At 73.3% G+C, this 56217-nt stretch carries 55 protein-coding genes (1 of these 55 cut by a window edge); 13 read left to right on the top strand and 42 right to left on the bottom strand.

Features of this window, described 5'->3' with window-relative positions; all coding sequences use genetic code 11:
• From ACA511_RS03480 to ACA511_RS03470, 3 genes are all read right to left on the bottom strand, one after another.
• On the bottom strand, nucleotides 1-487 hold the beginning of the coding sequence (locus tag ACA511_RS03480; RefSeq protein ID WP_375022553.1) for a tetratricopeptide repeat protein. It extends 1625 nt beyond the left edge of the window; the window shows 487 of its 2112 coding nt (coding positions 1-487); it begins with the start codon at nucleotides 485-487; the stop codon falls past the left edge of the window.
• Between the two features lie 77 nt (nucleotides 488-564).
• A complete protein-coding gene (locus tag ACA511_RS03475; protein ID WP_375022552.1) occupies nucleotides 565-927 on the bottom strand; it encodes a hypothetical protein in 363 nt (120 codons plus the stop codon).
• Nucleotides 928-1196: 269 nt separating this feature from the next.
• Nucleotides 1197-1643, bottom strand: a complete 447-nt coding sequence (locus tag ACA511_RS03470) for a hypothetical protein (RefSeq protein WP_375022551.1) — start codon at nucleotides 1641-1643, stop codon at nucleotides 1197-1199.
• 256 nt (nucleotides 1644-1899) lie between these two features.
• Here ACA511_RS03470 and ACA511_RS03465 point away from each other — a divergent pair, with 256 nt between their 5' ends.
• The gene (locus tag ACA511_RS03465; RefSeq protein ID WP_375022550.1) at nucleotides 1900-2067 is read left to right on the top strand and encodes a hypothetical protein; all 168 of its coding nucleotides are present in this window, start codon (nucleotides 1900-1902) and stop codon (nucleotides 2065-2067) included.
• An 83-nt stretch (nucleotides 2068-2150) separates the two neighbouring features.
• Complete coding sequence (locus ACA511_RS03460; RefSeq protein WP_375022549.1) at nucleotides 2151-3218, top strand: TauD/TfdA family dioxygenase; 1068 nt, start codon at nucleotides 2151-2153, stop codon at nucleotides 3216-3218.
• Nucleotides 3219-3351: 133 nt separating this feature from the next.
• On the opposite strand, the gene ACA511_RS03455 is transcribed toward ACA511_RS03460, so the two are convergent.
• From ACA511_RS03455 to ACA511_RS03440, 4 genes are read right to left on the bottom strand one after another with little or no spacing between them, the layout of a single operon-like run.
• Nucleotides 3352-4605, bottom strand: a complete 1254-nt coding sequence (locus tag ACA511_RS03455) for a M20/M25/M40 family metallo-hydrolase (RefSeq protein WP_375022548.1) — start codon at nucleotides 4603-4605, stop codon at nucleotides 3352-3354.
• A complete protein-coding gene (locus tag ACA511_RS03450) occupies nucleotides 4569-5747 on the bottom strand; it encodes a Dabb family protein (protein ID WP_375022547.1) in 1179 nt (392 codons plus the stop codon). Before ACA511_RS03450 ends, ACA511_RS03455 begins: the two co-directional genes overlap by 37 nt.
• A 10-nt stretch (nucleotides 5748-5757) precedes the next feature.
• Entirely contained in the window at nucleotides 5758-6291 is a 534-nt protein-coding gene (locus ACA511_RS03445) for an aromatic-ring-hydroxylating dioxygenase subunit beta (protein WP_375022546.1), read from the bottom strand.
• Nucleotides 6288-7646 carry a Rieske 2Fe-2S domain-containing protein gene (locus ACA511_RS03440; RefSeq protein ID WP_375022545.1) on the bottom strand — a complete coding sequence of 453 codons (1359 nt, stop codon included), beginning with the start codon at nucleotides 7644-7646 and terminating at the stop codon, nucleotides 6288-6290. Before ACA511_RS03440 ends, ACA511_RS03445 begins: the two co-directional genes overlap by 4 nt.
• A 365-nt stretch (nucleotides 7647-8011) precedes the next feature.
• On the opposite strand from ACA511_RS03440, the gene ACA511_RS03435 reads away from it, so the two are divergent.
• Complete coding sequence (locus ACA511_RS03435) at nucleotides 8012-8788, top strand: IclR family transcriptional regulator (protein WP_375022544.1); 777 nt, start codon at nucleotides 8012-8014, stop codon at nucleotides 8786-8788.
• Between the two features lie 59 nt (nucleotides 8789-8847).
• Here the strand turns inward: ACA511_RS03435 and ACA511_RS03430 are convergent, their stop codons facing one another.
• The 13 genes from ACA511_RS03430 to ACA511_RS03370 form a co-directional block, all read right to left on the bottom strand.
• Entirely contained in the window at nucleotides 8848-9237 is a 390-nt protein-coding gene (locus ACA511_RS03430; protein WP_375022543.1) for a cupin domain-containing protein, read from the bottom strand.
• On the bottom strand, nucleotides 9234-10019 hold the full coding sequence (locus ACA511_RS03425; protein WP_375022542.1) for an HpcH/HpaI aldolase/citrate lyase family protein: 786 nt from the start codon (nucleotides 10017-10019) through the stop codon (nucleotides 9234-9236). Before ACA511_RS03425 ends, ACA511_RS03430 begins: the two co-directional genes overlap by 4 nt.
• Nucleotides 10016-11170 carry an amidohydrolase family protein gene (locus tag ACA511_RS03420; protein WP_375022541.1) on the bottom strand — a complete coding sequence of 385 codons (1155 nt, stop codon included), beginning with the start codon at nucleotides 11168-11170 and terminating at the stop codon, nucleotides 10016-10018. Before ACA511_RS03420 ends, ACA511_RS03425 begins: the two co-directional genes overlap by 4 nt.
• A 53-nt stretch (nucleotides 11171-11223) precedes the next feature.
• Nucleotides 11224-12069, bottom strand: a complete 846-nt coding sequence (locus ACA511_RS03415; protein ID WP_375022540.1) for a fumarylacetoacetate hydrolase family protein — start codon at nucleotides 12067-12069, stop codon at nucleotides 11224-11226.
• 133 nt (nucleotides 12070-12202) lie between these two features.
• Nucleotides 12203-12673 (bottom strand): nuclear transport factor 2 family protein, encoded by a 471-nt coding sequence (locus ACA511_RS03410; protein ID WP_375022539.1) that lies wholly within the window; start codon nucleotides 12671-12673, stop codon nucleotides 12203-12205.
• Nucleotides 12655-13107: a VOC family protein gene (locus tag ACA511_RS03405; RefSeq protein ID WP_375022538.1), complete on the bottom strand. Its 453-nt coding sequence runs from the start codon at nucleotides 13105-13107 to the stop codon at nucleotides 12655-12657. Before ACA511_RS03405 ends, ACA511_RS03410 begins: the two co-directional genes overlap by 19 nt.
• Before the next feature lie 58 nt (nucleotides 13108-13165).
• Nucleotides 13166-14080, bottom strand: a complete 915-nt coding sequence (locus ACA511_RS03400) for an ABC transporter permease (protein WP_375022537.1) — start codon at nucleotides 14078-14080, stop codon at nucleotides 13166-13168.
• Nucleotides 14077-15243, bottom strand: a complete 1167-nt coding sequence (locus ACA511_RS03395) for an ABC transporter permease (protein WP_375022536.1) — start codon at nucleotides 15241-15243, stop codon at nucleotides 14077-14079. Before ACA511_RS03395 ends, ACA511_RS03400 begins: the two co-directional genes overlap by 4 nt.
• A 19-nt stretch (nucleotides 15244-15262) precedes the next feature.
• Nucleotides 15263-16840: an ABC transporter ATP-binding protein gene (locus ACA511_RS03390; protein WP_375022535.1), complete on the bottom strand. Its 1578-nt coding sequence runs from the start codon at nucleotides 16838-16840 to the stop codon at nucleotides 15263-15265.
• Nucleotides 16837-17919, bottom strand: coding sequence for a BMP family ABC transporter substrate-binding protein (locus ACA511_RS03385; protein ID WP_375022534.1), 1083 nt, complete (start codon nucleotides 17917-17919; stop codon nucleotides 16837-16839). Before ACA511_RS03385 ends, ACA511_RS03390 begins: the two co-directional genes overlap by 4 nt.
• Nucleotides 17906-19363, bottom strand: a complete 1458-nt coding sequence (locus tag ACA511_RS03380; protein WP_375022533.1) for an amidohydrolase family protein — start codon at nucleotides 19361-19363, stop codon at nucleotides 17906-17908. The genes ACA511_RS03385 and ACA511_RS03380 overlap by 14 nt, the downstream gene beginning before the upstream one ends.
• Nucleotides 19360-20445 (bottom strand): zinc-binding dehydrogenase, encoded by a 1086-nt coding sequence (locus tag ACA511_RS03375; protein WP_375022532.1) that lies wholly within the window; start codon nucleotides 20443-20445, stop codon nucleotides 19360-19362. The genes ACA511_RS03380 and ACA511_RS03375 overlap by 4 nt, the downstream gene beginning before the upstream one ends.
• Before the next feature lie 155 nt (nucleotides 20446-20600).
• Nucleotides 20601-22058: an aldehyde dehydrogenase family protein gene (locus tag ACA511_RS03370; RefSeq protein ID WP_375022531.1), complete on the bottom strand. Its 1458-nt coding sequence runs from the start codon at nucleotides 22056-22058 to the stop codon at nucleotides 20601-20603.
• 76 nt (nucleotides 22059-22134) lie between these two features.
• Here ACA511_RS03370 and ACA511_RS03365 point away from each other — a divergent pair, with 76 nt between their 5' ends.
• The 3 genes from ACA511_RS03365 to ACA511_RS03355 all read left to right on the top strand — a co-directional run bounded on the left by ACA511_RS03365 (nucleotide 22135) and on the right by ACA511_RS03355 (nucleotide 26672).
• Nucleotides 22135-23214 carry an NAD(P)-dependent alcohol dehydrogenase gene (locus ACA511_RS03365; protein WP_375022530.1) on the top strand — a complete coding sequence of 360 codons (1080 nt, stop codon included), beginning with the start codon at nucleotides 22135-22137 and terminating at the stop codon, nucleotides 23212-23214.
• A 66-nt stretch (nucleotides 23215-23280) separates the two neighbouring features.
• Nucleotides 23281-25473 carry a cytochrome P450 gene (locus tag ACA511_RS03360; RefSeq protein WP_375022529.1) on the top strand — a complete coding sequence of 731 codons (2193 nt, stop codon included), beginning with the start codon at nucleotides 23281-23283 and terminating at the stop codon, nucleotides 25471-25473.
• Nucleotides 25474-25568: 95 nt separating this feature from the next.
• Nucleotides 25569-26672 (top strand): acetamidase/formamidase family protein, encoded by a 1104-nt coding sequence (locus ACA511_RS03355; protein ID WP_375022528.1) that lies wholly within the window; start codon nucleotides 25569-25571, stop codon nucleotides 26670-26672.
• A 52-nt stretch (nucleotides 26673-26724) separates the two neighbouring features.
• Here the strand turns inward: ACA511_RS03355 and ACA511_RS03350 are convergent, their stop codons facing one another.
• The 3 genes from ACA511_RS03350 to ACA511_RS03340 all read right to left on the bottom strand — a co-directional run bounded on the left by ACA511_RS03350 (nucleotide 26725) and on the right by ACA511_RS03340 (nucleotide 28776).
• On the bottom strand, nucleotides 26725-26976 hold the full coding sequence (locus tag ACA511_RS03350) for a hypothetical protein (protein WP_375022527.1): 252 nt from the start codon (nucleotides 26974-26976) through the stop codon (nucleotides 26725-26727).
• A gap of 123 nt (nucleotides 26977-27099) precedes the next feature.
• Nucleotides 27100-27879, bottom strand: coding sequence for a sulfite exporter TauE/SafE family protein (locus ACA511_RS03345; protein WP_375022526.1), 780 nt, complete (start codon nucleotides 27877-27879; stop codon nucleotides 27100-27102).
• Between the two features lie 108 nt (nucleotides 27880-27987).
• On the bottom strand, nucleotides 27988-28776 hold the full coding sequence (locus ACA511_RS03340; RefSeq protein ID WP_375022525.1) for an ABC transporter ATP-binding protein: 789 nt from the start codon (nucleotides 28774-28776) through the stop codon (nucleotides 27988-27990).
• A 249-nt stretch (nucleotides 28777-29025) separates the two neighbouring features.
• Between ACA511_RS03340 and ACA511_RS03335 the strand changes: the two genes are divergently transcribed.
• On the top strand, nucleotides 29026-29781 hold the full coding sequence (locus ACA511_RS03335; protein ID WP_375022524.1) for a hypothetical protein: 756 nt from the start codon (nucleotides 29026-29028) through the stop codon (nucleotides 29779-29781).
• A 50-nt stretch (nucleotides 29782-29831) separates the two neighbouring features.
• Here the strand turns inward: ACA511_RS03335 and ACA511_RS03330 are convergent, their stop codons facing one another.
• From ACA511_RS03330 to ACA511_RS03310, 5 genes are all read right to left on the bottom strand, one after another.
• On the bottom strand, nucleotides 29832-30536 hold the full coding sequence (locus tag ACA511_RS03330; protein ID WP_375022522.1) for an RDD family protein: 705 nt from the start codon (nucleotides 30534-30536) through the stop codon (nucleotides 29832-29834).
• 88 nt (nucleotides 30537-30624) lie between these two features.
• A complete protein-coding gene (locus ACA511_RS03325) occupies nucleotides 30625-30951 on the bottom strand; it encodes a DUF2752 domain-containing protein (RefSeq protein WP_375022521.1) in 327 nt (108 codons plus the stop codon).
• A 333-nt stretch (nucleotides 30952-31284) separates the two neighbouring features.
• A complete protein-coding gene (locus ACA511_RS03320) occupies nucleotides 31285-32070 on the bottom strand; it encodes a PP2C family protein-serine/threonine phosphatase (RefSeq protein ID WP_375022520.1) in 786 nt (261 codons plus the stop codon).
• Between the two features lie 36 nt (nucleotides 32071-32106).
• Nucleotides 32107-32802 carry a response regulator gene (locus tag ACA511_RS03315; RefSeq protein WP_375022519.1) on the bottom strand — a complete coding sequence of 232 codons (696 nt, stop codon included), beginning with the start codon at nucleotides 32800-32802 and terminating at the stop codon, nucleotides 32107-32109.
• On the bottom strand, nucleotides 32799-33938 hold the full coding sequence (locus tag ACA511_RS03310; protein ID WP_375022518.1) for a GAF domain-containing sensor histidine kinase: 1140 nt from the start codon (nucleotides 33936-33938) through the stop codon (nucleotides 32799-32801). Before ACA511_RS03310 ends, ACA511_RS03315 begins: the two co-directional genes overlap by 4 nt.
• Nucleotides 33939-34138: 200 nt before the next feature.
• Here ACA511_RS03310 and ACA511_RS03305 point away from each other — a divergent pair, with 200 nt between their 5' ends.
• The 5 genes from ACA511_RS03305 (at nucleotide 34139) to ACA511_RS03285 (ending at nucleotide 40929) form a co-directional block, all read left to right on the top strand.
• Nucleotides 34139-34807 carry an SDR family NAD(P)-dependent oxidoreductase gene (locus ACA511_RS03305; protein ID WP_375022517.1) on the top strand — a complete coding sequence of 223 codons (669 nt, stop codon included), beginning with the start codon at nucleotides 34139-34141 and terminating at the stop codon, nucleotides 34805-34807.
• 23 nt (nucleotides 34808-34830) lie between these two features.
• The gene (locus tag ACA511_RS03300) at nucleotides 34831-36165 is read left to right on the top strand and encodes an MFS transporter (RefSeq protein WP_375022516.1); all 1335 of its coding nucleotides are present in this window, start codon (nucleotides 34831-34833) and stop codon (nucleotides 36163-36165) included.
• Complete coding sequence (locus tag ACA511_RS03295; RefSeq protein ID WP_375022515.1) at nucleotides 36162-37178, top strand: S-adenosylmethionine:tRNA ribosyltransferase-isomerase; 1017 nt, start codon at nucleotides 36162-36164, stop codon at nucleotides 37176-37178. The genes ACA511_RS03300 and ACA511_RS03295 overlap by 4 nt, the downstream gene beginning before the upstream one ends.
• 64 nt (nucleotides 37179-37242) lie before the next feature.
• Nucleotides 37243-38445, top strand: coding sequence for a phosphoserine phosphatase SerB (gene serB / locus ACA511_RS03290; protein WP_375022514.1), 1203 nt, complete (start codon nucleotides 37243-37245; stop codon nucleotides 38443-38445).
• Between the two features lie 237 nt (nucleotides 38446-38682).
• Nucleotides 38683-40929: an FUSC family protein gene (locus ACA511_RS03285; RefSeq protein WP_375022512.1), complete on the top strand. Its 2247-nt coding sequence runs from the start codon at nucleotides 38683-38685 to the stop codon at nucleotides 40927-40929.
• A gap of 11 nt (nucleotides 40930-40940) precedes the next feature.
• Here ACA511_RS03285 and ACA511_RS03280 read toward each other — a convergent pair whose 3' ends face one another.
• From ACA511_RS03280 to ACA511_RS03260, 5 genes are all read right to left on the bottom strand, one after another.
• The gene (locus ACA511_RS03280) at nucleotides 40941-41408 is read right to left on the bottom strand and encodes a histidine phosphatase family protein (protein WP_375022511.1); all 468 of its coding nucleotides are present in this window, start codon (nucleotides 41406-41408) and stop codon (nucleotides 40941-40943) included.
• A gap of 10 nt (nucleotides 41409-41418) precedes the next feature.
• The gene (locus tag ACA511_RS03275) at nucleotides 41419-41544 is read right to left on the bottom strand and encodes a hypothetical protein (protein ID WP_375022510.1); all 126 of its coding nucleotides are present in this window, start codon (nucleotides 41542-41544) and stop codon (nucleotides 41419-41421) included.
• Between the two features lie 143 nt (nucleotides 41545-41687).
• Nucleotides 41688-44150, bottom strand: coding sequence for a sodium-translocating pyrophosphatase (locus ACA511_RS03270; protein ID WP_375022509.1), 2463 nt, complete (start codon nucleotides 44148-44150; stop codon nucleotides 41688-41690).
• 710 nt (nucleotides 44151-44860) lie between these two features.
• Nucleotides 44861-45301 carry an ATP-binding protein gene (locus ACA511_RS03265; RefSeq protein WP_375022508.1) on the bottom strand — a complete coding sequence of 147 codons (441 nt, stop codon included), beginning with the start codon at nucleotides 45299-45301 and terminating at the stop codon, nucleotides 44861-44863.
• 16 nt (nucleotides 45302-45317) lie between these two features.
• Nucleotides 45318-45671 carry an STAS domain-containing protein gene (locus tag ACA511_RS03260; RefSeq protein ID WP_021597910.1) on the bottom strand — a complete coding sequence of 118 codons (354 nt, stop codon included), beginning with the start codon at nucleotides 45669-45671 and terminating at the stop codon, nucleotides 45318-45320.
• 247 nt (nucleotides 45672-45918) lie between these two features.
• On the opposite strand from ACA511_RS03260, the gene ACA511_RS03255 reads away from it, so the two are divergent.
• Nucleotides 45919-48228, top strand: a complete 2310-nt coding sequence (locus tag ACA511_RS03255; RefSeq protein WP_375022507.1) for a DEAD/DEAH box helicase — start codon at nucleotides 45919-45921, stop codon at nucleotides 48226-48228.
• A 47-nt stretch (nucleotides 48229-48275) separates the two neighbouring features.
• Here the strand turns inward: ACA511_RS03255 and ACA511_RS03250 are convergent, their stop codons facing one another.
• The 9 genes from ACA511_RS03250 to ssd form a co-directional block, all read right to left on the bottom strand.
• Nucleotides 48276-48647: a hypothetical protein gene (locus tag ACA511_RS03250; RefSeq protein WP_375022506.1), complete on the bottom strand. Its 372-nt coding sequence runs from the start codon at nucleotides 48645-48647 to the stop codon at nucleotides 48276-48278.
• A gap of 320 nt (nucleotides 48648-48967) precedes the next feature.
• Nucleotides 48968-50188, bottom strand: a complete 1221-nt coding sequence (locus tag ACA511_RS03245) for a hypothetical protein (RefSeq protein WP_375022505.1) — start codon at nucleotides 50186-50188, stop codon at nucleotides 48968-48970.
• 175 nt (nucleotides 50189-50363) lie between these two features.
• Entirely contained in the window at nucleotides 50364-50834 is a 471-nt protein-coding gene (locus tag ACA511_RS03240; RefSeq protein WP_375022504.1) for an Rv3654c family TadE-like protein, read from the bottom strand.
• 486 nt (nucleotides 50835-51320) lie between these two features.
• On the bottom strand, nucleotides 51321-51716 hold the full coding sequence (locus ACA511_RS03235; protein ID WP_375022503.1) for a TadE family type IV pilus minor pilin: 396 nt from the start codon (nucleotides 51714-51716) through the stop codon (nucleotides 51321-51323).
• An 11-nt stretch (nucleotides 51717-51727) separates the two neighbouring features.
• Entirely contained in the window at nucleotides 51728-51907 is a 180-nt protein-coding gene (locus ACA511_RS03230; RefSeq protein ID WP_375024673.1) for a DUF4244 domain-containing protein, read from the bottom strand.
• A gap of 103 nt (nucleotides 51908-52010) precedes the next feature.
• Nucleotides 52011-52427 carry a type II secretion system F family protein gene (locus ACA511_RS03225; protein WP_375022502.1) on the bottom strand — a complete coding sequence of 139 codons (417 nt, stop codon included), beginning with the start codon at nucleotides 52425-52427 and terminating at the stop codon, nucleotides 52011-52013.
• 621 nt (nucleotides 52428-53048) lie between these two features.
• The gene (locus ACA511_RS03220; protein WP_375022501.1) at nucleotides 53049-53744 is read right to left on the bottom strand and encodes a type II secretion system F family protein; all 696 of its coding nucleotides are present in this window, start codon (nucleotides 53742-53744) and stop codon (nucleotides 53049-53051) included.
• Complete coding sequence (locus tag ACA511_RS03215; protein ID WP_375022500.1) at nucleotides 53741-54892, bottom strand: TadA family conjugal transfer-associated ATPase; 1152 nt, start codon at nucleotides 54890-54892, stop codon at nucleotides 53741-53743. The genes ACA511_RS03220 and ACA511_RS03215 overlap by 4 nt, the downstream gene beginning before the upstream one ends.
• 124 nt (nucleotides 54893-55016) lie before the next feature.
• Nucleotides 55017-56090: a septum site-determining protein Ssd gene (ssd, locus tag ACA511_RS03210; RefSeq protein ID WP_375022499.1), complete on the bottom strand. Its 1074-nt coding sequence runs from the start codon at nucleotides 56088-56090 to the stop codon at nucleotides 55017-55019.
• Between the last annotated feature and the right edge of the window lie 127 nt (nucleotides 56091-56217).

The following is a 56217-nucleotide window of genomic DNA, read 5'->3' as shown; positions in this document are numbered from 1 at the left end:
CATCGGCGGGATGGACGACGTTGTCGAGCACCACCAGCCAGCCGGTGTGCGAGGCCAGCCACCGCCGCGCCCAGGCCGCCCGTTCCTCCGGCGCCACCGCCGCCGGTGCGCCGCGGGTCATCTCGGGCACCAGCATCCCGGCCAGATCGGCCAGCCCCGCGGTGACGCCCGCGGCGGAATCGGCGGTGATCCACCACGTCAGGACGTGCGCGTCGGCGTGCTGGTACGCCCACTGCGCGGCCAGCGTGCTCTTGCCGACACCGCCGAGCCCATGGACCGCCTGCACCACCGCCCCGCCGGACCGCGCCAGCGCCTCGTCCAACTCGGCCAGTTTCCCGTCCCGCCCGACGAACGTCGCCGTGCGCAACGGCAGAGCCGGCGGCACCCAGGGCGGCGGTTCCACCTCTTCCGCGCGCGGCAGCGGGGCCGCCTGGTACACGTCCCCCACGTGCGTGGACGAGTCGATGATGTCGCCTCCGGCGGCCATCGCCGCGGGGCCGGGCGCTTCAACCCGTCCGTCCGGCTGCTCCGCGCCCCGGCCCACATCGCCGCCCCGCCCGCGCCTCATGGCGTCGCCTGGTCGTCTCCGGTGACCTCGGTGCGGGAGTCCTCCACATCACCGCCGGCGGCGATCGCTCCCAACCCCGAGGCGCTGACCCCCTCGCCGGGCGGCGCGGCCGCCGGACTGCCCGCAGCCGGACGCGCCACCTTGGTAGACGACCCGGTCACCGACCCCTCGGCCGCGATCGAGCCGTCCCCGGACGCCGACACCCGACGTGGCGGCTCCGAATCCGCCGCCGCCCGGAACGTCAGCCACGCCAAAAGCCCCGCACCCACCGCAACACACGCCACCGCCGCCGCCAGCCAAGCGAGGCCCCACTCCTGGGTCAACATCCCCGTGGCCACATTCACCACCGCGCCGACCACCACACCGCCCCCAGCCGCAACCGCCTGCCGACCCCCAACACCCACCACGCCTCCCAAACCACAGCCGACCCCCGCCCAATTGTTCCACCCCAAGTTGACCTGCGGCGTGTTGTTGTTTTGGAAGGTCGAATAACAACAACACGCCGCAGATCAACAGGGCGGTGGACGTCGAGGGCGCGCCGCGCGTCCCGTGACACCCCCGTATCCCACTCGTTGATCTGCGGCGTGTTGTTGTTATCGAGAGGCGCATAACAACAACACGCCGCAGGTCAACGGGGGGTGGGTGTTCGGCGGCGGGAGGGGGCGGTTTCCAGGGTCTCTTTGGTGGTGTGGCCTTGCTGGGCGGGCTGGGGGGCGGGCGTGGTGCCTTGGTCGGCGATCCGCGCCGACGTGATGGTGAGGTCGTAGTGAGCCCACACCATGGCGGCGCCGACGAGGCGGCGGGCCGTGGCGCGGATGAGGTGGACGTCCGGTGAACCGGTGACGACCAGGAGGACGGGCTCACCGCGGTCCAGGTCGATCGCGGTGGGGTTGTCGGGCCATATCGCCACGCGCAGGCGCCGATCCTCGATCACGCGCAGTTCCCCCGCGTCCGGGACGCAGACCCGGGGCCGGCCGTCCGCGGCGCAGGTGATCACGATGACGGGGCGCTGCCGCGCCTGGGCACTCCTGATCGCGTCGAGGGAGGTCGAGAGGACGTCGGGCGGGGCTGCCATCGGCGCGTCCGCCTTGCGTGGCGGACTCGGTCGGCCCGGGGCGCTCTCCAGGCCGATCAGCGCGGCGATCCGTTCGGGTGAGAACCACTCAAGAACCCACTTGAACATATGTTCGATACTAGCCACCACGGACGACATTCCGGGCTTGCGCGCTTAGGGCCACGCGAATCGTTAATGCGAGATGGCGTCTCGGTTGACGAGATCGGGTGGGGTGGCCTACCGTTTGCGGACGATCCCTCACCGCCGGGAGCACGCCATGATCCGAGTCGCCTCACCAGGGCTTGGACCGGTGCTGCGCGCCGAGCGGCTACCGGCCAAGCGGCTGGTCTCGCCGCCGCCGTACTCGGAGACGTCGCGGGTCCGGCCGCCGCGTGAGGGCATGCGCCCTGGCACGGCCGCGGGCGAGCCGCAGACGCCCTTCTAGCACCGGACGACCGCAGCGCCTTTCCCTGGCCGCGGCCCGTCCGCGTCCGCGGCCGTCCCTCCCTCCCGAAGTAGCGAGGCAGCATGAGTATCACCGTCGACCTGTCCCCGATCTCCGGCCCGTCCGCCTGGCGCGGCGACGAGCTGGCCGGTTCCACCGAGTGGATCCACCACCTGTCCGACGCCGAGCGGGACGAGCTGGAGGCCGCCGGCCGCCGGTTCGTCGCGGACGACCCCGACCTGCGCGCCGTCACCGCCGCCGACTACCCGCTGGACGCCTGCGCCGGGCTCGTCGAGGAGTGCGCCCAGCAGATGGACGCCGGGCGCGGCTTCATCCTGATCCGCGGGCTCCGCACCGAGGAGTACGGCGACGCGGTCGCGGGCGCGATCTTCTACCTGATGGGCCTGCACCTCGGCTCGCCGATGCCGCAGAACCAGTACGCCGACGTCCTCGACCACGTCATCGCCACCTCGAACAAGACGCTGGACGACCCGACCGCGCTGCCGTCCCGCGTCCGCGACCGGCTCCCGTTCCACTCCGACAGCTCCGACGTCGTCGCCCTCATGTGCCTGCGCGGCGCCCGCGCCGGCGGCGCCAGCAGCCTGGTCAGCGGCACCACGATCTACAACGAGGTCCTGCGCCGCCGTCCCGACCTCGCGCCGCTGCTGTTCGAGCCGTGGCACTGGGACTGGCGCAAGCAGGACCCGGACGCCCCGGCCAACACCTACGAGTCGCCGATCTGCGGCTATGTCGACGGGATCTTCAGCACCTACGCGGGAAGCTCGATGATCTTCTCGGCGCAGGACTACCCGGAGGTGCCCCGGCTGACCGAGGCGCAGATCGAGGTCCTGAACCTCTTCGACGAGATCGCGCAGGAGCCCGGACTCCCCCTGGACATGGACTTCCAGCCGGGCGACGTCCAGTGGCTGCTGAACTACGCCGCGCTGCACTCGCGCACCGGGTACGTCGACTTCCCCGAGCCCGAGCGCCGCCGCCACCTGCTGCGCCTCTGGCTGCGCCGCGACGTCGGGCGCCCGCTCGTCCCCGGCTTCGGCAAGAACGTCATCAACGACGCCGGCGCCGAGCCGATGCCCGGCGGGCGCTTCCGGATCGCCGACGCCGTCGTCCCCAACGAGAACTGGGGACTGTGACCCGGTGAGCCCGGCCGTCCGCGTCCTCTCGGGGGAGGGCGCGGACGGCCGTTTTTACGGTGGGCGCGTGTCCCGTGCCGGGCCGTTGAAGGTGCGTGCGGGGGCCGCCTTCTCGTGAAACGACGGCGGTCTGTCAGGTTCCTTTAGCGGCGACTAGGCGGGCGTAGAGGCGCGCGTATGCCTCCAAGGAACCGACGTCCAGCACGTCGCATCTCGCATCCTGCGGGGACGGACGGGACGCGGGGCCGAGGCGGACGGTGTCGATGCCGTGGGCGCGCAGGACGACGCCGTCGGTCGAGCCCGTCCAACCGGTGACGGGGGGCGGGTCGGCGCCGAACTCCTCGCGCCACGCGGTGCGGGCGGTGCGGACGATCGGCGCGTCCGGCGAGGTCGCGGCGGCCGGGTGGACCTCGTCCAGCTCGACCTGGACCGTGCAGGCGGAGAGGGGGCCGTCAGCGCACGCCGCACCGACCTCGCGCCGCAGCGCCGCGGCGATCGCGTACGGGTCCGCGCCCGGGACGGTCACCACATAGACGCCGGCCTCCAGCAGGGCCGGGAAGAGGTCGGACTTGTCGGGACGGCCCGCGGTGAGCGAGCCGATGCCCGCGGCCGGGCCCACCTGTGTGCCGGGCGCCGTGCTCGACTGCACGTAGGCCGTCCGCCAGCGTTCGACGGCTTCGATGACCGGGCCCGCGTGGGCGATGACGCCGCCGTGCGGCGTGGCCGACTCGCGGGCCAGGACGGCGCCGTGCCGCCCCAGCACCCGTACCCGCAGGTACAACGCCCCGGGTTCCTCCCAGAGCAGGGTGGGCGGGCCGCCCTTGGCGACGATCGCGGCGGACGGCGCGGGCGCGTCCCGGAGGTAATGGTCCAGGCCGGTGGAGCGGATCGTCCCGCCCGAGCCGTGCAGGACGCTGCGGTGCGTCCCCGACCCGGCCAGCAGGAGGCTCGCGGGCGCCCCGCGTGCCGCGGCGGACACGAAGGCGACCAGGGCCGTTGCGGCGGGGGCCCGCGCCACGCCCAGCCCGAAGCCCTCGACCTGCGAGGACGTGGCCTTCAGCGGGGCCGGGGCGTCGGCGCGGCCGGTGATGGCGCGGTCCTCGTCCGGGTCGCCGCTGAGCGACGTGTCGAGGTGCGAGTACAGCAGGGCGCCCGCGGGGTCGCCCGCGCACAGGTTCGCGCCGTTCGGGCCGTACCGCTGGACCGTCCACTCGATCCACGGCCACCGCGCCGTGCACCAGGAGGCGAGGTACACGGCGGCGGCGGACTCGTGCCCGTACGGCGCGGGGACGCCGTCCAGGAACTCCAGGACGCGGACGATCTCCTTGCCCGCGTCCTGGAACGGCGCGTTCAGAAACGGCCCCAGTCGTCGGCGGCCGGGCGCCACACGTCGATGTTGCGGGGGTCCGGCGGCATCCGGCGCGGCCGGTGCGTCTCGTGCTCCTCCGGCGTGAAGACGCGGTGCCGGTCGCACAGCTCGAACCGCGGCCCGTACGCGGGGTCGTGCATGTAGAACGCGATGGACGTCGACGCCGAGTGGTTCACGAGGTCGGACGCGATCGGCTCGCCCTTGTAGAGCGCGCGGGCGCGGGCCCGCATCACGTGGTCGAAGCTCTTCATCGCGAAGCAGAGGTGCGCGACGTAGTGCTCCTTGTTGTTCTGCAGGGCGAGGCTGTGGTGGTAGCGGTCCTCGCAGCGCATGAACGTGGTGGAGCCGACGATCTCGTCCGAGGACTGGAAGCCCAGCACGTTCGCGTAGAAGTCCAGCGACTCCTCGTACTTGGGCGTCGCGATGAACGGGTGGACGAGGTCGACCGGGCGCAGCTCCTGCAGCGGCGGCTCCGCGTACTCCAGGAAGCCGGTGAACAGCTCGACGATGAGGCCGTTGGGGTCGCGGACCCCGAAGCCGTCCGAGCAGAAGCCCTGCTGCCGGTCCTGGAGCTCCAGGATCTCGTGCCCGGCGTCGGCGACGCGCTTGCGCAGGTCGGCGAGGACCTCGTCGTTCTCCACGCTGTAGCCGACGGCGGAGGTGTGCCCGGCGGTCCGCTCCGGCGCGCTGACCAGCTCGATCGAGTGGTGCTCGATGTCGGCGCGCAGGTAGGCGTACTCGTCGGTGCGCTGTTCGAGCTGGAGGCCCACGTGGTACTGGAGGAACTCGATGGTGCGCGCCATGTCGGGCACCTCGATGCGGGCGTACTCCATCCCGTACGGGCCGCGCGGGCGGCCCGCCCTGCCGCCGGTCTCGTAGGTGACGATGTGGTGCCGCTCGACGACCGGGCGCCACCGCTCCCGGACGAACCGCTCGTGCGAGGCGCTCTGCAGGTAGGCGTGCAGGTCGGCGGCGGTGTCGAAGCGCACCGAGAAGGCGTGCGTGAACGTGCTGTCGCGGGTGCTGACGTTGGGGCCGAGCGAGAAGTCCCGCATCTGCGGATAGCGGCCGGGGAAGGTGCGCAGCTCCGCCAGGATGGACTCGGCCGCGTCGGCCGGCGCGTCCGGCCGGAACCGGAACACCACGGTGTGAATGATCATCGTGTTTCCCTCAGAGGATGAAGCTCAGCCGGCTGCCGGCGGGCAGGTGCTCGTGGCCCAGGACCGCGCGGCGCAGCCGGAAGCGCAGGGCGTCGCCGTCCGTCACCAGCAGGTGGTCGTAGCGCCCGACGTAGGCGTCGAACTCGCCGTCCCGGGCCCGGTGGACGATGAACGCGGCCGTCACCCGCAGCAGGCCCGGCTCGCCTCCCTCGCCGGGGACGTGCTCGCGCAGCCGGACGTTGGAGATCATCCGGTGCGTGCGGGACGGCGGGTTCTCCGCGTGCGCCTTGCGCGACTTGAGCCGCTTGACGCGCGCGCGCAGCAGGTCCCAGTCGTCGGTGACGAACGACCCGGACGCGTGCATCGAGGTGCCCGTCCAGTCGGTCGCGGGGACCTCGAACCGGGCGCCGGGCTCGAACAGGGCGAGCCAGTCGTCGTACTTCCAGGCGTCCAGGATGTCCGCCTCGGCGTAGAGGAAGTCCTCCACGTCGGCGCGGGTGATCTCGCGCCCGCCGATGTGCCCGGTGGTGGCCGGTACGGTCATCGGACGTTCCTCCCCTCAAGGAAGCGCTCGGGGCGGGGGCCGGCGACGGACAGGCCGTCCGCGACGCCGAGCGCGTCCGCCCAGTGCCGCCAGAAGCCGCGCATCGCGCCCTCGTCGATGGACCGGCCCTGGACGCCCTTGACCTCGTCGATCATGCCGCGGGACATGTCGCTGAAGTCGAACTCGGGACGGGCATCGGCCGCGGTCGCCTCGATGCCGCGCTGCACCGCCTCGTAGGCCTCGATGTCGTCGGGGGTGGCGAGTCCGCCCGGCCCGACGAAGCTGACCATGGTCTTCATGCGCAGCGCGCGGGTCTCGGCGTCCTCGCCGCGCGGCGCGAGCTGCCAGGCACGGACGTCGGTCCGGTCGGCCGCGACCGGTTCGAGCTGCCGGATCGACAGCCCTTCGAGGTCGAAGAGCAGGAGGTTCGGCCACACGAACAGGATGTGGCTCTCGTCGGCGACGTAGCGGGCCCGCTCGGGGCCGAGCCTGCGGTCCATCTCGGCGCGGTGCTCGGCGGTGCGGACCTTCTCGTCCTCGCCGAAGCGCGGCTCCCACAGCATGCTGATCCGGCCGCCGTGCCCGGTGAGGACGAGCAGGCCGTGCCCGTTGCCGAGGTTGTAGGCGTACTGGTCGTCGTCGGTGACGGCGAAGCCGGTCTCCCGCAGGTAGCCGACGAACGTGTTGTGCGTGGGCGAGAAGTGGTAGCCGTCCATGGCGTTCTCGACGCCGAGCTTCCAGTTGCCGCGCACGCCGTAGAGCTGGGTGCCGGGCAGCACCTCCATGCCGTCGGCGTGCTGCTCGGAGATCATCGTCATGTAGTCGGCGGCGTCGCCGAGGTAGTCCGCCAGCGGCGGCGCGTCCGGGTCGAACGCGACGAAGACGAAGCCCTCGTGGATCTCCAGGCGGGGGACGGCGCGCAGCCGCATCGAGTCGAGGAAGCCCTCGCCCGCGGCCTCGTACGCCTCCTTGCCCGGGATGGCCGCGACGTCGCCGTTATTGCGGAACGTCCAGGCGTGGTAGAAGCACTGGAACAGCTTGCTGGAGCCCTCCCGCTCCCGGCACAGGATCGTGCCGCGGTGCGGGCAGGCGTTGAGGAACGCGCGCACCGTCCCGCCGGAGTCGCGGCAGAAGATGAGCGGCCTGCCGCCGAGCGTCCGGGTCTTGAAGTCGTCGGGCCCGGAGACCTCGGTCTCATGGCCGAGGTAGAGCCAGGACCGCGCCCAGATCCGGTCGCGCTCCGCCTGGAAAATCTCGGCCGAGCGGTACGCGACCCGGTTGACGCGGAAAGTCAGCGCGTCCCAGTCCTCGACGACCAGCCGCCCTGGAAGCTCCCCGCCGTTCGGCTCTGCCATCGGGCGCCACCCCCTCCACGCAGGTTCATTCGACTATTCGAGATACCATCTCGTATCGTGCTACAGCGTTGCCCAGGCCGGATCGCCGTGTCAAGGGCCGGACGGCACCGATCCGCCGGGGACTTGACGAGCTACGTCCCAGTTACCATGATTGCGTCTCGCAATAAGAGATGGCTTGACGTAAGGTCATCACCCCGGCGCGAGCACGCCGGCCCTTTGCCGCACGGGCTTGCCGGGTCTCCGGGATGGCCTGCCGACGCCGCCGGGCTCATGATGAGATGGCGTGTCATTCCGCCCCGGCCCGCCGCCCCGGACGGCAGGCGACCGACGGCCGAGGCAGAAGCGAGAGACGGATGGCAACGACGATGAGGACCGCACGAGACACTCCCGAGAGTTCCCCGTCCATCCAGACGGTGCAGCGCGCCGCGCTGATCCTGGACTCCTTCACGGTGAGCCGGCCGCATCTGAGCCTGAACGAGATCACCGCCCGGCTCGGCGCCAGCAAGGCGACCGCGCACCGCTACACCAAGGCGCTGCGCGCGGCCAACCTGCTGCGCTACGACGACCGCACCGCGCTGTACTCGCTCGGCCCGCAGGTCCTCACGCTCGCCGCGGCCGCCCGCGCGGCGTTGCCGATCGTGTCCGCCGCCGAGCCCTACATGGACCGCCTCGTCCAGGCCGCCGGGCAGACCGTCGTGCTGAGCATCTGGGACGGCGAGTCCCCGACCGTCGTGCGGTCGGCCGACAACACCGACCACCTGATCCGCATCAGCGTCCGGGTCGGATCGCGGCTCGACCTCGCCACCTCCGCGCAGGGCCGGGTGTTCTGCGCCTACCTGCCGCCCGACCAGGTCCCGGCGCTGGCGAAGCTGCTGCGCCGCTCCCCGGGGCTGCGCGAGGACGTCGACTGGATCCGCGCGCACGGGCTGTCGGTCAACTCGCCGTCCGAGAACGGCCTGCACACCATCGCCGCGCCGGTCTTCGAAGGGGACGCCATCATCGCCACGATGGCGATCGTCGGCACCTCCGTCGACGTCCCGCGCAAGGCCGACTCGCCGATGGCCGAGGCGCTGCTGGGGATCACCCAGGAGCTGTCCCAGCGGCTCGGCACCAACGGCGTCCCGCCGGCCGAGGCCGGCTGAGCGGGGCACCCCGTACAGGGGCGCCCCGCCCGAGCGGGCCCAGGACGGGACGCCCGCGCTCAGGGCAGTTCGTCCAGGTACGCCAGCGACGCGGCGAAGTCGGCGCGCGGCGGCACGAAGATGTCGATGTTGACGCACGGCTCTTCCAGCGGCTCGATGTAGTGCTCGGCGCCCCTCGGCACCAGCAGGAACGTCCCGGCCGTCATCTCGTGCGGGACGCCCTCCACGTAGTAGTTGCAGCGTCCCGAGGCGATGTAGACCAGCTGGTCGAAGTCCTCGTGGCTGTGCGGGTTGAGGTCCATGCCGACGTCCAGGGTGTGGTGCGCGACCATCACCTCGTCGGTGGAGTACACCCGGCGCCGCACCCCCTTGCGCAGCTCCGACTCCGGCATGTCGGCCCAGCCGACCACCCGGTTGTAGAGCTTGGCGTTGCGCCCGTTCTCGGTCATCCGTTGCCTCCCTCGCCGGCCGCCGCGCCCAGCCCGGCGGCCAGTATCTGCAGGTCCGATCCGGTCACCAGGTAGCGCGCCGCGCCCAGCCCGGCGCCCGCGGCGGCGGGCGGGGACGGGGCCCAGCCGCCGAACGCGATCCCGTGCCGTGCCGCGGCCTCCTCGATCTCGGCGACGGCCGCGCGCAGGGCCGCGCCGCCGGGCTCCGCGCCCAGGCTCACCGCCAGGTCGGTGCCGCCGACGAAGACGACGTCGAGGTCGGCGATCACCTCGTCCCAGGACGTGCCGCCGTCCCGCCACCAGGGCGTCTCGATCTGCCCGACGAGCAGCGGCGGGGCGGCCCGCTCGGCGGCCAGGAACCCCGCCAGCCCGCCGGAGCCGGGCAGCCCGAACCCGGCGGCCCGGTTCGCCAGGCTGACCGACCGGTCGCCGTCCGGCGCGAACCGCGTGGCCTGGACGAGCGCCCACGCCTGCGCGGGGTCGCTCAGCATCGACAGCTGGAACCCGGCCGCGCCGTTCTCCAGCAGGCGGCAGACCAGCGGCCCGTCCACCGCGGGGATCCGGACGAGCGCCGGCAGCCCGCAGCGCTCCGCGTGCCGGACGAGGCCGATCGCGTCGGCCTCCGTCAGCGCGGAGTGCTCCAGGTCGACGACCGCGAAGTCGAAGCCGGCGAGCGCGCACAGCTCCACCACGTCCGGCGCGGGCAGCTTGACGAACGTCCCGCGCACCCGGTCCCCCGCCGCCAGCGCCGCCCGCAGCCGCCCCCGCAGGGCAGTGGTCACAGGCCGCGCCACGGGACGGTCTCGACCGGCTCGCCGCCGTGCAGGACGAGGACCGGCTCCAGCCGGGGCGCGGTCATCGTGTTGCCGGCCGCGTCCGGGAGCACGACCTCGGCGGTCTCCTCGACCACGGTCACGTGCGCCGGGCCGCCCGGCTCCAGCCGGCCGTAGCCCTCGGCGTCCAGGCCGAGCAGGCCGGCGGGCCGCACGGTGGCGCGGGCGACGGCCTCGGTCAGCGGGACGCCCAGCGCGATCAGCTTCGACATGCTGGTCAGCAGGTCGAACACCGGGCCGCGCCAGTTGCGGGCGCTCGTGTCGGAGCTGAGCACGTCGGGGTAGAAGCCCTTGGCGATCGCGCGGCGCGCCACCTCGAAGCTGAGGTTGCTCTTGCCGTGCGCCGAGTCGAACAGCACGCCGCGCTCCCGGGCGGCGGCGACCGCGGGCAGCACCTCGTCGCCGTCCAGGATGCCGTGCGGCTTGCCGGTGTAGCAGTGCGCCACGACGTCGCCGGGACGCAGGTGGTCGAGGACGACCGGCAGCGGCTCGGACGTCTCGCCGATGTGCACCATGAGCGGCAGGCCGGCCTGCTCGGCGACCTGGAGCGACTTCTTCAGCAGCATCTGCCAGTTGTCGCCGACGACGTCCTCCGACAGCCGGATCTTGAAGCCGCGCACCACGTCGGGGTTCTCGGCGGCGGTGGCGAGGGCGTCGTCCGGGACGAGCGTGTCCGGGTTCATCAGCTCGCCGAACCGGAAGTCGATGAGGCCGAGCACCGAGACGTTGAGGAAGTTCACGACGCGCATCGGCGTCGCGTCGACGACGAGCTTGCGGAACGCGGCGAACGTGGAGGCCCCGGCGGTGCCGGCGTCGGCGGCGGCGACGACGCCGCGGCGCAGGTGCGCCTCCTCGGCGGGCGCGCCGACCTTGGAGACGTGCTGGAAGATGTGGGTGTGCCCCTCGACCAGGCCGGGCAGCACCCAGCGGCCGGTGCAGTCGGTGACCTCGGCCGCGTCGGCGGCCAGCCCGTCGCCGACCGCCGCGATCGCGCCGCCGTTGATCGCGACGTCGGTCCGCGCGTTCAGCCCGGAGGCGGGATCGACGACCGTCCCGCCGGAGAGGACGCGGTCGTAGACGGGCCTGCTCTGTTCGGTCATCGATGTACTCCCGATCGTGTGAGGGGTGGAGGAGATCGCGGGGGTCGCGGGGGTCACGCCTGGATCCGGGTGGTCAGCGGCAGGACGCCGTCGACCTCGACCCGGACGGTGTCGCCGGGCCGGAGGAAGTCGCCGCGGTCCTGGCCCGTCCCGGCGGGCGTGCCGGTGAGCACGACGTCGCCGGGGCGCAGCACGGCGTACCGGGAGATCCGGGCCAGCAGTTCGGGGATCGCGAAGATCATGTCGGCGCTGGAGGAGTCCTGCCGCGGCTGCCCGCCCACCAGGCTCCGGACGCCGATCGCGGCCGGGTCGGCGATCGCGTCGCGGGCGAGCAGCGAGGCGCCGAGCGGGGTGAAGCCGGGGAAGCTCTTGGCCAGGGCGGGCGTGCCGGTGCGCTTCATGACGTCGCGGGCGGTCATGTCGTTGGCCGCGGTGACGGCGGCGACCGCCGCCCACGCCCGGTCCTCGGAGGCCCGGTCGAGGGTCCGGCCGATCACGACGGCGATCTCCGCCTCGTAGTCCATCTGGCCGGTCTGCTCGGCCGGCAGCCGGACCGCCGCGCCCGGGGCGCCCACCGACGACGAGGCGGCCAGGTAGAGCACCGGGTCGTCCGGCACGGGGCGTCCGGTCAGCTCGGCCTTGGAGTGGTAGTTCAGGCCGACGCCCCACAGGGCGCGGGGGCGGGCGAGAGGGGCGCGGAGGCAGGGTTCGCCGCCGGGTTCGCCGCCGAGGTCGCCGCCGTCCAGGGGGATCCTCCGGACGACCTCCGCCTCGGCCAGCGCGTCCAGCGAGCCGGTCGCCTCGATCAGGGCGTTCGGGTCGGGGTAGGGCGCGTCCAGGACGGCCACCGAGGCGCCCTCGATCCGGCCGATGCCCGCCGACGTCATCACAACATGCACGACGCCATCTTTCGATGCGAGACGGATTCCTGTCAAGCAATGAGAGATGGCGTCTCATAATGCAACATGAGGGCGGCAGGGCAGCCCGTCCGGCCGCCCGTCCAATGGACGAGCGGCCCGGCGGAACAGCAGGTCAGACCTGGGGTGCGGCGGCGGCGTCGAGCTGGCGGGTCACCTCGGACCCGTCCCAGTAGTCGATCCGGCGCGCCAGCAGGCCGTCCGCGTCCACCCACAGCCGGAACACGCCGCGCACCGTGACGGGCGCGTTCCCGGCCGAGACGAGGCGGAACGACATCCGGTAGGCCAGCACCGCCCGCACGTCCCGGACGACCAGGTCCTCCAGCTCGTACCGCAGGTCGGCGAAGTCGGCCAGGAAGCCGTCCAGCCGCCGCCGGTACGCGGCGCGCCCGGTGACGCCCCGCCCGAGCGCGGACGTGTGCTCGTTGACGAAGTCCTCGGCGACGCAGCCGGCGACGGCGTCGGCGTCGTGCCGGTTGAGCGCGCCGAGATAGCGCAGCGCCGCCGCGCGGGTCCGCTCCTCGACCCGCGCGGCGGCTCCCGGCCCGGCCGGGCCGGGCTCGGCGGTCAGGACCCGCCTCCCCACTTCGCCTGGACCGTGTCGAACACCCGCTGGTCGTGCGAGATCTCGATCACGTTGCCGTCCGGGTCCTTCAGCGCGCAGATGTAGCCGACCGGGTCCGGCATCTGGCGCGGCTCCCAGTGCAGGCAGCCCAGCTCGCGGGCGCGGTCGGCGAGGGCGTCCACGTCGCCGCGCGCCGGCACCTCGATGCCGATGTGCGCGAACGGGTGCAGCAGCCCCAGCTGCCCGCCCCGGTCCTTGTTGAACGAGACGAGCACCAGGACGAACGGCGTCTCCGCCTGTCCGTCGTTGGACAGCCAGGCGCTCTCCCCGTCGGCGTCCTTGAACCGCTCGACCACCACCAGCGGGGTGAGCGAGGTGTAGAAGTCGATCGCCTTGTCCAGGTCTCCGGTCGGCAGCGCCACATGCGTCCAGCGCGCGGCGGTCAGTCCGGTCACGTGCTCCTCCTCGAAATCGTCCGGGTCCGGACCGTCCGGCCCCAGGTTGTCCTACAGGTCAGGCGATGCCCCGTTCGAAGGGCTTGCCCAGGGCGCGCGGCTCGCGGTCCTTCGCGGCGAACACCAGCATCGCGACCAGCGCCAGCAGGTAGGGCGCGACGATCAGCAGCTGCGAGTTCAGCGTGAAGCCCAGCGCGGGCAGCGCCAGCCGCATCGCGTCGGCCAGCCCGAACAGGGCGCAGCCGAGCAGCGTGCGGCCCAGCCGCCACGCCCCGAAGATCACCGCTGCGATCACGATGAACCCGCGGCCCGCGGTCATGTTCTGGCTGAACGAGCCGACCTCGCCCACCGCCAGGTAGGCGCCGCCGAGCCCGGCCAGCACGCCGCACCACAGCAGCGCCTGCCGGCGCCGCGCGTTCACGTCGATGCCGGTCACGTCCGCGGCCTGCGGGTCCTCGCCGACGGCGCGGAGCTCCAGGCCCCACCGGCTGCGCTCGACCAGCCACCACGTCAGCGGGACGACGCCGATCAGCAGGTAGACCGGCCACCGCTCGACGAACAGCACCTGCCCGATGATCGGGATGTCGCGCAGCACCGGCACGCTCACCTGCCACACCTGGTGCCCGGTGAACGACCCGGTGACGATCAGGTAGCTGGTCAGCCCCAGCACCAGCGTGTTCAGCACGAGGCCGACCACGAACGTGTTGACCGCCGCCCGGTGCGACAGGTTGCCGTGCAGGAACCCGATGAGCAGGCCGACCAGCATCCCGGCGAGCAGGCCCGTCGTGGCGCTGCCGGTGACGGACGCTCCCGCGACCGCCCCGAACGCCCCGCCGAGCATCATCGCCTCGACCGAGATGTTGACCGTCCCCGCCCGTTCCGCGAGGTACTCCCCGCAGGCGGCGAACGCGAGCGGCACCGTCAGCCGGGCCCCGCTGGCGAGGATCGTGGAGATGTTGTCCGCGGCGCTCAAGACGCGACCGCCTCCTTGGCCTTGGGTGCGGCGGCGCCCACGCCGGCGCCGGTCCCGCGGCTCTCGCGCCGGCGGCGCAGCGCCTCGGTCACGACCGGCGGGACGACGAACGCCAGCACGAGCAGCGACTTGACCACGTCCACCAGGAAGTGCGGTACCCCGGTCGACGCCAGGAACCCGCCCCCCGAACGCAGCACACCGAACAGCAGGGCGACGGGGACCGCCGCCAGCGGGCGGTTGCGGGCGACCAGCGCGACCAGCAGCCCGTCCCAGCCGATGTTGTTGGAGATGCCGCCCTGCAGCCGGTTGGTGCCGACCGGGCTGGCGAGCAGCACCGCCCCGGCGACGCCCGCGAACGCGCCGGACACCGCGAGCGCGGTCCCGCTCAGCGCCGCGACCCGCACCCCGGCGTGCCGGGCGGCCCGCGGGTTCAGGCCGAGCATCGTCAGCCGGAAGCCCCACCGGCTGCGCGCGATCAGCAGCGCGATCACCCCGGCGGCGAGCAGCGCGATGAGCAGGCCGCCGTTGATCTGCAGGCCCGGGTACTCGCCGAACGAGCCCAGGAGCCCGTTCTCCGGCAGCCGGTTGGACTGCGGCGAGACCGTCGCGGTCCCGCGCCGCGTCTCCTGCAGCAGCCACGAGGTGTTCACCGCGTACGAGACGAGCTGCTGCGCCAGGAACGTCATCAGCAGCGTGCTCACCACGATGTTGACGCCGCGGAACCGGTGCATCAGCGCGCTGAGCCCGGCCCACGCCCCGCCCGCCAGCGCCGCCGCGACCAGCGCGACCACCAGCAGCACCGGGCCCGGCAGGGCCAGCCGCAGCCCGACCCCGGCCCCGGCCAGCGCGCCGATGAGCACCTGGCCCTCCTGGCCGAGGTTGAACACGCCGGCCCGGACGCACACGCACGTGCCGACCGCGACCAGCAGCAGCGGCGCCGTGTACAGCAGCGTCGAGCTGATCGCCGCCGGGTTCGCCAGGCTCCCGTCGTACAGCGCCGTCACGGCCCCGGACGGGGACCCGCCGGTCGCCGCGACCAGCGCCGACGACACCGCCAGCGCCAGCACGACCGCGACCGCCGTCGTCGCGGCCACCTGCGCGCCGCCGGGCCCGGCGTTCAGCGCCGCGGCGAGCCGCCGCCCGGACCGTTCGACCTCCGTCATCCTCCACCTCCCCGTCGCCTCACGCGGCCACACCGCCGAGCAGCATGCCGAGCCGTTCGGAGCTGGCCTCGGCCGTGGGCAGCACGCCGGCGACGCGGCCCCGGGAGATCACCGCGATCCGGGAGGACAGCGCCATGACCTCCTCCAGCTCGGTGCTGATCAGCAGGACCGCGACCCCGCCGGACGCGGCCTTGCGCAGCCGCAGGTACATGTCCTCGATGGCGCCGACGTCGAGGCCGTGCGTGGGCTGCGCGGCGACCAGCACCGACGGGTCCGCCGACATCTCCCGGGCGAGCACCACCCGCTGCTGGTTGCCGCCCGACAGGCTGCGGACGGGCGCGTCCAGCGACGAGGTGATGATGTTGAACTCGGCCGCCAGCCGGCGCGCCAGCTCGTGGGTCCTGCGCCGGTCGACCAGGAACCGGCCGCTGACGCCGCCCAGCGACTTCATCACCAGGTTGTCGGCGACGCTCATGTCGAGGACGACGCCGGACGCGTGCCGGTCCTCCGGGACGATGCCGAGGCCCGCCTTGTGCAGCGCGCCCGGCCTGGCCGGGTCGATCCGCACGCCGCCGATCTCGACCGTCCCGGCGGACGGCTCGACCAGGCCGGACAGCACGTCGCCCAGCGTCGCCTGCCCGTTGCCCTCCACCCCGTACAGGCCGACGATCTCGCCGGGCGCGACCTCCAGGCTGAAGTCGTCGAGCAGGGCGACGCCCTCGGCGCGGACGGTGAGGCCCGACAGGCGCAGCGCCGGTGCGGCGTCCGGCTCCGGCCGCTGCTCCTCCGGCTTGTTCCGGCGTTCGACCGGGAGCATGCCGAGGGCGGCGGCCTCGGCGCGCAGCGACACGTCCCGGCCGACCATCTGCCGGGCCAGCTCCTGCGCACTCGTGTCCGCGGTCGCGCTGTGGAACGCGACGCGGCCCCGGCGCAGCACGGTCACCCGGTCGGTGGCCGCGGTGATCTCCGCCAGCTTGTGGCTGATCAGGACCACCGCGCGGTCCTCCCCGGCGACGACCTCGCGCAGCACGCCGAACAGCTCCGCCGACTCGGCCTGGGTGAGCACCGACGTGGGCTCGTCCAGGACGAGGACGGACGGGTCGCGGCGCAGGCACTTGATCAGCTCGACCCGCTGCCGCTCCCCGGCCGACAGCCGCGACACCGGGGCGAGGGGGTCGATCGGCAGCCCGTACCGGGCGCCGACCTCCTCGACCTGCGCGCAGGCCCGCGCGCGGTCGACCCTGCCGGTGTCGCCGAGGGTGATGTTCTCCCAGACCGTCAGCGGTCCGACGAGGCTGAAGTGCTGGTGCACCATGCCGATGCCGAGCGCGATGGCCTCCTGCGGCCCCGCGACGTCCACCGGGCGGCCGTCGTGGTGGATCGTCCCGGCGTCCCGCCGGACGAGCCCGAGCAGGATCTTCATCAGGGTGGACTTGCCCGCGCCGTTCTCGCCGAGCAGCCCGTGGATCTCGCCGCGGTGGACGGTCAGGTCCACCGCGTCGCAGGCCGCGACCCGCCCGTAGCTCTTGCCGATGCCGCGCAGCTCCAGCGCCGGCGCCCGTGCCCGGCCGCCGGCCTCGCCCCGGTCGGTCGTCACTTGCCGAGCCTCTCCACTTCCGCGGCGGCGTCGATCTTCCCGCTCGCGAGGTCCTTCATGAACGTGTCGATCTTCTGCTTGGCCGCGGCGTCGTCGCCGCAGAGCTTGACGGTGGGGAACGGGTCCTTGCCGATCGTCCACACCTTCTGGACGCCCATCTCCAGCTTCCCGTCGGCGAACAGCTTGAGCGCCTCGGTGAAGTAGTCACCGGGGCTGAACAGCACCGAGAGGTCGAACTTCGGGTCGGTGGAGGCGCACCGGTCGGTGCCCGGGGTCAGCGTGATGAGCTTCTTGGTGTTGGCGAGCTTCGTGGCGGCGTCCGTGGACCCGCCGAGGTAGGGGTAGACCGCCCCGACGCCCTGGTCGATCTGCGCCTGCACGGCCTCCTTGGCCTTGGCGGCGTCGTCCTGGTCGCCGGCGTAGGTCGTGGTGACGGTCGCGTCCGGGATGACCGAGCGGATGCCCGCCTTGAACGCCTTGGAGGCGTTGATGTTGAAGTCGAGCTCCATGCCGGCGACGAACGCGGCCTTCTTGGTGCCGCGCGCCTGCATCAGGACACCGGTCGCGTACCCGGCGGACAGGATGCTCTGCGCGGGGTCGTCGGTCGACAGCATGATCTTGGGGGTCTGCTCGACGTTGCCGGAGCTCGGGACGTACCAGGCGGTCTTCTGGCAGACCGCCTCCTCCGAGGCGGGGATGGCGTCCTTCAGCTCGGACGCGCCGAGCGCGACCATGTCGACCTTCTGCTGGCACAGCGCGCGGGCCGCGCTCAGCGCCTCGGTCTCCGGGACGCTGCCGCGCTTGATGACCGTCCAGCCCTTCTGCTTGGCGAACGCCTCGGCACCCGACACGAAGCTCTCGTAGTAGCCGTTGTCGTTGATGTCGCCGGGGCTGAGCACGCCGATGACGACCTTGCCGTCGCCGTTCACGTCGGGCTCACCGGGCAGCGCGCCGCCGGCTCCGCCACCGCCGGTGCTCTTGTTCGCGGTGGCGTCGGACTCGGCGCAGCCGGCCAGCGCGAACAGGGTGGCGCATGCGAATGCCGCGCCCGCGATCCGTACCGATTTACGGTTCTTCACCACAGGGTCCTTTCGATCGGACGGTGGAACGTGCGAGTGGGCGGGAGCCGTGGTCGCCGGTGTCCCGCGGGGCGTCCGCGGGGAGCACCGGCCAGCGGCGGGGAACGTCGAGGCCGGCCGCGCGCAGCAGCGCGCCCGACCGCGACTCCGCCTCCCGGCGCAGCGCGCCGGTGTCGAGGGTGGTGAGCAGGCGGTCCCGCACCACGACCCGCCCGGCGACGACGACGTCGCGGACGGTGTGGCTCGGGGCGCCCCACACCAGGTGCGCCGCGAGGTCGCCGGGCGGGGCCCAGGCGAGGTCGCGGGCGTCGAGGACGACGAGGTCGGCGGCCTTGCCGACCTCGATCGAGCCGATCAGGTCGCCGAGGCCGACCGCCTCGGCGCCGGCGCGGGTGGCCAGCGCGAACGCCTCGTCGGCGCGCAGCGGCCAGGCGCCGCGGTCGTTCTCCAGGCCGGCCAGCAGCCCGGCGGCGCGCAGCACGTCGGGCGCGTCGCCGGCGTTGTGGGCGTCGCAGCCGAGCGCGACGCGGCCGCCGCGCCCGACCAGTTCGCCGTGCCGTCCGGCCCGCGTGTAGCCCTGGCCGAGCCGCAGGTACGCGCCGGGGCAGGACGCCACCGCCGTGCCCGTCTCCAGGACGGCGTCCACCTCGGCGTCGTCGAGCCACACCGCGTGGCCGAGCAGCAGGCGCGGCCCGAGCACGCCGAGCCGGCGCAGGTGGACGAGGGGGCGGGCGCCGGTGCGGCGCAGGTACGACTCGGCGTCGCCGGGACCGGGCGACATGTGCCAGGTCATCGTCGTGCCGAGGCGCTCGGCGAGGTCGGCGGCGCCGGTGAACAGCTCGTCGCTCACGAGGTCGTGGCCGACCAGGGTGATCCAGCCGGTGACCGGGCCGTCCGCGGGCAGGCTGCGGACGATCTCCTCCTGCCGGGCCAGCGCCTCGGCGGCGGGCAGGGAGTAGGGGACGTCCGGGGCGTCCCAGCCCCAGCCGCCGACGCGGCCCCGGATCCCGGCGGCGGCCAGCCCGGCGGCGACCCGGCCGGGGTGGGCGACGGTGCCCGGCTCCAGGACGGTCGTGACGCCGCGCAGCAGCGACTCGGCCGCGGTGAGGGACGCCGACAGCTCGTCGTCGTCGCCGGTGACCAGGCCGTGCAGCGGCACCGCCCAGCCGAAGATCGCCTCCTGGGCGTCGATGTCGTCCGGGATCACGCTGCGGATCAGCGGGTCGACGGTGCAGTGCTGGTGCGCGTTGACCAGGCCGGGGACGACCACGCAGCCGGCCGCGTCCAGCTCGGCGGCTTCGGGGCGCGCCGCGCGGAGCGTCTCGTACGCGCCGACGGCGGCGACGCGTCCGTCCTCGACCGCGACGGTCGCGCCGGTGAGGACCGCGCGGTCCGGCGCCATCGTCACCACCGTGCCGCCGGTGACCAGGAGGGGGGCCGTCACGGGCGGACCAGGACCTTGCCGATGGCCGCGCGCGACTCGGCGGCGGCGAACGCGGCGGGCAGCTCGTCCAGCCCGTACTCGGCCCTCCGGACGACCCGCAGGCCGCCGCCGTAGTAGGCGGCGAGCATCGCGGCGAAGTCGGCCTCGGTGTAGGCGCCGGACCCGAGGAGGCGGAGCCCGCGGTGGTAGACGCCCGCGAGGGAGATCGTGACCTCGTCTCCGGTGGTGTTGCCGAACGTCACGAGCCGGCCGCCGGGGCGCAGGCAGTCCATCGAGGCCCGCCAGGTGGCCGCGCCGACGTGGTCGAGCGCGGCGTCGGCGCCCTCGCCGCCGGTGAAGCGGCGCACGGCCGCCGGGACGTCGGCGTCGTTGCGCAGCAGCAGGTCGGCGCCGAGGTCGCCGGCGAGCGCGAGCTTGGCGTCGCTGCCCGCGACCGCGACGACCCGGGCCCCGGCGCGCTTGGCGAGCTGGACGGCGGCGATGCTGACCGCGCTCGCGGCGGCCTGCACCAGCACGGTCTCCCCGGCGGTCACCTCGCCGACGGTCAGCGTGGCGTGCCAGGCGGTGCTCCAGGCCGAGGGCAGCGCGGCCGCCTCGGCCAGCCCGACGTGCGCGGGGACGCGGTGGACGAGCCGCGCGGGCACCGCCACGTACTCGGCGAACCCGCCGGCGATGTTGCCGCCGACGACGCGGACGGAGGCGCAGTGGCCGGGGTCCCCGGCGGCGCACCGCGGGCACGCGCCGCAGCCGAGCGTCGGGTCGATGACCACACGGTCACCGGTCGCGAGCCCGCCCGCCTGCCCGGACGCCTCGGTGCCGGACACCTCAGTGCCGACCGTCTTTGTGCCGGACACCTCGGCTCCGACCGCCTCGATGTGCCCGGCGACGTCCATCCCGGCGATGTGCGGGAGGCGGAAGCCGGGCAGCACGGCCGGGCCGCGCCGCTGCAGGACGTCCAGTCGGTTGAGCGCGCAGGCGCGCACCCGGACGAGCACGTCCGAAGGGCCGGGGACCGGGTCGGGGACGCGTCGCAGCGACACCACCTCCGGGCCACCGAACGCAGTCTGGACCAGTGCTCTCACCAGGACCTCCGGCCGAATCCGCCGTCAAACTCATCTCGCATTGCGGACCATCGACTCGCAATGTGAGGCAACTCTGAACCTCGCGCCGTGGGCCTGTCAACACTTCTGTGCAAACTCCCGGTTACGTCCGCCCGCACGTCAGGGCGCCGTCCGGCTCAGCGGTCCAGCAACCGGACCGCCACGGCCTTCTCCTGCGTGTACTCGCGCAGCGCCGCGTAGCCGCCGCCCGCGCTGAACCCGCTGTCCTTCTGCATGTTGAACGGGAACCCGATCACGCCCGCGTCGTGGAACTGGTTCACCGCGACCTGCCCGGAGCGGACGTCCTTGGCCACGCGCAGCGCCCGCGACACGTCGTCGGTCCACACGCACGCCAGCAGGCCGAAGTCGGTGTCGTTCATCAGCCGGACCGCCTCCGCCGTGCCGGTGAAGCCCTGGATCGTCAGGACCGGCCCGAAGACCTCCTCCCGGACGACGCGCATGCCGGGCTCCACACCGTCCAGGACGGTCGGCGCCACGAACCACCCGCCGTCCGGGACCTCTCCCTTCACGCCGCCGGTCAGCACGCGGGCGCCCTCGCGGGGCGCCTCCTCCAGGAAGCCGAGCACCCGCTCGTACTGGAGCCCGCTGACCAGCGGCCCCATGTCGAGGTCCTGGTCCCAGGTGCCGGGCCGCACGGCGCGCATGCCCGCCACCAGGCGCTCGGTCACCTCCGCGCGGACCGCCTCCTCCACCAGCAGGCGCGAGCCCGCGTAGCAGTTCTGGCCCGCGTTCTCGGTGATGGAGGCGACGATCGCGGGGATGGCGGCGTCGAGGTCGGCGTCCGCGAACACCACGTTCGGCGACTTGCCGCCGAGCTCCAGCTTGACCGGCACCAGGTTGGCCGCCGCCGCGCGCATCACCGCGCGGCCGGTGGCGGTGGAGCCGACGAAGCTGATGTGGTCGACGCCCGGGTGCGCGGTGAGCGCGACGCCCGCCTCCGTGCCGAGGCCGGTGACCACGTTGAGGACGCCGGGCGGGAACCCGGCCTCGCGCGCCAGCTCGGCCAGCGCCATCGGCCCGAGCGGCGCGATCTCGGACGGCTTGAGCACGACGGTGTTGCCGGCCGCGAGCGCGGGCGCGACGTTGGCCGCGGTCAGCAGCATCGGCACGTTCCACGGGATCGCGACCGCGCACACCCCGTACGGCTCGGGGATCGTGAAGCCCAGGTAGTCCGGGGTGCGGGTGGGCAGCGTGACGCCGGTGAGCTTGTCGGCGGCGCCCGCGAAGTACTCGACGATGCCGTGCGTGATGTAGGTGTTCAGCCGTCCGCCGGACAGCGGCTTGCCCACGTCCCGCGCCTCGAACCGGGCCAGCTCCTCGACCCGCTCCATGATCAGTGCGGCCCAGCGGCCGAGCAGCGCGCCGCGCTCGGACGCCGAGGTCGCGGCCCAGCCGGGGAACGCGCGGCGGGCCGCCGCGACGGCCCGGTCGACGTCCGCCGCGCCCCCGCGCGCGATCTCCTGGAGGGGACGGCCGTTCGCGGGGTCGAGCACCGGGAGGACGGCGCCGTCCGCGGCGGGGATCCACGCACCGTCGATGAGCTGCCGGGAGACCGGGATTTCAAGTGGGGACATGCCGGAATCCTTGACCGCACCTATCCCGCATGTCAAGATGCCGTATCTTTCTGTGAAATGTCCTGGGGGAATTCTCATGCGCGTCACCGCCGCCGTCCTGGACCGGCCTGGTGAGCCCTTCGTCCTCCGGGACGTCGAACTCGGCCCGCCCCGCCCGGACGAGGTCCTCGTCCGGCTGAGCGCGGTCGGCATCTGCGCCACCGACCTGGAGTTCGCGACGTTCTTCGAGGCCCCGGCCGTGTTCGGGCACGAGGGCGCGGGAATCGTCGAGCGGGTCGGCGACCAGGTCGCCGGGATCGCGCCCGGCGACCACGTGGCGCTGTCGTTCACCTCGTGCGGGCACTGCCGGCCCTGCCTGACCGGCTCCCCCGGCTACTGCACGCGGTTCGACGCGCTCAATTTCAGCGGACGGAGACCCGACGGTACCTCGGCCGTCTCGATGGACGGTACCGAGATCAACGCCCACTTCCTCGGCCAGTCGTCGTTCGCCGACCACGTCGTCGCCCCCGCGCGGGCCGTGGTGCCGATCGCCGAGGACGCCGACCTCGCGCTCGCCGGGCCCTTCGGCTGCGGCTTCCAGACCGGCGCGGGCGGCGTGCTGAACGTGCTGCGACCCGGGCCCGGCTCGTCCATCGCGATCTTCGGCGCCGGCGCCGTCGGCGTCTCGGCGGTCCTCGCGGCCGTGCTCAGCGGCTGCACCACCGTCGCCGTCGTCGACCTCAACGCCGAACGGCTCGCCACGGCCCGCTCCCTCGGCGCCACCCACGGCGTGGCCGGCGGCGCCGGCGCCGCCGGGGAACTGGCCTCGATCGCGCCGGACGGCTTCGACTTCGCCGTCGACACCACCGGCCGCGCCGACGTCCTCCGCACCGCCGTGGAGACGCTCGGCCCGCTCGGCACCTGCGGCGTGATCGGCGTCGGGCCGAGCGAGGAGATGACCTTCGACTGGCGCAGCGTGCTGAACGGCCGGACGATCACCGGCATCATCGGCGGCGGCGCCGTGCCGCGGGTCTTCGTGCCCGAACTGCTCGCCCTGCACGCGGCGGGCCGGTTCCCGGTGCAGGAGATCGTCACGCACTTCCCGTTCGAGCGGATCGGCGAGGCCGTCGAGGCCGCCCGGCACGGCACGGCCGGCAAGGCCGTCCTCACCTTCTGACCTCCGGAACCCCAGTGGCGCGGCTGGGCAACACCGCGCGAACCCCGCGCATCAGGAGCCGCGCACATGTCACCCTTCGACCACCACTCGGCCGAATGCACCGCCGACCCGGTCGGCTACTACGCCGCGTACCGGGAGTCCTGTCCGGTCGGCCGCACGTCCGCGCACGGCGGGTTCGTCTACACGACGCGGTACGCCGACGTGTCCCGGATCGCCCGCGACGACGACGCCTTCTCCTCCTCCCGCGCCCCCACCGGCGTGGACGGCGTCGCCATCGTCATCCCGAGCGGGCCGGGCCTGGAGCAGTACCCGATCGAGCTGGACCCGCCCCGCTCCACCGGCTACCGCGACCTGATCAACCCGCTGCTCACCCCGGCGGCGGTCGACCGGCTGCGGCCGATGATCGCCCGGCACGCCGCCCGCGCCGTGGACGCGTTCATCGAGCACGGGTCCGCCGACTTCGTCCGCGACCTGACCAACCCGGTGCCCGCCGCCGTCACCCTCGACTGGCTGGGCTTCCCCGAGGAGGACTGGGCGCGGCTGGCCGGGCCGATCCACGACATCTTCGCCGCCCCCGCGGGCAGCGAGCGGGCGATGCGCGGCGCCCAGGGCCTCGCCCACATGGAGCAGCGCATCCGCGAGCTGATCCGCGACCGCCGCGCCGAGGCGGCGCAGGACGCGGTGAGCGCGCTCGCCACCGCGCGGGACGCGGCCGGCGAGCCGTTCGCCGAGGACGACCTCGTCTCGGTGATCGGGCTGCTCATCGCGGGCGGCGTCGACACCACGACCTCGCTGACGGGGTCGGTGCTCGTCCACCTGAGCCGCAACCCGGAGCAGCGGCGGCGCCTCATCGAGTCGCCCGACCTGCTGGAGCGGGCCACCGAGGAGTTCCTGCGCGCGTTCGCGCCGTCCCAGTCGATGGCCCGGACGGCGCTCGCCGACACCGAGGTCGGCGGCTGCCCCGTCGCGGCGGGCGAGCGCGTCCTCGTCCCCTGGGTGGCGGCCAACCACGACCCGGCCGTGTTCCCCGACCCGGCGGAGGTCCGGCTCGACCGCGACGCGTCCCGGCACCTCAGCTTCGGCATCGGCTCGCACCGCTGCGCGGGCGCGCATCTCGCCCGCGCCATGTTCCGCGAGATGATCACGCAGGTGCTGACCCGGCTGCCGGACTTCCGGGTGCTGGAGGACGGCCTCGTCGGCTACCCGACCAGCGGCAACCAGAAGGGCTGGGACGCGATCCCGGCCGTCTTCACCCCCGGCCCGCGCGGCGACGGCGCCGCGGTGGCGTCCGTCGCGACCGGCGCGCCCTACGAGCTGACCGTGACCCGCGCCGAGGAGGCCGCCGACGACGTCCTCGCCCTGACGCTGGCGCCCGCCGGCGGCAGCGAGACGCCCGCGTGGGAGCCCGGCGCGCACCTTGAGCTGCGGCTGCCGTCCGGACGCGTCCGGCAGTACTCGCTGTGCGGGGACCCGGCGGACGGCTCCTACCGCGTGGCCGTCCTGCGGGAACCGGACGGACGCGGCGGCTCGGCCGAGGTGCACGCGCTCGCGCGGGCCGGCGCCACGTTCGGCGTCCGCGGCCCGCGCAACCACTTCCCGCTGGTGGACGCGGACTCCTACCTGTTCCTGGCGGGCGGGATCGGCGTCACCCCCATCCTGGCGATGGTGCGCGAGGTCGCCCGGCGGGGCGCCGCCTTCGAGGTCGTCTACGGCGGCCGCACCCGTGCCTCGATGGCCTTCCGGGACGAGCTGTCCGCGCTCGCGGGCGACCGGCTGCGCCTGCTGCCGCAGGACGAGACCGGCGTCCCCGATCTGAAGGCCGTCCTGGCGGAGCAGGCCGACCCGGACGCCGCGATCTACTGCTGCGGCCCCGCCCCGATGATCGCCGCGGCCGAGGCCGCCTGCGACGAGCTGGGCATCCGGCCCCGGCTGCACGTCGAGCGGTTCACCGGCGACGACGCGCTGGAGGTGGCGTTCGACCCGGCGCTCAACACCGAGTTCGACGTCCACCTCGCCCGGACGGGCCGGACGCTGCGGGTCCCCGCCGACCGGCGGATGATCGAGGTGATCCGCGAGGCGGTGCCGGGGCTGTCGTACGACTGCGAGAAGGGCTACTGCGGCGCGTGCGAGACCCGCGTCCTCGCGGGCGAGCCCGAGCACCGCGACTCGCTGCTCACCGACGAGGAGCGGGCCGCGGGCCGCACGATGATGATCTGCGTCGGACGCTGCGCCTCGTCCCGCCTGGTGCTCGATTTGTAACGCTTATGCGAGACGCCATCTCGTATGGTGCATCTGTTACCTGCGGTTAACGGTCCCGGAACGGGGGCGCACCACCGGCTCGCGAGCATGCGGTCATGCTTCAGCCGAAGGAAGGCCGCATCGACGGCGCGCACTACCTCCCGACCACCCCCGACACGTGCCTGTGGGGCCGGCTCCCCAACCGGGACCGGCCCCCGGTGCTGCGGATCGCCTCCGGCGACACCGTCACCGTCGACACGCTCAGCCACGAGGGCATCCTGGAGGACCAGGGCCGCGACCCCGCCGCCTACCTCGCGGGATTCGGCGTGCCCGCCGAGCGGGTGCTCGCCGACGCCCGCGCGCTCGCCGCGTCCGGCGTCCGGCACGACTACGACGAGGACGGGCCGCACGTCGTCACCGGCCCCATCGAGGTGGTCGGCGCCGAGCCCGGCGACATGCTGCGCGTCGAGACGCTGAGCCTGCTGCCGCGCGCCCCCTACGGCTTCATCAGCAGCCGGCACGGGTACGGCGCGCTGCCCGGCGAGTTCCCCGAGACCGAGCCCGACAGCGGCCCCCCGCGGGACGGCGGTGCGCGCGCCTACAACAGCGTGTGCGAGTTCACCGAGGTCGTCGAGGAGAACGGGCGCCAGTTCGGGCTGCTCCCGTACGGGAACGGACGCGCCGCGCGCTTCCCCCTCGCACCGTTCCTCGGGCTGATGGGCGTGGCGACCGACACCGCCGAGCCCGCCCACTCGGTGCCGCCCGGCGACTTCGGCGGCAACCTGGACATCAACGAACTCCAGGCCGGCTCGTCCCTCTACCTGCCCGTGCAGGTCCCCGGCGCGTCCTTCTACACCGGCGACCCGCACTACGCCCAAGGGAACGGGGAGGTCGCGCTCACCGCCCTGGAGGCGCCGCTGCGCGCGACGCTGCGGCTGACCGTGATCCCGCGCGCGGAGGCGGCCGCGCTCCTCGGCGCGCTCGGCGAGCCGTTCGCCGAGACGGGCGCGCACTGGCTGCCGCTCGGCCTGCACGAGGACCTGGACGAGGCCGTGCGCCGGGCCGTCCGCGCCGCCGTCGGGTTCCTGTCGGCGACCCAGGGCATGCCCCGGCACACCGCCCTCGCCTACCTCAGCGCCGCCGCCGACTTCGAGATCAGCCAGGTGGTGGACGGGGTCAAGGGCGTCCACTGCCGGATCCGCAAGGCCGACTTCCGCTGACCCTGCCCGTCCAACCCTGCCCCTCTAGCCCTGCCCGTCCGACCCTGCCTGTCTAGCCCTGCCCGTCGTCCGGACGCCCGCCCCGCTCGTCGGACACGGGGTGCTCGACCAGGGCCAGCACCCGATTGGACATGAAGCGGGCGGTCCGCACCGCGGTGCCGGTGCGGGTCACCTCGCTGACCTCGATCACGCCGCGCCGGTTGCCGATCTCCACCCGGCGGCCGGCGCGGGTCGCGGTCACCTCGTACGTCCTGGTGTCCGTGCCGCCGACGTCCACCACGATCTCGACCCAGTCGCCCTTCATCGGCCGCCTCCGGTTGTTCGAACTTATGTTCGAGTTATACCCCGAAACCGGCCCCGGCAACCCTCAGAACACCCGGAAGACGCAGGTCAGTCGCGCCCTGGCCAGTCGGTCAGCAGGCCGCGGTCAGTTGGTCAGCAGCTGGACGATCGCGACCAGCCCGACGGTCACGATCACGCCGCGCAGCACCAGCGGCGGGATGCGGCGGCCGAGCCGCGCGCCGAGCAGCCCGCCCGCCGTGGAGCCGACCGCGATCAGCACCACCGCCTGCCAGCTGATCTCCGTCCGGCCGAGCACCCACATCACCGTGAACAGCAGCGCGGCCGTGCCGTTGACGATCGCCGCCATCGCGTTCTTGACGCCGTTCAGGACCTGGAGATCGTCGTCCAGCGCGATCCCCAGCAGGGCGATGAGCACGATGCCCTGCGCCGCGCCGAAGTAGCCGCCGTACACGCCGGTGCCCAGCACGCCCAGCCACAGCAGGGCGCCGCCGTCCGGCCGGTGCGCCGCGTCCGCCTCCCGGCGCGCCTTGAGCCACGCCTGCATCCGGGGCTGGACGACCACCAGCACCAGCGCGATCAGGATGAGGACCGGCACGATGATGTCGAACGCCTCGGCCGGCAGCGTCAGCAGCAGCAGGCCGCCCGCGATCGCGCCGAGCAGCGAGGCGCTGCCGAGCCGCAGCAGCCGGCGGCCCTGGCCGCGCAGCTCGCGGCGGTACCCGTACGCGCCGCTGATGTTGCCCGACACCAGGCCCACGTTGTTGGAGACGTTCGCCATGACCGGCGGGTACCCGAGCGCCACCAGCGTCGGGAAGGTGATCAGGGAGCCGGAGCCGACGATGGCGTTGATGCCGCCGGCGGCGACCCCGGCGGCGAGCACCGCGGTCGCGTCAAGGACGTCCAAGGCCCACCCACTCCGGTCGCACCAGTTCGCAATCGCCCCACGATGCTAGGTAATGCCGCTGTTCGTCCTGCACGTGGGGTCGTGGACCGGTCCCAACGGACGCTGAGGTCAGCGGAGGGAGCGCGCGTACCAGCGCCCGTTCCGGCGGTCGATCGTCAGGGGGATCCCGAACGTCCCGGACAGGTGGTCCGGCGTGAACACCTCGTCCACCTTGCCCTGCGCGACGACCTCGCCCCCGCGCAGGAGCAGCGCGTGGGTGAAGCCCTCGGGGACCTCCTCCACGTGGTGCGTGACCATCGCCATCGTGGGGGCCGCCGGGTCGCCCGCCAGGGCGGCGAGGCGGGCGACGAGGTCCTCGCGGCCGCCGAGGTCGAGGCCGGCGGCGGGCTCGTCCAGCAGCAGGAGCTCGGGGTCCGGCATGAGGGCGCGGGCGATCTGGACGCGCTTGCGCTCGCCCTCCGACAGCGTGCTGAACGTCCGCCGGATCAGGTCGGCGCAGCCGAGCGCCTCCAGCAGCGCGACGGCGCGGCCCACGTCGGTCGAGTCGTACTCCTCCCGCCACCGGCCGATGATCGCGTACGAGGCGGTCAGCACCAGGTCGATGACCGTCTCGTCGGCCGGGACCTTCTCCGCGACGGACGAGCTGGCGAGGCCGATGCGGGGACGCAGCTCGAACACGTCGGTGCGGCCGATCTCCTCCTCCAGGATCTCGACCCGGCCCTCGGTGGGATGCAGCATCGCGGCCGCGACCTGGAGCAGCGTCGTCTTGCCCGCGCCGTTGGGGCCGAGGACGACCCACCGGTCGCCCTCATCCACCGTCCATGTGACATCGCGCAGCAGGGTCGCCCCGCCGCGCCTGACCCCGACTCCGCGGAGCTGAAGTACCTCGCCGCCCATCGCGTGCCTTCGTCCCCAATCCCGGTAGCCCGTGATCTCGCTCTCAGGAAAGAACCTATGTGATCCGGGGCGGCCGCGGACCCTCGGATCCCCGGTGGAAACGGCGGCCCCACGGCACTCCTCCGCCGCGATAGGTCCCTTACGTCCGGTGGAAGCGGCGATCCGAGCGCTTATCGTGGTTCGCATGCCCATTGCCGAGTGTCAGGGAATGAGCCCGGAGTATGAGCCCGAGAGAATGAGCAGGGTGGAATGAGCAGGGCCGTAGCGACCGCGCTGGTCGCCTGGGGCAACGCCTGGCTGACCGGGCACGTCGGCCTGGACGAGGCGGTCGACGCGGTCGAGAAGGACGCCGGCCCGCAGATCCTCGGCGGCGAGCCCGCCGAGGTGACGCTGCGCCGCGGCCTCGGCGACCTGCGCGTCGGCGGGCTGTCGGCGCTGCGGCTGGCGCTGCCCGAGCCCGGCGACCCGCTCGGGCTGTCCGGCCCGCCCGCGTTCAACGGCGCGGCGATCGAGGCGGGCGGCGCCGTCATCGCCGTCCTGGACGGGCGGGCGATGGGCCTCGTCCCCGCAGTGGACCGGCGCGGCTCGTCGTACGTCGGCGTCCGCTGGACGCCGCACGAGGCGTCCGCGGGGCTGCCGGACGTCCCGTCCCTCGCCGAGGCCGACCGGCGGCTCACGCTCGCCATGCGGGACGCCACCGAGGCGCTGCTGACCGTGGACGACTTCGCCGGCGTCCCGCCCGAGATCGCCGACGCCCTGGTCGACCTGCGCGACCCGGACCGCGGCGGCCACCCGCTCGCCCCCGGCTACCCGCAGCGCGCCCACCGCGTCGCGGCGCTCGCCGGGCGGCTGTCCCTCGTCGTCGACCTGGCCCGCCAGATGGACGACCGCGGCCTCAGCGCCGACCAGATGGGGCGCCGCGACGAGGCCCTGCGGCTGCTCGACGCCGCCGTCCGCCGCGCCCTGGTCGCGGCGTGCAACAGCGCGTTCGATCACGTGCCATGACGAAACGGGGCGCCCCCGGATGGGGACGCCCCGTTCTCGTGGGTCGTCGATCAGGCGCGGACCACGATCGTGTTGCAGATCTTGTCGGCGAAGGTCTGCTTGCGGTCGTCCCACAGCGGCCAGAGGAAGCCGATGTAGCACAGGAAGCTGTCGGCGATGTGGGCGATCTTGCGGACGAACGCCATGCCGAAGCCGATGGGCTGGCCGGTCTGCGCGCTGACGAGGCGGATGCCCATCTGGCGCTTGCCGATGGACTGGCCGGTGGTGCCCTCCTGGTAGCAGATCCACAGGCCGCCCGCGACGGACAGGGCGAAGCCGACCAGCATGAACAGCAGGCCGAGCACCGCGGCGCCGCCGCTGCCGGAGCTGGTCAGCATCAGGCTGAGCAGGTAGAGGACGAAGACCGGACCGGCGAAGATCAGGTAGTCGATGATGTAGCCGCCGGCACGCGAGCCCCACTCGGCCAGCTGGCCGGTCGAGCCGTAGTGGTGGTGGTGGACCTCCTGGCCGTACCCGGGCTGCTGGGGCGCCGCGGGGGCGCCGTAGCCGGGCTGGGCGGGAGGCTGCTGGCCGTAGCCCGGCTGGGCCGGGGGCTGCTGGCCGTACCCGGGCTGCGCCGGCGGCTGCTGGCCGTACCCGGGCTGGGCCGGGGGCTGCTGACCGTAGCCCGGCTGAGCCGGGGGCTGCTGGCCGTACCCGGGCTGCTGCTGCCCGTAGCCCGGCTGCTGACCGTACGGGTCGTAGGGGTTACCCACACTTGCTCCTTATTGATTGACCCTGTGGTTATGTGACGCCCGCCGGACCCGGTGGGCTCCGCAAGTCTGACCGAGGATTTCCCCCGGCTCAAACCCGCAGGATTCCCAACCGGACGAGCTGCCACAGCTCCGACCCCACGAGGGCGGTGCCGAGCATCCAGGCACGGGTCTTCGGCTGGAGTGCCCACCACCGTCGTCCCAGGCCCAGCGGTGCGGCGGCGACGGCGATCGCGCCGGTCAGGGCGACCGGGTTCGCGAGGACGGCGAGGGCGGGACGGCCCGAGCCGAGCTCGATGAACACGGTCGTGCCACCGCACAGGGGACACGGGATTCCGGTGAGCGCCCGTAGGGGACAGAGCACGCCGGGGTCGTTGAGCCGGTGGATCCACGACGCGCCGATGGCCGCGACGGCCATCGCCGCAACGCGCAGCGCAGTACCCAGGGGTCCGTGCCGCGCTGCGGTGAGGGTCCGGCTGACGAGCCCGCCGAGCACACCGTCCGGTGCACCGGTGGCCGCCGCCCCGGGCGCTCCCCCCAACGAATCCTCCGCCTCGATGACATACAGGTGAGTGACCCGTATATCGGGTGCACCCGGAGGTAGGTCAAGTGCCGTCAACGATCCGCGATACGACCGTTACGGAGAGCACAGTGACTTCACCCCGGGGCAAGAGTAAGACAAATCGGCAGGTACGTGGGCAGTCTTTCTCGCTAAGAGTTCCATGAATCGTCGGCGCGGAGCCCCGGGGGCTCAGCTCTGCGCGGCGGCGCCGACGACGCTGGGACCCTCTCCGCCGTGGAAGTGCTCGGCCTCGACGACGTCGGCGATGACGGCGGTGATGTTGTCGGGCCCGCCGTTCTCGCGGGCCATCTCGATCAGCCGGTCGACCGCGCGCTGCGGGTCGGCCTCCGCGGACACCACCTCGTAGATCGCCTGCGCGTCGACGGGGCCGCTCAGGCCGTCCGAGCACAGCAGGTACCGGTCGCCGAGCCGGGCCTCGCGCAGGCGCAGGTCGGGCTCGCGGTCCTCGCGGCCGTCCAGCACCCGGTAGAGGACGTGCGAGAGCCGCGACGTCTCGGCGGGGTCGGCGGTCTGGCCCGCCTGCTCCGCCTCGGCCTTGAGGAGCTCGTCCATGGTGTGGTCCTGCGTCATCTGGAACAGCTCGCCGTCGCGCAGCAGATAGCCGCGCGAGTCGCCGACGTGCGCCAGCGCGACGGACTCGCCGGACCAGAGCATCGCGGTGAGCGTGGTGCCCATCCGGCTGAGGTCGGGACGTTCCTCGCGGACGATGCGGAGCTTCTCGTTGGCCTCGGCCACCGCGCGGCCCAGCACCTCAACAAGATCGTCCTTGGGGGCAGCGGTGTCCAGCGAGCGCAGGGAGCCGATGACGGTCGAGCTGGCGACCTCGCCGCCCGCATAGCCGCCCATGCCGTCCGCGACCGCGATCAACCGCGCACCGGCGTAACCCGAGTCCTCGTTGTTCTCGCGGTTGCACCCGATGTCACTGCCTGCTGCGTACCTGATTGCTACGTTCATACCAATTTCGATGACGATCCTGTCAGAGGAGTTGTATCAGTAGCGGACGGCCGATTCCCCGGTTTCCCCGGCCGCGCCGGACGTGCCGACCCCGTGCCGGACCGCGTACAGCGCCGCCTGCGTCCGATCCTGGACTCCCAGTTTCATGAGCAGATTACTGACGTGCGTCTTGACCGTCTTCTCGGACACCACGAGTGCGCGCGCGATCTCCCGGTTGGACCTGCCTCGCGCGATGTGCACGAGCACCTCCCGTTCCCGTTCGGTCAGCGCGGCCAGGCCGCGGTCGTCGTCCCGCCCCGCCGGCCCGCCGCGCAGCATCGCCTCCGCGGCGTCCGGCGCGAACAGGACGTGCCCGTCGTTGACCGCCCTGATCGCCTGGACGAGCGCCTGCGGGTCGACGTCCTTGTACAGGTACCCGGCCGCACCCGCCTGCACGGCGGGCAGCACGTGGCCGCGCTCCGTGACGCTGGTGAGGACCAGGACCCGCGCCTTCACCCCACGAGCCCGCAGCTCCGTCAGAGCGGCCAGTCCGTCGGCGCCCGGCATCTTGAGGTCCATGAGCACGATATCGGGCTCCAGCGATTCGGCCAGTGTCACGGCCGACACGCCGTCCACGGCCTCGCCGACGACCTCGATGTCGTCCTGGATGCTGAGGAAGGTGCGCAGCCCCTGCCGGACGACCGGATGGTCGTCGGCGATGAGGACCTTGATGGCGCCGGGCTCCGAGGTCACAGCGGCACCTCCAGCCGGACGGTCGTGCCCCTCCCGGGCGCGGCGTCGATGGTGAGCTCGCCGCCGATGGAGTCGGCCCGGTCGCGCATGGAGGCGAGCCCGAGCCCGCCCTGCTGCTCGGTGTCGGACGCGTCGAAACCGGACCCGTCGTCGGCGACCTCCAGGACCGCCCACGCGTCCTGCGTGCCGAGGCGGACCTCGACGTGGCCGGCACGGGCGTGTCGCAGCGCGTTGTAGAGCGCCTCCTGGGTGATGCGGAACGCGACGGCCTCGTGCTCCTCCGGCAGGACGACGGCCTCGTCCGCGGCGATGCGCACGGTCGCCTCGTGCGCGCGGTCGAGGACCTCGACGTGCTTGCGCAGCGACGCGACCAGGCCGTCGGCGAGGTCGGCGGGCCGCAGCTCGAAGATCACGGCGCGCAGCTCCGCGAGCGCCTCCGCGGCGAGCCGCTCGACCTGCTCCAGCTCCAGGACGGTCCGCGCCGGGTCGCGCTCGGCCAGCGCCGACGCCGCGCGCGCCGTCAGCCGCAGCGAGAACAGCTTCTGCGCGACGGCGTCGTGCAGCTCGCGCGCCAGCCGGTTGCGCTCCGCGACGACCGTCAGCTCGCGGTTGTGCTCGTAGAGGCGGGCGTTCGCCATGGCGATCGCGGCGTGCGCGGCGAACAGGACGAGCAGCTCCTCGTCGTGCTCGGTGAAGCCGCCGGGAGTCCGCTTGTTGGCCAGGAAGACTATGCCGAGCACGTCCTCGCCGTCGCGGATCGGGACGCCGAGGAAGTCCTTCAGGACGGGATGGGCGACCGGCCAGCCCTCGAACTCCGGCTCCTTGCGGATGTCGCTGAGCCGCTTCGGCGCGGCGCTCTTCAGCATCGCGGCGAGCATGCCGTGCTGGCGGGGCAGCGGGCCGATCCGCTCCCACTCCTCCTCCGAGACGCCCGCCACGACGAACTCGGCGAACGAGCCCTCGTCGTCGGGGACGCCGAGCGCGGCGTACCGGGCGTCCAGCAGCTGCGCCGCCGCCCGGACGATCACCTGCAGCACCTCGTGCACGGACAGATGCCGGGTCACCGCGAGCACGGCGGAGCTGACGGCGTGCAGGGTCGCGCCCTGGTCGCCGCGGCACCCGTCGTCGGTCAGCATCCGCCCTCTCGCCCTCCCCTGTGCGCGCCCTGCGGGGCCCGCTTGTGAAGACCGTACTCTCTGGGCGGGTCTTCCCGAATCAGCCTGGACGACTATCCGGATCCGACCTTCCGGGACCGGGGTCCTAGGACCATCCGACGACCGGCCCGGGAACGGTCGGCCGATGCCCCGGGACCGCACCGTTCCCTAGCGTCGAGGCCATGAAGACGGCACTGATCACAGGCGGTTCGCAGGGGCTCGGACGGGCGCTCGCCCGGGAGCTGGCGCGGGACGGCTGGAACCTCGTCATCGACGCCCGCGACCCCGCCGCGCTGGCGGCGGCCGCGGCCGAGACCGCCGCGACGGGGATCGCCGGGGACGTCGCCGATCCCGCGCACCGGGCCGACCTCGTCCGTGCGGTGTCCGGCGGGCTCGACCTGCTCGTCAACAACGCGAGCACCCTCGGGCCGACGCCGATGCCCCGGCTCGGCGCGCTTCCGGTGGACGACCTCGCCCGGACCCTCGCGACGAACGTGCTGGCGCCGCTCGCGCTGATCCAGGCGGTCCTGCCGACGCTGCGGGAGCGGCGCGGCGCGATCCTCAACATCACCTCGGACGCGGCCGTGGAGGGCTACGAGACGTGGGGCGGCTACGGGACGTCCAAGGCGGCGCTGGAGCAGCTGTCGAACGTCCTGGCGGCGGAGGAGCCGGACGTGGCCGTCTGGTGGGCGGACCCCGGCGAGATGAACACCGCCATGCTCCGCGCGGCCGGCGAGGACGCGGACGCCGCGCCGCCGCCGTCCGAGGCCGCCGCCGCGCTGCGCCGGCTGGTCGCCGACCGCCGCCCGAGCGGCCGGTACACGGCCGCCGGGCTGGCGGACGCGCGATGACCGCCGTGCTCGATCATGAACAGGTGTCCGATCCGGGGAGAGGCGTCCTCACCGCGGGGTTTCGAGGGGCGACGTTCGGGATCGTGCTCGTCGTCACGCTGCTGGCGTTCGAGAGCATGGCCGTCGGCACCGTCATGCCGGTGGTCGCGAGCGACCTGAACGGCCTGTCGCTGTACGCGTGGGGCTTCAGCGCCACCCTGATCACGAGCCTGCTGTCGACGGTGCTGGCGGGCGGCTGGATCGACCGGTCAGGCCCGGTGCGCCCCTTCATGATCGGGCTCGGCACGTTCGTCGCCGGGCTGGTGGTCGCGGGCGCGGCGCCGTCCATGTGGCTCTTCGTCGCGGGCCGCGCCGTGCAGGGCCTCGGCACCGGCGTCTCGCTCGTCGCGATGTACGTCGTGATCGCCCGCGTGTACCCGGAGGAGCTGCGGTCGCGGGTGTTCGCGGCGCTGTCGGCGGCGTGGGTGCTGCCGTCGCTCATCGGCCCGGCGGTCGGCGGCGTCGTCGCCGAGCACGCCGGCTGGCGCTGGGTGTTCCTCGGGCTGATCCCGCTGGTGATCCCGCCGGCGCTGCTGCTGGTGCCCGCGCTGCGCGGCATCGAGCCGGGGGACGCCGCACCGGGCCCCGGCAAGTCGCGGTACGTCGCCGCCGTCGCAGTCTCGGCGGGCGCCGGAATCCTCCTGTACGGCCTCGGCGGCACGGGCTGGGCGATGCTGCCCGCCGCGCTCGCGGGCCTCGCCGGCCTGGCCTTCGGGCTGCCGCGGCTCGTGCCCGCCGGGACGCTCCGGCTGCGCCGCGGGCTGCCCAGCGTCGTCCTCGTCCGGGGCCTGCTCTCCGGCGCGTTCTTCGGCGCGGACGTGTTCATCCCGCTGGCGCTGACGAAGCTGCACGACTTCAGCGCGACGCAGGCGGGCATCGTCCTCATGGCCGGCTCGCTCGGCTGGTCGGCGGCGTCGCAGATCCAGGGCCGGTCCGAGCGTCCCCGCGAGTTCTACGCCCTGCTCGGCGCCGTGCTGGTGACCGCCGGGATCGTCCTCGCCACCATCGCGCTCCAGCTGTCCGGCTGGCTCGCCGCGCCCGCGTGGATCATCGGCGGCGCCGGGATGGGCTTCTCCATCGGCAGCCTCTCCGTCCTGCTCCTCGACCACTCGGCGGAGGAGGAGCAGGGCGTCAACTCGTCCGCGCTCCAGATCAGCGACACCCTCGGCTCGTCCCTCGTGGTCGGCGTCGCGGGCGCCCTCGTCGCCGGCTTCGGGACCGCCCGCCTCGGGACCGGCCTCGCCGTCGCCGGGACGCTGTTCGCCGCGATCGCCCTCCTCGGGGTGATCGCCGCTCTCCGGCTGGAGGCCCCGAAATGACCGTCGAATTCACCCTTCCCCCCTCGCTGGAGGCCCACGAACCGCCCGAGGCGCGCGGCCGGACCCGCGACGGCGTCCGCCTCCTGGTCTCCCGGCGCGCGACCGGCGCGGTCTCCCACCACTCGTTCGGCGACCTGCCCTCGCTGCTCGACCCGGGCGACCTGCTCGTCGTGAACACCTCGTCCACGCTGCCCGCCGCCGTCCGGCTCGACCGGATCAGCGTGCACTTCTCCACCCCGGTGCCCGGCGCGGACGACCGGCTGTGGCTCGTCGAACTCCGCCGCCTCGCGGGCAAGACGAGCCGCCCCTACGCGGGCGGCTGCCCCGGCGAATGGATCCCGCTGCCCGGCGACGCGACGCTGACCCTCGTCGACCGGCACACGGACCGGCTCTGGCGGGCGCGGCTCAGCACCGACGTCGTCCCCTACCTGCGCCGCCACGGGAGGCCGATCAGGTACGGGTACGTCCGCCGCGACTGGCCGGCCGCCGCCTACCAGACGGCGTTCGCGCACGACCGCTCCACGGGCGGTGCCGAGATGCCGAGCGCCGCCCGCCCGTTCACGCCCGAACTCGTGACGCGGCTCGTCTCGCACGGCGTCCTGATCGCCCCGATCACGCTGCACACCGGCGTCGCGTCGCCCGAGGCCCACGAACCCCCGTACGCGGAGCGCTACCGCGTCCCGGAGCCGACGGCGGCGCTCGTCGGGCACGTCCGCGCCCAGGGCCGCCGGGTGATCGCCGTGGGGACGACGGCCGTGCGGGCCCTGGAGACGGCCGTGGACCCCTCCGGGCGCGTCCGGGCCTCCTCGGGGTGGACGGAGCACGTCGTGACGCCGGAGAACGGCGTCCGGGCCGTGGACGGCCTCCTCACCGGCCTGCACGAGCCCAAGTCGTCTCACCTGATGATGCTCACCGCCCTCGCGGGCCCCGATCTGCTCGCCGCCACCTACGACGCCGCCCTGGCCGAGAGGTACCTGTGGCACGAGTTCGGCGACCTCAACCTGATCTTGTAGCCGTCTCGCATGGCGGACCTGGCGCACGTCCCGCACGTCCCGGCCGGTACCGTGGGAAGCAGTTATGGACGGGTCAGCACAGCGCACGCTCCTCATCACGCTCACCGGACGCGATCGCCCCGGGGTGACATCGCGTCTGTTCCGGACACTCTCGGAGTTCCCGCTCACGGTCGCGGACGTCGAGCAGGTCGTCATCCGCGGACGGCTCGTCCTCGGGGTCCTGCTCGCCTACACCGAGGGCGCCGACATCGGACGCGTCTGGAACGCCGCCGAGCACGTCGCGAACGACCTCGACATGGAGATCGAGCTCTCCACGGGCCGCAACCGGCGGATGCCGAAACGCACCGGGCGCCTCCACGTCACCGTCCTCGGCGCGCCGCTGAAGCCCGCCGCCATGGCCGGCATCTCCGGACGCATCTCCGCGCACGGCGCCAACATCGACCGCATCGAGCGGCTCGCGCAGAACCCCGTCACCTGCATCGAGATGGACGTCTCCGGCGCCGACCCCGAGGCGCTCCGCGCCGCCCTCACCGCCGAGGCCGCCGAGCAGCAGGTCGACGTCGCCGTCCAGCAGAGCGGCCTCAGCCGGCGCGCCAAGCGCCTCATCGTCATGGACGTCGACTCCACCCTCATCCAGGGCGAGGTCATCGAGCTGCTCGCCGAGCACGCCGGCTGCCTCGACGAGGTCGCCAAGGTCACCGAGGCCGCCATGCGCGGCGAGCTCGACTTCGAGGGCTCCCTGCGCGAACGCGTCGCCCTCCTCGCCGGGCTGGACGCCGCCGCCATCGACGACGTCCGCGACAAGCTCCGCCTCGCCGCCGGCGCCCGCACCCTGGTCCGCACCCTCAAGCGCCTCGACTACAAGTTCGCGATCGTCTCCGGCGGCTTCACCCAGGTCACCGACGCCCTCGTCGACGACCTCGGCATCGACTACTCCGCCGCCAACACCCTGGAGATCGCGGGCGGCAAGCTCACCGGCCGCGTCACCGGCCGCGTCATCGACCGCGCCGGCAAGGCCACCGCGCTGAAGAACTTCGCCCGCGAGGCCGGCGTCCCGATCAGCCAGACCGTCGCGATCGGCGACGGCGCGAACGACCTCGACATGCTCCAGGCCGCCGGGCTCGGCATCGCCTACAACGCCAAGCCGGTCGTCCGCGAGGCCGCCGACACGGCCGTGAACGTCCCCTACCTCGACACGATCGTCTTCCTCCTCGGCATCTCCCGCGAAGAGGTCGAAGCGGCCGACGCCGCCGACGCGGCCCCCTGACGGCCCGGTCCCCGTCCGGTCGGCTGCCGACCCCGTCTCCGCAGGACGCGGCCGAGCAGCCCTGCGCCCGTTCCGCCCTGAGCCGCTCCGCCAACCGGTAGCGGCCCCGCGCGGCGACGGCGACGGAGCGAGGCGGTGGGCGTCCCGGGTCTTTTGGGTGGTGATCATCGGGGTACGGGTGGGGCGCGGGGTGTGCGATCCCCGCGGGGCGGGCGAGCGAAGGCGGAGGGGCCGGCGGTGCTGCAGCGTGCGCGGGAGGCGTACGTTCAGGCGAACGGGCAGGCGACGCCCGTCTACGGGGTGGTCGCGGCATTCGCGGTGGCCGTCCCGCTGATCGTCGGGGCGCTGACCGGGCATGCGGGCCAGGGGTCGGTGATCGCGCTCGGCGCGTACCTGGTCGCGCTGCGCGCCCCGGAAGGGCCCTACGGGGCGCAGGCGCGCAGCCTCACCATCGGGGTCGGGGTCGTCGCCGTCGGGGCGGGCGTCGGCGGGCTGCTCAGCGGGCACCTGTGGCCGACCGTGATCGTCGTGCCGCCGCTGATCGCGCTCGGCGTCGCGGTGCCGCGGATCGGGTCCACGGCCGGGCTCGCGGTGCTGCTGAGCGCCGTCCGGCCGCCGTCCGACGTGCTGGACGTCGGGCTCCTGGAGCTGATCGGCGGGCTGTTCACCGCCGGGCTGCTGCTGGCGCCGTGGCCCGCGCGGCGGCTGCGGCCGCTGCGGGCGTCGCTGAGCGAGTGCGCCGACGCCGTCGCCGAGGCGCTCGACGCGGTCGCGGAGGACGTGGGCGCGCACGACGCCGCGCCGCTGGAGGCCGTCGAACTCACCAACCCCGACCTCCTCGCCGTCACGCGCGTGCCGGACTGGGAGAAGAAGCGGCGCGCCGCGTCGGAGTCGCTGACGGCCGCGCGCACCACCTACCGGCTGTACCGGACGGGACGCGGCCGCAGCGACCCGACCCGCCCCGAACGGCTCATCGACGCGCTCGGCCGCGTCCTGCACGAGACGGTGACGCTCCAGGCCGTCCTGGAGGCGGCGAAGAACTACCCGCCGGACCGCGAGTGGCGGCTGGAGACGCAGACCGCGATCTCGGCGCTCGCCGCGCGGTTGCGGCTGCTCGCCGGGGCGGTCGCGACGGCGGGCGGGGCGCCGCTCGGCCGGGAGGAGTCCGCGGCCGTCCGGCGGATGGGACGGGCCGCCGAGCACATCCGGCGCGCCGGGCTCGCCGGCGACGAGGACCTCATCGCGGTCGCGCTGATCGGGCAGGTGCGCCGCTCCATCGACCGCATCGCCGGCGAGGTCGCCTCCACCCGGCGGATCGTCGCGGGCGGCCTGCGGATCGGGATCGGGCCGCCCCGGATGCCCGGCAGCCTCGACCCGACGCCGGTGTGGGAGCGGATCCGGCGCGCCGTCCGCACCCGTTCCCCATCGTTCCGGCAGGTGTCGCGGGTGTACGTGACGGCGGTCGTGGCGATGGCGCTCGCCGCCGCCGTCGGCCTCTCGCACGGGCACTGGATGACGATCACCGCGATGCTGAGCCTGCGCGCCACCTACGGCGAGACCGTCGACCGGCTCGTGCAGCGCGTCGGCGGCACCGCGGCCGGGTCCGTCGCCGCCGCCGTCGTCCTCACGCTGGCGCCCGGACAACTCACCGTCGCCGTGATCGCCTTCGTCTTCGCGATGGCCGGGTTCGCGCTGCGGTCGGTGAACTTCGCGTACTGGGCGCTCTTCGGCACGCCGCTCGCGATGATGCTGCTCGACTTCTCCACGCCCGCCGACTGGCTCACCGCCGGGGAGCGGATCGGGCTGACCCTCGCCGGGACGGTCATGGCGTACCTCGCCGTCCGGCTGCTGTGGCCCGCCGGGCACCTGGAGCGGCTGCCCGTGCAGCTCAAACGGCTGCTCGGCACGCACGCCGACCTCGTCCGGGCGACGGCGGACGTCCTCGCCGGCGAGCGGGTCCGGCTGCCGCACGACACGATCGTCGCGGCGGAGCGGGCGGCGGAGGCCGTCGCCGAGACCCGCACCCGGCTCGGCCACGAGCGGCTGCCCGACCTCGACCTCATCACCGGGCTGGGCACCGCCGTGGACGCCGCGCACCGCACCCGCGACCACCTCATCGCGGTGGCCCGGCTGTCCCGCGCGGAGGCCGTCGACACCGGGCCCGTCCCCGAGATCCTCGACCGGCTCGCCGACGAGTTCGAGGAGACCGCCGTCCTGCTGGAGGAGCCGGCGGACCTCGACCCGAAGAACGTCCCGCCCGTCGAGGAGCTGGACGAGGAGCTCGCCGACCTCGACTCCCACCTGTCCGCGCTCACCAAGCGGCGCCGCGCCGAGATCAAGGCCGGCGTCGACCGGGACGAGGTCACGCCGCTGCACCAGGCGCTGCTCCAGGTGTCCGGCACCCGCTACACGATCAGGTCGCTGCGCCGGGACGCCGGCACGGTCGTCGAGGCGTCCCTCACCGCCGCGGCCCCCCGCCCCTGACCCGGCGCGGATCAGCCCTTCGGGGTGCGGACGGTGCGGAGGGTGCCCGCACCGGGGCGGACGTCGCGCCACGCGTCCGGCAGGTCGACCACGGCGAGCGCGCAGGTCGGGAAGGCGTCCGGGGCCTGCCCGGTCAGGTCGTGGACGAGCTGGTGCACCGACGGGTTGTGCCCGACGAGCAGCAGCGTCCCGGCGTCGTCCGGCGTCTCGCCGACGAGGGCGAGGAGCCCGTCGGGGTCGTTGTCGTAGATCCCCGGCTCGTAGCTCACCCCGGCGTCGACCGCGAGGAGGTCGAGCGTCTCCCGGGTGCGCGCGGCCGGGGAGCACAGCACCCGGCCGGGGACGAGGCCGTTCGCGCGCAGCCACTCGCCGGCGGCCGCGGCGTCGCGGCGCCCGCGGTCGGCGAGGACGCGGTCGATGTCGGCCGTCCCGAACCCGGCGACGGCCTTGGCGTGACGGAGCACGATGAGCGTGGGCATGACCGCCACACTAGGGCGCGACGAGCGCCGCCAGCCCCCACAGCACGAGGAGGATCCCGAACATCCCGCCGATCACGAGGGCGAAGCCCTTGGGCCCCGACATCGCCGGCCTCCCGCCGCGCCCGCTGCTCGCCACAGCGCCTCCCGATCTCCGTCCGGGGCCTGGGACGTCCGGCCCTCACCCCAAGCGTACGGCCGGCGCCCCGTGCTCGTGACCCGGCCCCGGGCATGCGAAAGGGCCGGCGGCGCGATCGCCGCCGGCCCTCTCCGCGTGAGCCGTCAGCCCTTGCTGGCGGACTCCTCGGTGCCCGTCTCGGTGGTGGCGCCGTTGGACTCGGCGCCGACCGCCGCCTCCTCCGGGGACGCCTCCCCGACGGCCTCCGCCTCGGCGCCGCCCACGGACGCGTCCTTCGGCGCGCCGCCCTCGACCGCCGGGTCGGCGGACGGCTCGGCGATCGGGTCGGCGCGCCGCTTGGAGATCACGATCGCCGCGACGATGACGCCGACGGACAGCACGGTCACCACGACGCGCAGCAGCGTGTTGCCCGCGTACGTCACCACCGCGTCCGCGATCAGCAGCGCGACCAGGTTCATCACCTTGATCAGCGGGTTGATCGAGGGGCCGGCGGTGTCCTTGAACGGGTCGCCGACCGTGTCGCCGATGATCGTCGCCTCGTGCGCGGGGCTGCCCTTGCCGCCGAGGTGGCCCTCCTCGACGAGCTTCTTGGCGTTGTCCCAGGCGCCGCCGGAGTTGGCGAGGAACACCGCCATCAGCACGCCCGCGGCGATGGCGCCGCCCAGGTAGGCGCCCAGCGGCGCGTACCCGAGCGCGAAGCCGACCGCGATCGGCGCCATGATCGCCAGCAGCCCGGGGGTGGCGAGCTCGCGCTGCGCGTCCCGGGTGCAGATGTCCACGACGCGGTCGTAGTCGGGCTTCTCGGTGTAGTCCATGATCCCGGGCTTGGTGCGGAACTGCTCGCGCACCTCCACCACGACCCGTCCGGCCGCCCGGCCCACCGCCATGATCGCCAGGCCGGAGAACAGGAACACGACGGACGCACCGATGATCAGCCCGATCAGGACGTTCGGGCTCGCGATCGACAGGTTGAAGTCGAGGAACTCTGCGCCGATCGCGTCCTTGGCGCTCTGCGACGCGTCGCCGAGCGCCGCGATCACCGTCGTCCGGAACGAGCCGAACAGCGCGGTCGCGGCCAGCACCGCCGTCGCGATCGCGATGCCCTTGGTGATCGCCTTGGTGGTGTTGCCGACGGCGTCCAGCCGCTCCAGGACGGACGCGGCCTCGCCCGTCACGTCCCCGGACATCTCGGCGATGCCCTGGGCGTTGTCGGACACGGGCCCGAAGGTGTCCATCGAGACGATCACGCCGACGGTGGTCAGCAGCCCGGTACCGGCCATCGCCACCGCGAACAGCGCGACGGTGGTGTTGCCGAAGCCGAGCAGGAACGCCCCGTACACGGCGCCCGCGATCACGAGCGCGGTGTAGACGGCCGACTCCAGGCCGAGCGAGATGCCGGACAGGATGACGGTCGCCGGGCCCGTCCGGGCGCTGTCGGTGACCTCCTTGACCGGCTTGCGGTTCGTCTCGGTGAAGTAGCCGGTGAGCAGCTGGATGACGCTGGCCAGCACGATCCCGATGAGCACCGAGCCGAGCGCGACCCAGCGCGGGTCGGCGTCCAGGCCGCGGATCGCCTCGTCGGTGACGCCCTTCAGGTCGGCGAACGACGACGGCAGGTACACGAACGCGGCGATCGCGACGAGGACCGCCGAGATGCCCGCCGAGATGAAGAACCCGCGGTTGATCGCCGTCATGCCGGACCGGTCGCCGGAGCGCGGCGCCACCGCGAAGATGCCGATCACCGCGGTGATCACGCCGATCATCGGGACGATCAGCGGGAACACCAGGCCCTCGGTGCCGAACGCCGCCGTCCCCAGGATGAGCGCGGCGACCAGCATCACGGCGTACGACTCGAACAGGTCGGCGGCCATCCCGGCGCAGTCGCCGACGTTGTCGCCCACGTTGTCGGCGATCGTCGCCGCGTTGCGCGGGTCGTCCTCCGGGATGCCCTGCTCGACCTTGCCGACGAGGTCGGCGCCGACGTCCGCGGCCTTGGTGAAGATGCCGCCGCCGACACGCATGAACATGGCGAGCAGCGCCGCGCCGAACCCGAAGCCCTCCAGCACCTTCGGCGCGTCGCCCTGGTAGGCGAGGACGACGACCGCCGCGCCGAACAGGCCGAGGCCCACGGTGAACATGCCGGCGACGCCGCCGGTGCGGAACGCGATCCGCATCGCGGTCTTCTCGCCGCCCTCCTCCCGGGCGGCCGCGGCGACGCGGACGTTGCCGCGCACCGCCAGCCACATGCCGGTGAAGCCGGTGACGGCGGAGAACAGCGCGCCGATGACGAAGAAGACCGAGCGCCCGATCCGCTCGCTCGTCGAGTCGGCGGGGAGCAGCAGCAGTACGAGCGGGATCAGTACGACGAAGACCGCGACCGTTCGGAACTGGCGTTTCAGGTAGGCGCTGGCGCCCACCTGAACGGCGCGGGCGATCTCTTGCATCTTGGCGGTGCCCTGGCCCGCGGCCAGGACATCGCGGACGAGACCCGCGGCGACGGCCAGTGCGAGCAGTGCGATCACAGCGACGACGACGACCAGGGAAAGGTCGCCGCCGCCGAGATCCACTTCTGCGCTGGCCGGGCTTGACAGGGAAAACCCGGACATCCGTCCTCCTCGACAGGGGCATTGCGACTCGATCGTCACAAAGAAGACGATCTTTACCGCGTACCCCGCGAGTCATGATTTCGAACACCTCGCACGGCGACGCGGGTGCCGGGAGTCTACGCACGCGCAAGTCGAATGTTAAGGCCGCACGGCCCTTGCGAAGGATGTCGCCGAAATGCAACGAGTGATACGCCGGAATTTGACCTATACGCCGGGCCAGGCGGCATCGCCGCAGGTCAGTCGGGGTTAGCTATCCCTTACCCAATCGCTACCTTGACAGGCGCATACGACATTGGGCGCATCGGCCCGATGACCGGCGTCCTCATTAAAGCTAGGCATTAACACAGAATTTGTCCAGACCCAAATCGGCCCAGATCTAGATCAACTGAAAGAGAATCTCACAACCCCGGCAACCGACGCCCCACCACCCCCATCCCCACCGGAGCGGCACGGGACGAGCGGCGCGTCTTGAGGGGACGGCCGAGGCCCTGCCCAGGGGTGAGCGGCGCGTCTTGGGGGGCGGCAGAGGCCCCCGCCCGGGAGTGAGCAGCGCGCCTCGGGGAGACGACCGAGGCCCCGCCGCAGGGCGAGCGGTGCGCCGCGGGAGACGACCGAGGCCCCGTCGGAGTGCGAGCGGTGCGCCGCGAGGGACGACTAAGGCCCCGCCGGGGGTGGCGGGGCCTCTGGTCTGGGTGGGGGCGGGAGCGCGTCTAGATGGTCGCCTCGGCCTCGGCCGGCCAGCTCATCCGTATCTGGACCCCCTTGGGCGTGGCGGCGATCTCCACGTCGTCGGCGAGCCCGGCGATGACCGCCAGCCCCAGTTCCGCGGTGCCCTCGCCCAGGCCGTACTCGAACTCGTCGGCGTCCATGGTCGCCGGGAGGCCGCCCGGCGTGTCGTCGCCGGGGACGGTGTCGCTGACGGTCACCTCGAAGCGGCGATCGGCGCCGCTGAGCTCGAGGCGGACGGGTTCGTCCGGGCAGTGCCGGCGGTGGGCCTCCACGGCACGCGAGCACGCCTCGCCGACCGCGAGCCTCACCTCGTCCAGCAGAGGCTCGGCGACGCCACTGCGGCGGGCCACGGCGGTCACGATCAGGCGGGCGGTCCGTACGTGGACGGGCAGCGCGCTGAAGGACAGTTCAACGGTCGACATCTCAGCTACAGGCCGCCTACTTGGCGCCCTTGCGCTTCTCCTCCGCCTCGGCGATCGAGTCGTGGATGCCGAAGACCTTGGTCAGCCCCGTGATCCGGAAGATCTTGAGAATGCGCTCCTGGGTGCACACCAGCTCCAGCGAGCCGTCGTGGGCGCGCACCCGCTTCAACCCGCCGACGAGGACGCCGAGGCCGGTGGAGTCGAGGAACTCCACCTTCTCCATGTCCACGAGCAGGTGGAACTTGCCCTTGTTGACCAGGTCGATGAGCTTCTCGCGAAGCTTCGGCGCCGTGTAGACGTCGATCTCGCCCTCCACGTTGATGACGGTGAGGCCATCGTCGGTGGTGTAGTCGTTCACCTTCAGGTCCACAGATCCTCCACGCGCCGTGCAGCACTATCCGATCCCGATGCCCAGGCCACCGGTGGTGACCGGCCTTCGAGACTTCGCCGTGATTCAACCACGCTCCGGCGTCGCGTACGCACGTAATCGCCCACTCGGGCGAAAGTTCGCGCCGTCCCGTCTGACCTGCTGATCTACTTGCCAGGGCAGGGGGGACGGGCCCACTGGCGCCGGGGCGTTCCCGTAGTTTTGCCCAGGCTGGCAAACTGAAAACCTGATGGGCGCCCAAAGATCTTCAACCCCCCTCGACCGGCTCCTCGCCGACCCGTCGCGCCGCGAGCGCATCACCCATGTGGAGAGCGTTCCCGCACGTCGGGGCCGCCAGGCCGGGTGGCCGGCCTGGGCGCCGCCGCTCCTGCTCGAGCGGCTCGCCGCGGCGGGCATCGAGGCCCCCTGGGAACACCAGGCGGCCGCCGCCGAGCACGCCCACGCCGGACGCTCTGTGATCGTCGCCACAGGGACCGCGTCGGGCAAGTCCCTCGGCTACCTGCTGCCCTGCATCGAGGCGATCTATGCCGGGGAGGAGAATCCTCGCCGGGAGGGGACGGTCCTGTACCTGTCGCCGACCAAGGCGCTCGCCGCCGACCAGCTCCGCGCGCTCCGCTCCCTGCACCTCACCCGGGTGAGGGCGGCGACCTACGACGGCGACACACCGCAGGACGAGCGGACGTGGGTCCGGCAGCACGCGAACTACATACTGACGAACCCGGACATGCTGCACCGGTCGATCCTGCCCGGGCACCCTCGATGGTCCTCGTTCCTGCGCCGCCTCCGATACGTGATCATCGACGAGGCCCACGGATACCGGGGCGTCTTCGGATCCCACGTCGCGCAGGTGCTGCGGCGCCTGCGCCGGATCTGCGGGCGCTACCACGCCTCCCCGACGTTCATCCTCGCGTCGGCGACGACGTCCTCGCCCGCGGCTGCCGCGTCCCGTCTCACCGGGCTGGACGTCGTCGCGGTCGACGACGACGCATCGCCGCGCGGGCCCGCGACCTTCGCCCTGTGGGAACCGCCGTTGACGGAACTGCGCGGTGAGCGCGGCGCCCCCGTCCGCCGTACCGCCACGGCCGAGGCGGGCGACCTTCTGGCCGACCTCGTTGTCGAAGGCGTCCAGACGCTCGCGTTCGTCCGCTCCAGGCGCGGGGCAGAGTCGGTGGCACTCAGCGCCAAGCGCGCGCTGCACGAGGTCACTCCAGCCTTGGCCGACCAGGTCGCGGCCTACCGCGCGGGCTATCTCCCCGAGGAACGCCGTGCGCTGGAGGCCGCTCTACGCTCGCGCTCCATCATCGGCTTGGCCAGCACCAACGCACTAGAGCTCGGCGTTGACGTATCCGGGTTGGACGCCGTCCTCGTCTGCGGCTGGCCAGGGACCCGCGCGTCCCTCTGGCAGCAGGCCGGACGTGCTGGACGTTCCGGCCAGGCGGCCCTCTCCATCCTCGTCGCCCGGGACGATCCGCTCGACACCTTCCTCGTCCACCATCCCGAGGCGATCTTCGGGACGCCGGTCGAGGCGACCGTCCTCGACCCGGACAACCCGTACGTCCTCGAACCGCACCTCTGCGCCGCCGCGTCCGAGATGCCGCTCACCGAGGACGACCTCGCGCTGTTCGGCCCGGCGACCGCCGACCTGCTGCCCGACCTCGTCCGCCGGGGCCTCCTCCGCCGGCGTCCCGCGGGCTGGTACTGGACGCGCCGCGACAAGGCCGCCGACCTGGCCGACATCCGCGGAGCGGGCGGCGCGCCCATCCAGGTGGTGGAGCTGTCCACCGGGCGCCTCCTCGGCACCGTCGACGAGGCATCCGCGCACACCACCGTCCACGAAGGCGCCGTCTACATCCATCAGGGCGAGTCCTACATCGTCCACACCCTCGACCTGGACGATTCCGTCGCGCTCGTAGAGGCGGCCGACCCCGACTACTCGACGACCGCCCGCGATGTGACCGACATCAGCATCGTCGAACGCCTCCGCTCCATCTCCTGGGGCGAGGCCACGCTCTGCTTCGGAACCGTCGAAGTCACCCGCCAAGTGGTCGCCTACCAGATGCGCCGCTTGCAAACGGGCGAGATGCTCGGCGAGAAGCCCCTGGACCTGCCGCCCCGCACCCTCCGCACCCGCGCCGTGTGGTGGACGCTCTCCGAAGCGCAGATCGCCTCCTTGGACGACCTCGACCTCGCGGGCGCCGCCCACGCCGCCGAACACGCCTCGATCGGCCTGCTCCCCCTGTTCGCCACATGCGACCGCTGGGATATCGGTGGCGTGTCCACGGCCGTCCACCCCGACACGGGTCTCCTCACCGTGTTCGTGTACGACGGTCATGAGGGCGGCGCGGGTTTCGCCGAACGCGGCTACGCGGATGCCTCCTCCTGGCTGCACGCCACGCGGGACGCCATAGAGTCCTGCGAGTGCGAGTCGGGGTGCCCTTCCTGCATCCAGTCACCCAAGTGCGGTAACGGCAACGACCCCTTGGACAAGCAGGGTGCCCTCACCCTCTTGGCCGTCCTGCTGGCTCAAGCCCCCGAATAGCCCTGTCGCCACCCTCTTCGGCGGCACCAGCCGGGCCCGCGGGACGATCAGTTCGGTGCAACGCGCTGGGCCGGCACGGAGGCCGGGTCGTCCATGCCGCGCCGCGCCTGGGCGAGCGCCTGCTGCAGCTTCCGCCGCTCCATCTCCAGCGTCTGCAGGGACTCCTCGTGCTCGTCCCGCAGGTCCCGCAGCTCACGCCGGATGTTCATCGCCCGCCTGAACCCCAGCGTCGCGACCATCATCCCGGCCATGAACACGATCGCGACCACCGCGCCGGCCATGAACACGTGCCACTGCTGCGTGATCCCTGGAATCTCGTCGCCGAAGACGGACATCTGGGCGCCGCCGGTGCTGTCCAGCACCACGGCGACACCGGCCACGCCGGCGGCGAGCGCGACGATCAGCCCCAGGAAGATCATGCGGAGGTCTCCTCTCCATCAGGCCCGAAACGAACAGGGCCGAGGTCTCGGACGACAGGACGCATTGCCGGACGATCCGGGCGATCCAACTGGCAAGGCAGCCTAGACCCCTCGTCCGACCCCCGCCAGCCTCCCCGACCACCCCGGGCCCTCGACAACTTCGCCGGGAGGAACGGCCGTCACTTGGCGTCGGAGCGTGGTGAACGGACCGGTTCCACCTCCCGTGCCGCGTCTGAGCGCTGGCCCGGGTGGTCCTGCGGGGGTCCGTCAGCGATCTTCGCCTGGGTGCCGGCGACGCCCGCCGGACGACCTGCGGCCGGTCACTTGCGGCGGTGGCTGCGCTTGGGCTTCTTGTTGGGGGAGGGCTTGGCGATGTCTACCTTCACGCCGCCGGAGCCGTTGCCGAGAGTCGCGGGACGACGGGCGGGCTTGCTCTTCGACGCCGAACGAGAGGCGGCCGCCGACAGGACCGGGGCCGTCTTGGCGAGGGCCTCGGCGCGGGCGATATGGTCCCGTGTCTTGCTGACGCGCTTGCGGCCGGTGCCGCTCCGCGCGAGCCGGGCCGCCATGCCGTTGCTGCTCGTGCCCGCCTGGGCGACGCGCAGGCGGCGCGTCCACGTGCCGAGGTGCGCGGCGACGATCAGCAGGATCATCGCGATGCCGACGCTCTTGCCCCACTGGAGCCGGTCGGTCGCCGCGACGTTCTGTGCCTTCGGCGAGTCGGTGGCGATCTGCGGCGCGGGGTAGGTGAAGCCGGGCGTCGCGCCGTCCGGCTGGACGGACGGGAGGGTGACCGGCGACTCGTTGTTGAACGGCGTCAGCGGCGTGCCGGCGCTCGGCACGTCGGAGCCGGACGGGAGCGACGGAGCGGAGCCGCCGGGAAGCGACCCGGATCCGCCCACCGCCGAGGTCGCCGACGAGGTGCTCGAGTACAGCGACCCGCCCGTCCCGGTGGAGCGTCGCGCGCGGACGCCCACGGAGACCGCGCCGCTCGACCGGGTCAGCGACAGGGTGGTGGAGCAGCTCGTCCCCTGGCAGAGGGAGCCGAGCGAGCCGGACCTGGACTTCACGCCGGAGCCCGATAGCGCGTAGCCGGTGAGGTCGTCCTCAAGGCCGCGGTTCCACTTCACGGCGAGCTTGCTGCCGGAAACACTCGCGGACACGCCGGTGGGAGCGGCCGGGGCGATCCGCACCGTGAAGGTGTTGGAGTCGTAGATGTTCCCGGTCTGCTTGCCCTTCAGGGCGACCTTGTAGCGACCGTTCCGACTGATCGGGAAGGTTCCCGAGATGTCCCCGGAGAAGCCCTTCTCTGCCAGGAACGTGTCACCGATTCCGGGGCCGCTGACCCGCAGCTGCATCGTGATCGCGAAGTCGAAGTGGGCCTTGGCGGTGAGCTGGGAACCACTCGTGATGACCGCGCCGTCGGCCGGGGTTATGACACTCGTCGTGGCGGCCTGCGCGGGCAGGGCGCCGAGCACCGGGAAGCTCATCGCAAGGGGCGCCGCGAGCGCGACCGCACCGATCCTGCGAATGATGGTCACGCCAGAATCCCTTCGACAGCGTCCTGCTCGTCTCATCCCGCCGAGAGTCTCGCGGGGGCACACGCGTCCGGTGGTAACTATGGACTTACGGCAGCGTAACGTACCACTGGGTAGCCAAAGTCACAGGACGATGACAAAGAAAGACGTGTTCGCATCCTCCAAGACTCCCCTCACCCTATTGACATCCAGTGCAACGAGCCGTATCGCGCCAGATTACGCCGTCTCGTCCCACAGGACCAGCCCTGGCCCGAGAAACCACTCGCAAGCCTCCGATCCCCATCGGCACCTTCAGCCGGACGGTCACCGAGACCTCTGCGACGTCCCCGCTCACCCGGCACCGCGTCAACCGGGCACCGGACTCAGCCGCGATCTCCCCGGCCAGCGCACACGCGGACCCACCGCCTTCGACGACCCGCGCAGCCGCCGCCAACGCCGCCATGTCGGCCGCCGCATCCCCCTGGTGCCGCGCTCCCCGAACCCCGCCCACCGCGATCGCCGCTACGCCGACCACCCACACAAGGGCCGAGAACGCCACCACCCACACCGTCCCAGACCCCCGATCGGACCTGCACAACCACGACCACGCCACGCGCCACCGCCCCAGCACCACGCCGCCCTCCTCCCTCCGAGCCGAACGCCCCAGCATCCGGCCAGATCCCTTTCTCTCTAGAGCCCCGCAGACGCCCCGGACAGGCTCACCCACCGGGAAGGCAACCCACCCGCCAGCCCCTCCACACCCCGGGCCGACGAGCAGCCCGCTTCCCACCACCCGTACGAACCGCCCCCTCCAAGCGACATCCGCCTATCAACCGCCCCCCAACCCAACCCGCCGAAGACGACATAGCGTTCAGACACCGCACACCGCACACCGCACGCCGCTCGAAGGGCGAACCCGAGCACGGCGCAGCGTCCAAGCAAGGTCGCGACCCGAACACAACGCGGCCCTGAAACGCGGCCCTGAAACGCGGCCCTGAAGACGACGCACCGGTTCAAGTGCAGGCCGCTGCCTGAACGCGAGCCTCGAGACGGCATGGCGTTCAAGCGCGGCCCGCCGCTCGAACGCAACGCGGCCTCGGAGGCGGCGCAGCGTTCGAGGGTGATTTGCTGCGCGGACGCCTCCCTTGGACGGGGCTCAGCGTCCTAACTCGGCCTCAATGTTCGGATCGGGCGGGGCGCCCGGGGCGTTCGTGGGGTCGGGGTGGACGCCGGGTTCTGTTGCGGCGGCTACGTGGGCATGGACCGTCAAAGGTGGGAGACCCACCGCCGCAGGGGGTGCGACAGGGGCCGAGACATCCACGTGGACCGTGGACTCGTCGCGGCGGATCCGCACGGTCGCCCCCTTCGGGACGGCCCCCACCACCAGCTCGCGGACCGCGGTGAGGGATTCGCCCCTGGCCGCCGCGCGGGCGCCGGTGCGGGCGGCGTCCGTGCAGGTGAGCTGTACGGACACGGCCGCCAGGCCCCACAGCGCGACCGCGGTGATCAGCACCAGGGCGGGGAGTGCCACGGCGATCTCCGCCGTGGCCATCCCGCGATCCCTCAGCCGGCGAGGTTGAGGGCCTTCTCGATGATCTGTAAGAGCAGCGACTTCACCTGCGCGCTCGTCACGATCTTGAACAGCAGGCCGGCGAAGGCCGCCGCGGCGATGGTGCCGACCGCGTACTCCGCGGTGGACATTCCCCGGTCTCCGCACGTTCTGGACCATCTCCGCACCACCATCTTCATCGCCCGCATGGGGGCTCCTTTCGTTCGGATTCCGTTCCAGGCTGCTGTGCCGCGCCTCCGGGCGGCGGCCGAACACAGTTCTGTGGAAAACCCGGGCTCACCAGGGCAGGAGGATCGTCGCGGCGATCCCGGCGATGGCCGGGACGACGCCGAGGAGTACGAACGCGGGCAGGAAGCAGAGGCCGAGCGGGGCGAGTGCCCGGATGCCGGCCGCCCGGGCCCTCGCGGCGGCCTCTGTCCGGGCCACGCGGCGCTGGTCGCGCGCGAGCCGGCCGAGGGACGGGGCCAGGGCCGCGCCCGTGGACGCCGCCCGGACGGCCGTCCGGGCGAGCGGCGCGAGCATCGGCTCCTTCGTGAGCGCGAGCCAAGCCTCCGCCGGATCTGCGCCGAGCCGGATCTGGACGGACACCGCGCGCAGTTCGTCGCCGAGCGGGCCGCCCACCGCATCCGCGACCGCGTCGACCGCGTCGTGCCAGGGAGCGCCGCCGCGCAGGCAGGCCGCGAGGAGGTCCACCGCGATGGGAAGGTCAGCGATGAGCCGCGCCCGTTTTCGCCGGCGCTCCGCGGCCCCCACGCGACCGAACGAGAACCAGACGGCCGCCGCCGCAAGGACACCGACCACGCCACCGGTCAGACCACCCAACGTCGCGACGCACAACACCCCCGCAGCACCCGCGGCAACGCGCCGAAGGAGGACGTCGCGTCGAAGGAGGACGTCGCGACGGAGCAGGACGTCGCGTTGGAGCAGGGCGTCGCGTTGGAGCAGGGCGTCGCGGCGTCCGTCTGCGTTTGGAGGGATTTGCTTCTCGCCACTCGCTCGCGGCGTGAGCGTCGCTCGATCGTTTCCTCGGCCTCGTTTCCACCGGGTGTAACCGGCCAGGGGCGCGCCTCCTGGTGAAGGGCCCCCGAACTGGCCCGCCAGTCTCCTCGCGGCGGCCTTCGTCCCGTTGGGGAGGAGGAACGCCGAGGCTGCCGCGCAGAGCACGGCCGCCAACACCGTCATCACTTCACCTACTTCCTTTCGCACGCCCCACGGCCCCGTCGCACGGATGGGTTGCTGACGGTCGGTGTGACCGGGTGCGGGCGTGTCGACTGCCGACGCCGAGCCCTTTCGTTAGCGGGCGCGACTGCGGGGTTAGTGGGGGGATTCAGCGGATTTGGCCAGGCTGCGGGTCCAGTGGAGGCCGAGCAGGTTGAGGGTGAAGCCTGTGATCAAGCAGGCGAGGCCGGGCATGGTCCCGCAGAGGAACGGGATCGGATGGGCGCCCAGGGCCGCGGCCATGGCCAGGCCGAGGAGCGGGAGGACGGCGAGCAGGCGGGCTGTGGCGCGAGGGCCGGCCAGCTGGACCGACACGTCCTGGCGCTGGGCCTCTTCGTCGCGAAGGGCGCCCGCCAGGCCGTCCAGGACGGTGGCGAGCGTGCCGCCGCGTTCCGCGCCGATGCGCCAGCAGGCCGCGAGGAGGCGCAGGCCCTCGGCTCCCGGACGGGTCGCCAGTTCGTCCAGGTGGTCGGCCGGCGGGCGCGGGATGTGGAGGAGTTCGCGGGACACCTGCGGGTCGAGGACGGTGACGGCCGCCGTGAACGCCTCGTCGGGGGTCCGGCCGGCGGACAGCTCGGCGGCCATGGCGTCGCAGAGTTCGATGACGGACGTCCGCCGGCGCTGTGGCCGGGTTCTACGTTCGCGCATGGCTTCGACGCTGCTTCGCAGAGCGCGCAGGGGGTCGTGTCGAGGAGGTGGCACGAGGCGGTTCATGCGGCGGAGGGCGGGCGCGGGCGCCAGGAGCGTCCAGACGGCGGCCGCCGAGCAGAGGATCGCCAGGGTGATGATCACCGGTTTCCTCGCAGGCGGGCGTGCAGGGCGTCGGCGCCGTGGTCTGGGACGACCTCGCCGGACGCGGTGAACGACACGGCGGGAACGACTCCGACCAGCCCGTCGGCCGCCCGGCGCAGAAGGCAGATCTCGGCCACGCGGCGGCGGCCGCCGCCCGGTTCGCGGACCAGGTGGACGACGACGTCCAGAGCGGCGGCCAACTGGCTGTGGACGGCCTCCCTGCTCAAGCCCGCCGTGCAGGCCAGCGCTTCGAGCCGGGCCGGCACATCTGCGGCGGTGTTGGCGTGGAGGGTGCCGCAGCCGCCCTCGTGCCCCGTGTTCAACGCCTGCAAGAGAATGACCACCTCCGCGCCTCTGACCTCGCCGACCACCAGGCGGTCGGGGCGCATGCGGAGGGCCTGGCGGACGAGGTCGTTCAGGGTCACGCCTCCCGCGCCCTCCAGGTTGGGCGGACGGGCCTCCAGCCGCACGACGTGGGGGTGGGCCGGTTTCAGTTCGGCGGAGTCCTCGACGAGGAGCAGCCGTTCGGCCGGATCCGCCAGCGACAGCAGCCCGCTCAGCAGCGTGGTCTTGCCCGTCCCCGTGCCGCCGGTGATCAGGAAGGCGGCGCGTGACTCGATCAGCGCGGCGAGGAGGTCCGCTCCTTCGGGCGGGACGGTCCGCGCCGCGACGAGTTCGTCCAGGGTGAAGGCGCGGCGCCGGGGCAGGCGCAGCGACAGGCAGGTTCCGCCCGCGGCCACCGGCGGCAGGACGGCGTGCAGCCGGACCCCGCCCGGCAGCCGGGCGTCGGCGTACGGGGCCGCGTCGTCGAGCCGCCGTCCGGCCGCGGCGGTCAGGCGCTGGGCCAGGCGGCGCAGGGCCGCCTCGTCGGTGAAGCGCACCGGGGTGCGGACGAGGCCGGAGCCCGTGTCGGCCCAGACCTCGTCGGGGCCGTTCACCAGGACGTCGGTGACATCGGGGCAGCGCAGCAGCGGCTCCAGCGGCCCGGCTCCGACGAACTCGGCGCATAACTCGTCCGCCAGTGCCAGCACCTCGCGGTCGCCGAGCAGCCGTTCCTCCGCGCGCAGTGCCGCGGCTACCCGCCCGGTCGTCGCCTCCCCGCCGCTCCCGGCCAGCCGATCCCGCACCGCGTCGGACAGGCTCGTCATGCATCCTCCTTCGACCGGGTCGGCGCAGGCCGACGCCCATGCCGCTGCCGCGTGCCTTCGCCCCGTCCGGCGGCGTCCTGTACGGGTCGGCACGGGAACGCGGTGGGGCCTTGGGGACGGGCGGTCATGCCGCTTCGCGGTAGGCGTAGGGCTGGAGGGCCAGGTCGGCCAGGATCTTGGCGCAGAAGTCGGGGAGGGGGCCGCGGCGGCAGGCCCGTTCGAGGGCGCCCTCGTCCGTGGCGGCGGGGAGGCGGCGGTCGCGCTCGAAGGCCCCGGCGGACGGGATGTCGAGGGCGTGGGCGACCGCGTCGGGGGTGAGGCCCCCGGGAGCCGGACCCTGGACGACGAGCCGCAGGTCGGCGGTGTCGCGGCGGAGGGCGGCGGCGAGGCCGTCGGCGGCGACCGTGGCGCGGACCTCGGCGGGGACGAGCAGGAACGTGACGTCGGCGGCGCGCAGGGCGGCGCGGCCGACGTCGCCCGGGTAGCGCGGGACGTCGGCGATGACCAGGTCGAAGCCGCGGGCGGCGGCGTCGAGCAGGGCGCGCACGGCCTCGTCCGAGACGGGGACGGGCTCGCCGCGCCGCCAGGACAGGACGGACAGGTCGCCCGCGCGGGGCAGGGTCTCGTGCAGCGCGGCGGTGTTCAGGCGGCCGCGGCGTTCGGCGAGGTCGTGCCAGCGGACGCCCTCGTGCTCCTCCAGCCCGAGCATGAGGTCGATGCCGCCGCCGAACGGGTCGGCGTCGACGAGGAGGGTGCGCAGCCCCTGGCCCGCGGCGGCGAGGCCCAGGGCCGCGGCGAGGACGCTGGCGCCGGCGCCGCCCCGGGCCCCGACGACGCAGAGCGTGGTGGCCCAGCCGCCCTCGGGTTCGCAGGCGGCGGCGAACGCGTTGACGAGCCAGTCTTCGTGGTCGGGGAGGGTGGCGACGTCCTGGGCGCCGGCCTCGACCGCGAGGCGGTACGCCTCCGAGGTCGCGGAGTCGGTGACGAGGACGACGCCCGGACGGCGCTGGAGCCCGGCGGACGCCACGTCCGCGGCCATGTCGGCGCCCACGAGGATGAGGGCCGGCCACGTCCAGGCGGGTCTGGCCTCCTCGGGCCCGTGGGCGACCTCGGCGTGGGCGTCGGCGGCGGCCGCGAGGCGGAGCAGGCCGTCGGCGAGGACGGGGTCGCCCGTGACGATCAGTGCCGCGAGGTTCATCGGATGCTCCTTCGAGGTTCGGAGACACCCACCTTGCGGGGCGGGACCGAGGCGCCGAAGAAGTTCCGCGAACTGTGGATAACTTCGCCTGACTCCTGGTGAGCGGGCGGGGGGGGGGGGGGGGGGC

This window comes from Actinomadura sp. GTD37 (genome assembly GCF_041951365.1).
In the GTDB taxonomy this organism is placed as follows: domain Bacteria; phylum Actinomycetota; class Actinomycetes; order Streptosporangiales; family Streptosporangiaceae; genus Spirillospora.
This window is presented reverse-complemented; position numbering and strand designations above follow the sequence as displayed.

What these genes read in the sequence shown, in the direction of transcription:
- ACA511_RS03460 (WP_375022549.1), top strand. Translation starts at nt 2,151, where the DNA reads ATGAGTATCACCGTCGACCTGTCCCCGATCTCCGGCCCGTCCGCCTGG.
- ACA511_RS03335 (WP_375022524.1), top strand. Translation starts at nt 29,026, where the DNA reads ATGAGCAGGGCCGTAGCGACCGCGCTGGTCGCCTGGGGCAACGCCTGG.
- ACA511_RS03280 (WP_375022511.1), bottom strand. Translation starts at nt 41,408, where the DNA reads ATGCCCACGCTCATCGTGCTCCGTCACGCCAAGGCCGTCGCCGGGTTC.
- ACA511_RS03430 (WP_375022543.1), bottom strand. Translation starts at nt 9,237, where the DNA reads ATGACCGAGAACGGGCGCAACGCCAAGCTCTACAACCGGGTGGTCGGC.
- ACA511_RS03360 (WP_375022529.1), top strand. Translation starts at nt 23,281, where the DNA reads ATGTCACCCTTCGACCACCACTCGGCCGAATGCACCGCCGACCCGGTC.
- ACA511_RS03305 (WP_375022517.1), top strand. Translation starts at nt 34,139, where the DNA reads ATGAAGACGGCACTGATCACAGGCGGTTCGCAGGGGCTCGGACGGGCG.
- ACA511_RS03450 (WP_375022547.1), bottom strand. Translation starts at nt 5,747, where the DNA reads ATGATCATTCACACCGTGGTGTTCCGGTTCCGGCCGGACGCGCCGGCC.
- ACA511_RS03295 (WP_375022515.1), top strand. Translation starts at nt 36,162, where the DNA reads ATGACCGTCGAATTCACCCTTCCCCCCTCGCTGGAGGCCCACGAACCG.
- ACA511_RS03265 (WP_375022508.1), bottom strand. Translation starts at nt 45,301, where the DNA reads ATGTCGACCGTTGAACTGTCCTTCAGCGCGCTGCCCGTCCACGTACGG.
- ACA511_RS03435 (WP_375022544.1), top strand. Translation starts at nt 8,012, where the DNA reads ATGAGGACCGCACGAGACACTCCCGAGAGTTCCCCGTCCATCCAGACG.
- ACA511_RS03235 (WP_375022503.1), bottom strand. Translation starts at nt 51,716, where the DNA reads ATGGCCACGGCGGAGATCGCCGTGGCACTCCCCGCCCTGGTGCTGATC.
- ACA511_RS03250 (WP_375022506.1), bottom strand. Translation starts at nt 48,647, where the DNA reads ATGATCTTCCTGGGGCTGATCGTCGCGCTCGCCGCCGGCGTGGCCGGT.
- ACA511_RS03340 (WP_375022525.1), bottom strand. Translation starts at nt 28,776, where the DNA reads ATGGGCGGCGAGGTACTTCAGCTCCGCGGAGTCGGGGTCAGGCGCGGC.
- ACA511_RS03365 (WP_375022530.1), top strand. Translation starts at nt 22,135, where the DNA reads ATGCGCGTCACCGCCGCCGTCCTGGACCGGCCTGGTGAGCCCTTCGTC.
- ACA511_RS03270 (WP_375022509.1), bottom strand. Translation starts at nt 44,150, where the DNA reads ATGTCCGGGTTTTCCCTGTCAAGCCCGGCCAGCGCAGAAGTGGATCTC.
- ACA511_RS03230 (WP_375024673.1), bottom strand. Translation starts at nt 51,907, where the DNA reads ATGGTGGTGCGGAGATGGTCCAGAACGTGCGGAGACCGGGGAATGTCC.
- ACA511_RS03470 (WP_375022551.1), bottom strand. Translation starts at nt 1,643, where the DNA reads ATGGCAGCCCCGCCCGACGTCCTCTCGACCTCCCTCGACGCGATCAGG.
- ACA511_RS03420 (WP_375022541.1), bottom strand. Translation starts at nt 11,170, where the DNA reads ATGACCGAACAGAGCAGGCCCGTCTACGACCGCGTCCTCTCCGGCGGG.
- ACA511_RS03325 (WP_375022521.1), bottom strand. Translation starts at nt 30,951, where the DNA reads ATGGCCGTCGCGGCCATCGGCGCGTCGTGGATCCACCGGCTCAACGAC.
- ACA511_RS03215 (WP_375022500.1), bottom strand. Translation starts at nt 54,892, where the DNA reads ATGACGAGCCTGTCCGACGCGGTGCGGGATCGGCTGGCCGGGAGCGGC.
- ACA511_RS03240 (WP_375022504.1), bottom strand. Translation starts at nt 50,834, where the DNA reads ATGCTGGGGCGTTCGGCTCGGAGGGAGGAGGGCGGCGTGGTGCTGGGG.
- ACA511_RS03310 (WP_375022518.1), bottom strand. Translation starts at nt 33,938, where the DNA reads ATGCTGACCGACGACGGGTGCCGCGGCGACCAGGGCGCGACCCTGCAC.
- ACA511_RS03320 (WP_375022520.1), bottom strand. Translation starts at nt 32,070, where the DNA reads ATGAACGTAGCAATCAGGTACGCAGCAGGCAGTGACATCGGGTGCAAC.
- ACA511_RS03445 (WP_375022546.1), bottom strand. Translation starts at nt 6,291, where the DNA reads ATGACCGTACCGGCCACCACCGGGCACATCGGCGGGCGCGAGATCACC.
- ACA511_RS03465 (WP_375022550.1), top strand. Translation starts at nt 1,900, where the DNA reads ATGATCCGAGTCGCCTCACCAGGGCTTGGACCGGTGCTGCGCGCCGAG.
- ACA511_RS03350 (WP_375022527.1), bottom strand. Translation starts at nt 26,976, where the DNA reads ATGAAGGGCGACTGGGTCGAGATCGTGGTGGACGTCGGCGGCACGGAC.
- ACA511_RS03440 (WP_375022545.1), bottom strand. Translation starts at nt 7,646, where the DNA reads ATGGCAGAGCCGAACGGCGGGGAGCTTCCAGGGCGGCTGGTCGTCGAG.
- ACA511_RS03355 (WP_375022528.1), top strand. Translation starts at nt 25,569, where the DNA reads ATGCTTCAGCCGAAGGAAGGCCGCATCGACGGCGCGCACTACCTCCCG.
- ssd (WP_375022499.1), bottom strand. Translation starts at nt 56,090, where the DNA reads ATGAACCTCGCGGCACTGATCGTCACGGGCGACCCCGTCCTCGCCGAC.
- ACA511_RS03370 (WP_375022531.1), bottom strand. Translation starts at nt 22,058, where the DNA reads ATGTCCCCACTTGAAATCCCGGTCTCCCGGCAGCTCATCGACGGTGCG.
- ACA511_RS03395 (WP_375022536.1), bottom strand. Translation starts at nt 15,243, where the DNA reads ATGACGGAGGTCGAACGGTCCGGGCGGCGGCTCGCCGCGGCGCTGAAC.
- ACA511_RS03255 (WP_375022507.1), top strand. Translation starts at nt 45,919, where the DNA reads ATGGGCGCCCAAAGATCTTCAACCCCCCTCGACCGGCTCCTCGCCGAC.
- serB (WP_375022514.1), top strand. Translation starts at nt 37,243, where the DNA reads ATGGACGGGTCAGCACAGCGCACGCTCCTCATCACGCTCACCGGACGC.